The organism is Candidatus Leptofilum sp., assembly GCF_965223525.1.
Taxonomy (GTDB): domain Bacteria; phylum Chloroflexota; class Anaerolineae; order Promineifilales; family Promineifilaceae; genus Leptofilum.
The window spans coordinates 1,441,121-1,497,419 of sequence record NZ_CBDCWX010000005.1; the positions used below are offsets into that span (position 1 = coordinate 1,441,121).

At 52.6% G+C, this 56,299-nt stretch carries 56 protein-coding genes (2 of these 56 cut by a window edge); 33 read left to right on the plus strand and 23 right to left on the minus strand.

The annotated features are described in order from the left end of the window. Together ACOQPM_RS11690 and ACOQPM_RS11695 are read right to left on the minus strand one after the other, a co-directional pair. On the minus strand, window positions 1-36 hold the 5' end (the start) of the coding sequence (locus tag ACOQPM_RS11690) for a quaternary amine ABC transporter ATP-binding protein (protein ID WP_420629439.1). 996 nt of this gene lie to the left of the window's left edge; only the first 36 of its 1,032 coding nucleotides appear in the window; its start codon is at window positions 34-36; its stop codon lies off the left edge, out of view. A gap of 64 nt (window positions 37-100) precedes the next feature. After that, the gene (locus ACOQPM_RS11695; protein ID WP_420629440.1) at window positions 101-1,591 is read right to left on the minus strand and encodes a GMC family oxidoreductase; all 1,491 of its coding nucleotides are present in this window, start codon (window positions 1,589-1,591) and stop codon (window positions 101-103) included. A gap of 160 nt (window positions 1,592-1,751) precedes the next feature. Here ACOQPM_RS11695 and ACOQPM_RS11700 point away from each other — a divergent pair, with 160 nt between their 5' ends. From ACOQPM_RS11700 to ACOQPM_RS11710, 3 genes are read left to right on the plus strand one after another with little or no spacing between them, the layout of a single operon-like run. Further along, window positions 1,752-2,450 carry a lysophospholipid acyltransferase family protein gene (locus ACOQPM_RS11700; protein WP_420629441.1) on the plus strand — a complete coding sequence of 233 codons (699 nt, stop codon included), beginning with the start codon at window positions 1,752-1,754 and terminating at the stop codon, window positions 2,448-2,450. Window positions 2,451-2,506: 56 nt separating this feature from the next. Further along, window positions 2,507-3,673 carry a glycosyltransferase family 4 protein gene (locus tag ACOQPM_RS11705; RefSeq protein ID WP_420629442.1) on the plus strand — a complete coding sequence of 389 codons (1,167 nt, stop codon included), beginning with the start codon at window positions 2,507-2,509 and terminating at the stop codon, window positions 3,671-3,673. A 16-nt stretch (window positions 3,674-3,689) separates the two neighbouring features. After that, complete coding sequence (locus ACOQPM_RS11710) at window positions 3,690-3,920, plus strand: hypothetical protein (protein WP_420629443.1); 231 nt, start codon at window positions 3,690-3,692, stop codon at window positions 3,918-3,920. A gap of 22 nt (window positions 3,921-3,942) precedes the next feature. Here ACOQPM_RS11710 and ACOQPM_RS11715 read toward each other — a convergent pair whose 3' ends face one another. The 6 genes from ACOQPM_RS11715 to ACOQPM_RS11740 form a co-directional block, all read right to left on the minus strand. Continuing rightward, window positions 3,943-4,518: an AAA family ATPase gene (locus ACOQPM_RS11715; protein ID WP_420629444.1), complete on the minus strand. Its 576-nt coding sequence runs from the start codon at window positions 4,516-4,518 to the stop codon at window positions 3,943-3,945. Between the two features lie 213 nt (window positions 4,519-4,731). Further along, window positions 4,732-5,931: a M20 family metallopeptidase gene (locus ACOQPM_RS11720; protein WP_420629445.1), complete on the minus strand. Its 1,200-nt coding sequence runs from the start codon at window positions 5,929-5,931 to the stop codon at window positions 4,732-4,734. A 71-nt stretch (window positions 5,932-6,002) separates the two neighbouring features. Then, a complete protein-coding gene (locus ACOQPM_RS11725) occupies window positions 6,003-6,941 on the minus strand; it encodes a nucleoside hydrolase (RefSeq protein ID WP_420629446.1) in 939 nt (312 codons plus the stop codon). 66 nt (window positions 6,942-7,007) lie between these two features. Next, window positions 7,008-8,321, minus strand: a complete 1,314-nt coding sequence (locus ACOQPM_RS11730; protein ID WP_420629447.1) for an amidohydrolase family protein — start codon at window positions 8,319-8,321, stop codon at window positions 7,008-7,010. A gap of 86 nt (window positions 8,322-8,407) precedes the next feature. After that, a complete protein-coding gene (rbsK, locus tag ACOQPM_RS11735) occupies window positions 8,408-9,322 on the minus strand; it encodes a ribokinase (RefSeq protein ID WP_420629448.1) in 915 nt (304 codons plus the stop codon). Between the two features lie 128 nt (window positions 9,323-9,450). Continuing rightward, window positions 9,451-10,827 (minus strand): sulfatase, encoded by a 1,377-nt coding sequence (locus ACOQPM_RS11740; RefSeq protein ID WP_420629449.1) that lies wholly within the window; start codon window positions 10,825-10,827, stop codon window positions 9,451-9,453. Between the two features lie 156 nt (window positions 10,828-10,983). Here ACOQPM_RS11740 and ACOQPM_RS11745 point away from each other — a divergent pair, with 156 nt between their 5' ends. The 16 genes from ACOQPM_RS11745 (at window position 10,984) to ACOQPM_RS11820 (ending at window position 28,357) form a co-directional block, all read left to right on the plus strand. Beyond that, window positions 10,984-12,333, plus strand: coding sequence for an ADP-ribosylglycohydrolase family protein (locus ACOQPM_RS11745; protein WP_420629450.1), 1,350 nt, complete (start codon window positions 10,984-10,986; stop codon window positions 12,331-12,333). A gap of 89 nt (window positions 12,334-12,422) precedes the next feature. Then, the gene (locus tag ACOQPM_RS11750) at window positions 12,423-13,154 is read left to right on the plus strand and encodes a nucleoside phosphorylase (protein ID WP_420629451.1); all 732 of its coding nucleotides are present in this window, start codon (window positions 12,423-12,425) and stop codon (window positions 13,152-13,154) included. Continuing rightward, window positions 13,151-14,164: an ABC transporter permease gene (locus ACOQPM_RS11755; RefSeq protein WP_420629452.1), complete on the plus strand. Its 1,014-nt coding sequence runs from the start codon at window positions 13,151-13,153 to the stop codon at window positions 14,162-14,164. Before ACOQPM_RS11750 ends, ACOQPM_RS11755 begins: the two co-directional genes overlap by 4 nt. Window positions 14,165-14,562: 398 nt before the next feature. Continuing rightward, a complete protein-coding gene (locus ACOQPM_RS11760; RefSeq protein ID WP_420629453.1) occupies window positions 14,563-15,726 on the plus strand; it encodes a BMP family ABC transporter substrate-binding protein in 1,164 nt (387 codons plus the stop codon). A gap of 69 nt (window positions 15,727-15,795) precedes the next feature. Continuing rightward, window positions 15,796-17,352 (plus strand): ABC transporter ATP-binding protein, encoded by a 1,557-nt coding sequence (locus tag ACOQPM_RS11765; RefSeq protein WP_420629454.1) that lies wholly within the window; start codon window positions 15,796-15,798, stop codon window positions 17,350-17,352. A gap of 4 nt (window positions 17,353-17,356) precedes the next feature. Beyond that, complete coding sequence (locus ACOQPM_RS11770; protein WP_420629455.1) at window positions 17,357-18,472, plus strand: ABC transporter permease; 1,116 nt, start codon at window positions 17,357-17,359, stop codon at window positions 18,470-18,472. Beyond that, a complete protein-coding gene (locus ACOQPM_RS11775; RefSeq protein ID WP_420629456.1) occupies window positions 18,472-19,443 on the plus strand; it encodes an ABC transporter permease in 972 nt (323 codons plus the stop codon). Before ACOQPM_RS11770 ends, ACOQPM_RS11775 begins: the two co-directional genes overlap by 1 nt. Before the next feature lie 79 nt (window positions 19,444-19,522). Next, window positions 19,523-20,272: a hypothetical protein gene (locus ACOQPM_RS11780; protein WP_420629457.1), complete on the plus strand. Its 750-nt coding sequence runs from the start codon at window positions 19,523-19,525 to the stop codon at window positions 20,270-20,272. Window positions 20,273-20,357: 85 nt separating this feature from the next. Continuing rightward, a complete protein-coding gene (locus ACOQPM_RS11785) occupies window positions 20,358-21,209 on the plus strand; it encodes a PfkB family carbohydrate kinase (protein WP_420629458.1) in 852 nt (283 codons plus the stop codon). Between the two features lie 70 nt (window positions 21,210-21,279). After that, a complete protein-coding gene (locus ACOQPM_RS11790; RefSeq protein WP_420629459.1) occupies window positions 21,280-22,026 on the plus strand; it encodes a YebC/PmpR family DNA-binding transcriptional regulator in 747 nt (248 codons plus the stop codon). A 90-nt stretch (window positions 22,027-22,116) separates the two neighbouring features. Then, on the plus strand, window positions 22,117-22,605 hold the full coding sequence (gene ruvC, locus ACOQPM_RS11795) for a crossover junction endodeoxyribonuclease RuvC (protein ID WP_420629460.1): 489 nt from the start codon (window positions 22,117-22,119) through the stop codon (window positions 22,603-22,605). Window positions 22,606-22,607: 2 nt separating this feature from the next. Continuing rightward, window positions 22,608-23,165 (plus strand): GNAT family N-acetyltransferase, encoded by a 558-nt coding sequence (locus ACOQPM_RS11800; protein ID WP_420629461.1) that lies wholly within the window; start codon window positions 22,608-22,610, stop codon window positions 23,163-23,165. Window positions 23,166-23,167: 2 nt separating this feature from the next. Beyond that, the gene (ruvA, locus tag ACOQPM_RS11805) at window positions 23,168-23,749 is read left to right on the plus strand and encodes a Holliday junction branch migration protein RuvA (protein ID WP_420629462.1); all 582 of its coding nucleotides are present in this window, start codon (window positions 23,168-23,170) and stop codon (window positions 23,747-23,749) included. A gap of 2 nt (window positions 23,750-23,751) precedes the next feature. Continuing rightward, on the plus strand, window positions 23,752-24,177 hold the full coding sequence (locus tag ACOQPM_RS11810) for a nuclear transport factor 2 family protein (RefSeq protein ID WP_420629463.1): 426 nt from the start codon (window positions 23,752-23,754) through the stop codon (window positions 24,175-24,177). A 215-nt stretch (window positions 24,178-24,392) separates the two neighbouring features. Next, entirely contained in the window at window positions 24,393-25,778 is a 1,386-nt protein-coding gene (locus tag ACOQPM_RS11815; protein WP_420629464.1) for a 3' terminal RNA ribose 2'-O-methyltransferase Hen1, read from the plus strand. Continuing rightward, complete coding sequence (locus tag ACOQPM_RS11820; protein ID WP_420629465.1) at window positions 25,775-28,357, plus strand: polynucleotide kinase-phosphatase; 2,583 nt, start codon at window positions 25,775-25,777, stop codon at window positions 28,355-28,357. Before ACOQPM_RS11815 ends, ACOQPM_RS11820 begins: the two co-directional genes overlap by 4 nt. A gap of 66 nt (window positions 28,358-28,423) precedes the next feature. Here the strand turns inward: ACOQPM_RS11820 and ACOQPM_RS11825 are convergent, their stop codons facing one another. The 8 genes from ACOQPM_RS11825 to ACOQPM_RS11860 form a co-directional block, all read right to left on the minus strand. Beyond that, complete coding sequence (locus ACOQPM_RS11825) at window positions 28,424-29,242, minus strand: ABC transporter permease subunit (protein WP_420629466.1); 819 nt, start codon at window positions 29,240-29,242, stop codon at window positions 28,424-28,426. Continuing rightward, complete coding sequence (locus ACOQPM_RS11830) at window positions 29,235-30,143, minus strand: ABC transporter ATP-binding protein (RefSeq protein WP_420629467.1); 909 nt, start codon at window positions 30,141-30,143, stop codon at window positions 29,235-29,237. Before ACOQPM_RS11830 ends, ACOQPM_RS11825 begins: the two co-directional genes overlap by 8 nt. A 155-nt stretch (window positions 30,144-30,298) precedes the next feature. After that, window positions 30,299-30,772: a GbsR/MarR family transcriptional regulator gene (locus ACOQPM_RS11835; protein WP_420629468.1), complete on the minus strand. Its 474-nt coding sequence runs from the start codon at window positions 30,770-30,772 to the stop codon at window positions 30,299-30,301. A gap of 167 nt (window positions 30,773-30,939) precedes the next feature. Beyond that, complete coding sequence (locus ACOQPM_RS11840) at window positions 30,940-32,136, minus strand: methyltransferase (RefSeq protein ID WP_420629469.1); 1,197 nt, start codon at window positions 32,134-32,136, stop codon at window positions 30,940-30,942. A gap of 41 nt (window positions 32,137-32,177) precedes the next feature. Further along, on the minus strand, window positions 32,178-32,639 hold the full coding sequence (locus ACOQPM_RS11845; protein WP_420629470.1) for a hypothetical protein: 462 nt from the start codon (window positions 32,637-32,639) through the stop codon (window positions 32,178-32,180). A 9-nt stretch (window positions 32,640-32,648) separates the two neighbouring features. Continuing rightward, window positions 32,649-33,584, minus strand: a complete 936-nt coding sequence (locus tag ACOQPM_RS11850; RefSeq protein ID WP_420629471.1) for a bifunctional riboflavin kinase/FAD synthetase — start codon at window positions 33,582-33,584, stop codon at window positions 32,649-32,651. A 23-nt stretch (window positions 33,585-33,607) separates the two neighbouring features. Then, window positions 33,608-34,489 (minus strand): tRNA pseudouridine(55) synthase TruB, encoded by an 882-nt coding sequence (truB, locus tag ACOQPM_RS11855; RefSeq protein ID WP_420629472.1) that lies wholly within the window; start codon window positions 34,487-34,489, stop codon window positions 33,608-33,610. A 39-nt stretch (window positions 34,490-34,528) separates the two neighbouring features. Next, window positions 34,529-35,656, minus strand: coding sequence for a glycosyltransferase (locus tag ACOQPM_RS11860; RefSeq protein WP_420629473.1), 1,128 nt, complete (start codon window positions 35,654-35,656; stop codon window positions 34,529-34,531). Window positions 35,657-35,868: 212 nt separating this feature from the next. On the opposite strand from ACOQPM_RS11860, the gene ACOQPM_RS11865 reads away from it, so the two are divergent. The 5 genes from ACOQPM_RS11865 to ACOQPM_RS11885 all read left to right on the plus strand — a co-directional run bounded on the left by ACOQPM_RS11865 (window position 35,869) and on the right by ACOQPM_RS11885 (window position 43,834). Beyond that, window positions 35,869-37,812 (plus strand): ArnT family glycosyltransferase, encoded by a 1,944-nt coding sequence (locus ACOQPM_RS11865; RefSeq protein WP_420629474.1) that lies wholly within the window; start codon window positions 35,869-35,871, stop codon window positions 37,810-37,812. 143 nt (window positions 37,813-37,955) lie between these two features. Beyond that, the gene (locus tag ACOQPM_RS11870) at window positions 37,956-38,840 is read left to right on the plus strand and encodes a LysM peptidoglycan-binding domain-containing protein (RefSeq protein WP_420629475.1); all 885 of its coding nucleotides are present in this window, start codon (window positions 37,956-37,958) and stop codon (window positions 38,838-38,840) included. 10 nt (window positions 38,841-38,850) lie between these two features. Next, the gene (locus ACOQPM_RS11875; RefSeq protein WP_420629476.1) at window positions 38,851-40,155 is read left to right on the plus strand and encodes a hypothetical protein; all 1,305 of its coding nucleotides are present in this window, start codon (window positions 38,851-38,853) and stop codon (window positions 40,153-40,155) included. Window positions 40,156-40,168: 13 nt separating this feature from the next. Further along, on the plus strand, window positions 40,169-40,654 hold the full coding sequence (locus tag ACOQPM_RS11880; RefSeq protein WP_420629477.1) for a DoxX family membrane protein: 486 nt from the start codon (window positions 40,169-40,171) through the stop codon (window positions 40,652-40,654). A gap of 6 nt (window positions 40,655-40,660) precedes the next feature. After that, window positions 40,661-43,834 carry a hypothetical protein gene (locus ACOQPM_RS11885; protein WP_420629478.1) on the plus strand — a complete coding sequence of 1,058 codons (3,174 nt, stop codon included), beginning with the start codon at window positions 40,661-40,663 and terminating at the stop codon, window positions 43,832-43,834. Window positions 43,835-43,913: 79 nt separating this feature from the next. On the opposite strand, the gene ACOQPM_RS11890 is transcribed toward ACOQPM_RS11885, so the two are convergent. The 3 genes from ACOQPM_RS11890 to bcp form a co-directional block, all read right to left on the minus strand. Further along, on the minus strand, window positions 43,914-45,020 hold the full coding sequence (locus tag ACOQPM_RS11890; protein WP_420629479.1) for a restriction endonuclease: 1,107 nt from the start codon (window positions 45,018-45,020) through the stop codon (window positions 43,914-43,916). After that, entirely contained in the window at window positions 45,017-45,898 is an 882-nt protein-coding gene (yhdJ, locus tag ACOQPM_RS11895) for an adenine-specific DNA-methyltransferase (protein WP_420629480.1), read from the minus strand. The genes ACOQPM_RS11890 and yhdJ overlap by 4 nt, the downstream gene beginning before the upstream one ends. Window positions 45,899-46,018: 120 nt before the next feature. Then, complete coding sequence (gene bcp, locus ACOQPM_RS11900; RefSeq protein WP_420629481.1) at window positions 46,019-46,474, minus strand: thioredoxin-dependent thiol peroxidase; 456 nt, start codon at window positions 46,472-46,474, stop codon at window positions 46,019-46,021. 279 nt (window positions 46,475-46,753) lie between these two features. On the opposite strand from bcp, the gene ACOQPM_RS11905 reads away from it, so the two are divergent. Continuing rightward, entirely contained in the window at window positions 46,754-47,065 is a 312-nt protein-coding gene (locus ACOQPM_RS11905; RefSeq protein ID WP_420629482.1) for a hypothetical protein, read from the plus strand. Window positions 47,066-47,098: 33 nt separating this feature from the next. Here the strand turns inward: ACOQPM_RS11905 and ACOQPM_RS11910 are convergent, their stop codons facing one another. Continuing rightward, the gene (locus ACOQPM_RS11910) at window positions 47,099-47,644 is read right to left on the minus strand and encodes a tetratricopeptide repeat protein (RefSeq protein ID WP_420629483.1); all 546 of its coding nucleotides are present in this window, start codon (window positions 47,642-47,644) and stop codon (window positions 47,099-47,101) included. A gap of 40 nt (window positions 47,645-47,684) precedes the next feature. Continuing rightward, complete coding sequence (locus ACOQPM_RS11915; protein ID WP_420629484.1) at window positions 47,685-48,347, minus strand: helix-turn-helix domain-containing protein; 663 nt, start codon at window positions 48,345-48,347, stop codon at window positions 47,685-47,687. Between the two features lie 159 nt (window positions 48,348-48,506). Between ACOQPM_RS11915 and ACOQPM_RS11920 the strand changes: the two genes are divergently transcribed. The 5 genes from ACOQPM_RS11920 to ACOQPM_RS11940 all read left to right on the plus strand — a co-directional run bounded on the left by ACOQPM_RS11920 (window position 48,507) and on the right by ACOQPM_RS11940 (window position 51,857). Beyond that, the gene (locus ACOQPM_RS11920; RefSeq protein WP_420629485.1) at window positions 48,507-49,457 is read left to right on the plus strand and encodes an alpha/beta hydrolase family esterase; all 951 of its coding nucleotides are present in this window, start codon (window positions 48,507-48,509) and stop codon (window positions 49,455-49,457) included. Between the two features lie 7 nt (window positions 49,458-49,464). Next, a complete protein-coding gene (locus ACOQPM_RS11925; RefSeq protein WP_420629486.1) occupies window positions 49,465-50,052 on the plus strand; it encodes a GNAT family N-acetyltransferase in 588 nt (195 codons plus the stop codon). Further along, window positions 50,049-50,849, plus strand: coding sequence for an RNA polymerase sigma factor (locus ACOQPM_RS11930; RefSeq protein ID WP_420629487.1), 801 nt, complete (start codon window positions 50,049-50,051; stop codon window positions 50,847-50,849). The genes ACOQPM_RS11925 and ACOQPM_RS11930 overlap by 4 nt, the downstream gene beginning before the upstream one ends. A 55-nt stretch (window positions 50,850-50,904) precedes the next feature. Next, on the plus strand, window positions 50,905-51,378 hold the full coding sequence (locus tag ACOQPM_RS11935) for an SRPBCC domain-containing protein (protein ID WP_420629488.1): 474 nt from the start codon (window positions 50,905-50,907) through the stop codon (window positions 51,376-51,378). A gap of 77 nt (window positions 51,379-51,455) precedes the next feature. Next, window positions 51,456-51,857, plus strand: coding sequence for a DUF6855 family protein (locus tag ACOQPM_RS11940; RefSeq protein ID WP_420629489.1), 402 nt, complete (start codon window positions 51,456-51,458; stop codon window positions 51,855-51,857). Between the two features lie 71 nt (window positions 51,858-51,928). On the opposite strand, the gene ACOQPM_RS11945 is transcribed toward ACOQPM_RS11940, so the two are convergent. Together ACOQPM_RS11945 and ACOQPM_RS11950 are read right to left on the minus strand one after the other, a co-directional pair. Continuing rightward, entirely contained in the window at window positions 51,929-52,354 is a 426-nt protein-coding gene (locus ACOQPM_RS11945) for an Hsp20/alpha crystallin family protein (protein WP_420629490.1), read from the minus strand. A 286-nt stretch (window positions 52,355-52,640) separates the two neighbouring features. Further along, the gene (locus tag ACOQPM_RS11950; RefSeq protein WP_420629491.1) at window positions 52,641-53,714 is read right to left on the minus strand and encodes a polysaccharide deacetylase family protein; all 1,074 of its coding nucleotides are present in this window, start codon (window positions 53,712-53,714) and stop codon (window positions 52,641-52,643) included. Between the two features lie 196 nt (window positions 53,715-53,910). Here ACOQPM_RS11950 and ACOQPM_RS11955 point away from each other — a divergent pair, with 196 nt between their 5' ends. The 3 genes from ACOQPM_RS11955 to coxB form a co-directional block, all read left to right on the plus strand. After that, window positions 53,911-54,528, plus strand: a complete 618-nt coding sequence (locus tag ACOQPM_RS11955) for an RNA polymerase sigma factor (RefSeq protein WP_420629492.1) — start codon at window positions 53,911-53,913, stop codon at window positions 54,526-54,528. A gap of 249 nt (window positions 54,529-54,777) precedes the next feature. After that, complete coding sequence (locus tag ACOQPM_RS11960; RefSeq protein ID WP_420629493.1) at window positions 54,778-55,575, plus strand: hypothetical protein; 798 nt, start codon at window positions 54,778-54,780, stop codon at window positions 55,573-55,575. A gap of 69 nt (window positions 55,576-55,644) precedes the next feature. Then, a protein-coding gene (gene coxB / locus ACOQPM_RS11965; protein WP_420629494.1) for a cytochrome c oxidase subunit II crosses the window boundary here: on the plus strand, window positions 55,645-56,299 show its 5' portion. Its footprint extends 407 nt past the window's final position; only the first 655 of its 1,062 coding nucleotides appear in the window; its start codon is at window positions 55,645-55,647; its stop codon lies beyond the right edge, outside the window.

The following is a 56,299-nucleotide window of genomic DNA, read 5'->3' on the forward strand; positions in this document are numbered from 1 at the left end:
CTTGCGGCAGGAGATGGTGAATTGTGGCTCACTCATGAAAAATCCTTAAAAGTTTGCAAGTGAGCAAGTATGCAAGTTCGCTCGCCACTTGCATACTTGCTCACTTGCCACTCAAAAAGTCCGCACACCGCTCCCCGATCACAAAGCAGGTCAAATTCGGGTTCACGCCAATCATGGTGGGGAAGATGGAGGCATCGGCGACGCGGATGTTTTCTAGGCCACGCAGGCGCAGTTGGGGATCGACAACGGCCGTTTCATCCCCATCCGCCCCCATTTTGCACGTTCCCGCCGGATGGTACACCGTGTTGGCCGTCCGCCGCACGTATTGCGAGATGGCTTCGTCCGTCTGCACCGCTGGCCCCGGCGACAGCTCCCGGGCAATCCATGATTTTAGTGCGGGCTGTGCCGCTAGTTCACGTGCCAGCTTAATGCCAGCCACCAAAACCTGTTCGTCGTGGCCATCTGGGTCGGTGAAGTAGCGGAAATCAATGCGCGGCGGGTCAGCAGGGTTGGCTGAGCGCAGCCGCACCGTACCCTGGCTTTTGGCGCGAGCTACGTTGGGCGTAAGGGCAAAGCCGTTGGTCGTCGTTGGGTATCCTGCCGGCACGGTGTTCACATCGAACGGCTCCGTGCCAAAGTGGAACATCAAATCGGGCAGTTCCAGCCCCGGCTGCGTGTTGGCAAATAGTCCCAACTCCCAAAGCTGCGTTGTCTCCTGCGGGACGGGTCGGGAGGCTTCCCAATTGATCACGCCTTCGGGATGGTCCAACAAATTCTCGCCCACGCCAGGTAGGTGATGCTGCACCGGGATGCCCACCTCTTGCAAATGCTCCGCCGGGCCAATGCCAGAGAGCAGCAGCAGTTTGGGCGTATCAAACGCGCCGCAGCACAAGATGATCTCACGCTCGGCGTAAATCACCCCGTTTGCCGTTTGCACGCCGATGGCGCGACGGCCGTCTAGCAACACGCACTCTACAAAACAGTGGGTAAACAGGGTGAGCCGCTGCCCCCACTGCGCCAGCGGATGCAAATAGGCCACCGAGCTGGAGTGGCGTACCCTACCCTGCTTGTTGAGCATAAACCAGCCCACGCCTGGCTGATTGATGTTCCCGGCAAAATTATGTGCTGGGAAGCCGGCCGCCTGTGCCGCCGCAAAAAAGGCGCGACCCAATTCATTGACGGGCTCTGGGAATTCCAGATTTACTTTTTCACAGACGCGCTGGATGAACGGCCGTACCGCCTCTGGCTCCCACCCTTCAGCCCCAGCGTCTTCCCAAATGCGTAAATCTTCATCTGGCGGCCAAAAGGCAATGCAAGAGTTGTGCGAGCTGCTTCCGCCCAACATTTTGCCCCGTGCGTGCCGGATACGGCCGTTGCCTCGCGTCTGTGGCTCAATGCGATAATCAAAATCGAGGTCGGTTTGCAGCAAATTGGGCCAGTTTCTCAGCGTCAGAATCGCCTCGTTTCCTTCGTCGCTGGGGCCAGCTTCAAGAAGTGCCACGCGCATACCCGGCTGCTCGGCCAGCCGCGCCGCCACCACAGCACCTGCCGTGCCGCCGCCCACTACGATGTAATCAAATTGGCTTTTCATCAATTGATACCCTCAGCAAAGTTTCTGTAGTTTACCTAAAATCTCACGCAAAGTCGCAAAGTCACTGATTTTTTAAGTACCTTGGCGTCTTTGCCTGAATTATTCCCCTTACCATGATGCAAGTTGTACCAAAACGGAGAGCTTATATAATTTTGCAACTATGTTTCTCAGGATTCTCCGATTTGTTTGCCGCTTCATCTTGCGGATTATTGCTCGAATTGATAAATCTGAATTGGATCGCATTCCAGCGACGGGTGCGTGTTTGGCCGTCAGCAACCATTTGGGACGACTGGATGCGATGCTGGCAATGGTTTTGTCTGACCGGGACGACATCATCATGATGGTGGCGGAAAAGTACCAAGCGTACTGGATTTGGCGTTGGACGGCGCGTAAGTTGGACGCGCTTTGGCTGGATCGGCACAATGCCGATTTCCGTACCCTGCGCGAAGTGCAAAAGCGGCTCAAGGCAGGTGGTATTGCGGCCGTTGCGCCCGAAGGCACGCGCAGCCCCACAGGGCAGATGCAGCCGGGCAAACCAGGGGCGGCATACCTGGCGGCAAAAACAGGCGTCCCCATTATTCCCGTAGCCATCACGGGGACAGAAGATAAGGTGGTGTACGGCCGTCTCAAACGATTCCAGCGACTAGAGATCACCATTCGCGTCGGCGAGCCATTCTCCTTGCCGTCACTGCCCCGCAAAAATAAAGATGAATTCTTGCAGCAAAGCACCGATGAGATGATGTGCCGCATCGCCGCCCTGCTGCCGCCGGAGTACCGAGGCGTTTATGCCGAGCATCCCCGTTTGCAAGAATTGCTAGTCGCCCAAATGGATTTGATGGAAAAGGAGATTGGAGACTAGAGATTGGAGACTGGATTAAGAAAATCTCCAGTCTCTAATCTCCAGTCCCTCCCCAAATGCGTATTGCAATGGTTGGCCCCTTCGGCCTTCACCCCAACAAAACGATGGCGAGCCGGGCCATGGGGTTGGCACGGCCGTTGGCCCAGCAAGGCCACGCCGTCAAAATCTTCATGCCTCCCTGGCAAACCCCCGAAGAAGCAGACAAAAGTTGGCAGGAAGATGGCGTAGAGATGCGCTATGTGCCGCTGCGCGGAGGCGTGCTGGGCATCGCTCGGCGGCTGGTGCGCGAGGTGCTGGCTTGGCAGCCGGACGTGGTTCACTGCTTCAAGCCGAAGGCGTACAGCGGGCTTGTGGCCTGGTGGCTGTGGCATTTTCACCGTTCCAAGCTGCGCCTCATCATGGACACGGATGATTGGGAAGGCTGGGGCGGCTGGAACGAGTTGGCGCCGTACACGCCGTTGCAAAAACGCTTTTTCGCTTGGCAAGAGCGATGGGGAATGCGCCACTGCCACGCCCTCACTGTGGCCAGTCGGGCACTGCAAACGCTGGCTTGGGGCATGGGGCTGCCGCCGGAGCGGGTGGTTTATGTGCCGAATGGTTCCGGTATTCGGTATTCGGTAATCAGTAATGTCGCTCTGCGACCGCTTCGCGTACGGTTATCGGATAGGCCAACGGTGTTGGTTTATAGTCGGTTGTTTGAGTTTGAAACGGGGCGATTGGTTGAGATTTTAAGAGGGGTGGTTACGGCCGTTCCGCAATTACGCATTCTCATGGTGGGGGCGGGGCTATACGAGGCGGATGCGGCTAACTTCCAGCAGCAGGCAGAGGCGGCGGGCATTTGGGAGGCCATCGAAGACGCAGGTTGGGTGGAGCCGGAGCAGTTGCCTGCTTTGCTGGGGCAAGCCCACGCGGGCATCTACCTGATGGAAGATACGCTGCTCAATTGCACCAAATGCCCAGTTAAGTTAGCCGACATGCTGGCGGTAGGTGTCCCCGTTGTGGCCGAGGCGGTAGGGCAGGTGGGGGAGTATGTTGTGAACGGCCGTTCCGGGACCACCTTCCCCACAGGCGACATTACAAACATCACCAATGAACTCATCCACATCTTGCAAAACCATGAATTACAGGCCAAACTTTCCACCGGAGCCAAAGCGCACATCGAAGAAAAGTTCAGTTGGAATCATTTGGCGGAGCGATTGCTAGCCATCTACCAAAAAGATTGAAATAACAGATCAACATATGAGCGATAAATTCAAAAACCAAAGAACTGTTTATGCAGTTATCAGAATTGATGAATATGAAAATGTGCCAGATGAGCGTCGGATACTTGTGAAAGAAATTCTGTATGATATTGAACTAGCAAAAGCTGAAGTTAAGAGATTGAATTTACTTAACTCAGATAAAGCTTGTAACTATTTCTGGCAATCAACTCGACTGTATCCAGAAGGCACTTCCGCAGGTTCAGATTGATTATCTTCTTGAGCGACGATTTTTAATCCCAAGCACCCTCTTCGAGTAATTTTGTGATGTAATCGCGGTAGGTGGTGTCCCGATTGGACAGTTCGGGGGCGATTTTTGCGCCTTCGGCCCAAAAATGTGCGCGGCCACGTCCCATCTGCTGGCCGTCGCCAGTGTGCATGTCCAGAGCATAGTCGGGGATAGTGGGGCGTAGTGTGCCAGCGGCCACGCCGTGGATCATCCAGTTGATCATCTCATCGCTGGAGCGGTCTTTTTGGGCCGCGCACAGGTAGCGCACAGCGTGGACGGCAAACAGTTTACGTTCAGCGACGCTGCGATCCATGCGAGCCAGCATTTGTACCAGCGCGTTGATCAGCACCGGAGCCTGCGGGTCGCCAAAGCCAATATCTTCCACAGAAATAATCATGAGTCGCTGCCAGAGGTAATCTTCCATAGCAGGGCTGGTGAGCACCATTTCGTAGGCGAGCAGTGCGGCGTTTTCACTGTTGCCGCGCCGGATTTCTTTTTGCAGGGCAGAGATGACGTGATCGGCAGGGAAGCCGTGAATGGTGGTGACATCTTGCCAGGGGTCGCGGGGTAAATTAGACATGATTTTCTCCTGATTGTGTGGTGGTAAGGGCAAGGCAATCGGCCAAAATATTGACTCAAAAAAACCATCTTCGCACCGATTGCCTCGCCCAACATTATCGCAAACCATCATTCCCGGCACGCGCACAGATGGTGGTTTTTGTGGCAAATGGGCGAGGCGGTTGGATGGGATTTGTATTCAGTTTTGTGGTAGATCGAGGCCAACCGCCTCGCCCTACGAAAGGTAATCTGAAATGATGGTGGCGTAGATGACAGCCGTTTCCATCAAACTATCCATCGCCACCCATTCATCCGGGGCATGGGCATTGTCACCTGTAGGGCCAAAGCCGGGCAGGGTGGGAATGCTCGCATTGATGAGCATGTACCCTTCGTTGGCTGGGCCTGCGCCGCGAATGGGCCACGCTTTGCCTGTGAGGGCCTGGGCGTGCCGCTGGGCAATTTGCGCCAGGGGGTGCTCGGCGGGGATGGCAGCGGCGGGCAGGCGGTTTTTTACCTGGATGTCCACGCGCAAACCGGGTCGGTTGGCACATTCAGCGCCGATAATGCCTTGCACGGCATCCAGCACAGCTTCCGGGGTTTGGCCGGGCATGAGGCGGCAATCTATGACGGCCGTTGCCGCACCAGGCACCATGCTCTCAAATTCGCCACCGCTGAACAGCGTGCCGGGGGTCATGGTAAAACCCAGATGATCGAAGGCGGAATGTGGCTCGTAGGGCAATTGCAATTGTTCCAATTGGAGCAATATCGCGGCCAGCCCGGTGACGGCGTTGACGCCACCTTCGCCTCGGCTCCATTGGTCGCTGCCGGAATGGACGGCCGTTCCCTGCGCTGTCAGCACTAGCCGCAACAATCCCCGATGCCCCACACAAACGATGTCGCTGGCGTAGGTGTAAATCGCGCCCTGCACGGGCAAATGCCCTTCGTCCAGTAAGTAGCGCACGCCCAAATCGCTGCTGGCTCCGGACTCTTCATCGGCGACGCCTGCCAAAACGAGCGTGACGTCATGGGGATTTAGCTTCCCCTCATCACGCAAAGCAGCAAGCGTGTAAAGACCGATAGCCAACCCGGCTTTGTTATCTGCCGTGCCGCGCCCGTAAAGACGGCCGTTCCGCACCACAGGCTCAAAGGGCGGCGAAGTCCACTGGCTGGTGTCTCCGGCAGCCACGGTGTCCATGTGGCCGATGAGGGCAAAGCCACGTGATCCATTGCCCCAACGCACCAGCGCATTGGGGCGTAGTGGCTCTTTGGCAACTAGACGGCCGTCCAGTTCCAAATTCTCCGCTTCGGCCACGATTCGTTCAGCCACGGCTTTTTCTGGGTGACGGCCGTTTACAGACTTCAGCCGCACCAAGTCCCGTAAAAAGGCTAGCAGCGGTGCTTCATACTTTTTAACAAGTGTTACCAATTCGTTCATGAATATTATTGCGTATTGCGTATTTCGTAAGTGACTCAAGCCTACGCAATACGAAATACGCAATATCCAGATTATCTCAACCCTTGTTCCATGAGGGCAAAAAAACGTTCACTGTCTACCTCTAGGATGATATTGCAGTTGGCAGTACGGCCGTTGCGTTGCCCCCAATCCACCGTCGTTTGCCCGCGTGTGTACATCCCTGTTAGCTCTACCGAGACGTGACGCTCTTCTGCCTTGAGGACGGCATCTGGTTCCAAGGCCACCACCATCGCCAGCGGATCTGCGCCAAACATCATCGTGCGCCCCATATATTTGGTGATGAACTCTAAAATTTTGGCGGAAATATCTTTGTAAAAGCGGGCTTTTGGCGTGTTGATGGCGTGCCATCGTTCAACTACGTCCTCCGGGATGCCGTGGCGCATCGTCGCTTCCCAATCAATTAGCTCAATGAGGCCGCCATACTGTTCCCACGCTTCAAACACCACGTGCGCCGCCTCTGGGTCGTGGTAGATATTGAATTCAGCGGAGACGTTGCTGGTGTTGCCGTGCGCTGTCACTGCGCCACCCATCACCACAAAGCGCCTTAGCTTTTCGGGCAAGGTTGGGTCTAATTTTAGTGCGACAGCGATGTTGGTGAGGGGGCCAATCGCCACCAATGTGTATTCACCCGGCGATTCATTGGCCATGCGGATGAGTGCCAGAGCCGCGTGTTCACTTTCTGGCTGGCGTGTTTTTGGCACGTAGCCGACATCGCCCAGGCCGTCTTCGCCATGGACAAAGGCGGCATCTTCCTGGAAGATGACTAGCGGCTTATCGCAGCCCGCGTAAACCGGCACGTCCTGCTCAATCATCTCGACGATGGTGAGGCTGTTGCGGAGGGTATGCTCTAACCCGACGTTGCCACCGACGGCCAGCAGCGCGGCAATGGTGGCGTTGGGATGGGCAGCAGCCATCAGGATGGCTTCGGCATCGTCTACGCCTGGGTCGGTGTCTATGATTAGTTTTTCCATGGTGATTTTTCTCCTGTTTTGCGTTTGTGGGAAAGGCGTATTGCGTAGTGCATATCCAAATGCTCGCTACGCACTACGCAATACGCTTAAATTTCGGTAGCTGTTTTCTAAATCCTGCCGGGCTTGTTGGTAGTTGATGGTTTGGAAACGGCCGTCTCTCAACAGCCATTCCCCCGCCACCATCACATCCCGGACGTGCATCCCGGAAATGGCGTAGACGAGGGCGGTGTACACATCTTGCCCGTTGCACGGCGTCCAGCCAATTTCGTCTAAATCCAGGGCGATGAGGTCAGCCTGTTTGCCCACTTCCAGCGAGCCAATTCCATCTGCCAAGCCAAGTGCCTGCGCCCCGCCGAGCGTCGCCATGTGCAAAATGGTGCGGGTGGGCAGGGCGTTGGGGGTGCGGTGGTGCAGTGCCATCAGCTTGCCTACAATTTGCATCTCTTTGAACATATCGTAGCTATTGTTGTTGGTCACGTTGTCGGTGCCGAGGGCAAGATTGATGCCCGCCGCTAACATGCCGCAAGCGTCAGCAACCCCAGCGGCGTTACGCATGGCGGAGGAGGGGTTGATAACGGCCGTAAACGGCACATCAGCCAGCAGCGGGTAATCTTCTGGCGGGAGGGTGAGGCAGTGGGCAGCCATGATGGGTCGCTGGAGCATGTTCATTTTGTGTAGCTGCTGGATGGCGGTACGGTCGTACTTCTCCCGGCAGTAACGGTCTTCCTCACCGCTGGTGCTGAGATGGATGTGGAAGCCAGTGTCAAACTCGATGGCCAAATCTAGCTCAATAGCCATCGCTGCTTCGCTGTTGTCTACAAAAAAGGCGTGGGGGCCGACCCAGCCCTCAATCAGTGGGTCATGGGCGACGGATTGCAAGAATTGGGTGGCGGCGTCCAGTTCTCGCTGGCGGGCTTCTTCTTCGCCTAGCTCCACCACGCCGTAACCCAACGCCGCCCGCATGCCGCTTTGTTGTACAGCGGGAACGATCTGCTCCATCCAGAAATATTGGTCAGCAAAGGTGGTGGTGCCGGTGCGGATCATCTCGGCGCAGGAGACGAGAACGGCCGCAGGAATCATCTCTGGTGTCATCACCTCTTCCACCACCCGGATGGTGTTGTACCAGCCCTCGAAGTTGAATAGGGAATGCCCCTCAGCCAGCCCGCGGAAAAGCACCATCGGCGTATGCGTGTGGGTATTGACCAGCCCCGGCATAAGCAGCTTATTACCCAAATCAACGGCCGTTCCCGCAAAATCGTCAGGAGGTGAAGATGTGATGGATTGGATACGGCCGTCTTCAATCAGCAAATAACCCGGCTCCAAAATCGTGTCCTGGGCATCCAAACAAACAACCTGAGCCGCTTTGAGCAATATTTTCATGGTTGTAAAAATTTGGCCGCGGATTTCGCGGATTGACGCGGATTTTTTCTGCTTTTAATCCCAATAATCCGCGAAATCTGTGGCTGTTACTTTTTTAGTAGGGATTCTAGTTCTGTGCGGGTGGGCATGGCGGAGCTGGCGCCGGGCTTGGTGGTGGCCAGTGCGCCAGCGGCGGCTCCCCAGCGGATGGCTTCGGGCAACGGCCGTTCCTCTGCCAACGCCACCGCCAAGCCACCATTAAACGCATCCCCCGCCGCTACGGTGTCTATGGCGTTGACGGTGAATGGCTCTACAAAGCCGGATTCGGTGGCAGATTGGTAGTAAACCCCCTGTGCGCCCAGTTTGATGACGGCCGTATCTACGCCACGTTCCAGCAAAATGTCTGCTGCTTTGGCCGCTTCCGCTTGGTTTGTTGGGCGAAAACCAACTAGCACCTCTGTCTCCAGCTCATTTGGCGTCATCACTTGTGCAAGTTGATATGCTTCTGGGGGTAGCGGTTTGGCGGGGGCTGGATCAAAAATGACGGTGGCTCCCAATTCACGAGCCACTGTTGCCGCCGCCAGCGACGTTTCCAGCGGACTTTCCATCTGCAATAGCAGCACTTTGGCGCTTTGTAGCGTCTTGCGGGTGCGGGCGACCTCACGCGAATCGTGGGCCATGTTGGCACCAGAGATAACGATGATGGCGTTTTCGGCCGCCTCGTCCACGCTGATGACGGCTAGCCCGGTGCCGACGTTTGAATCCACCGAAATGCCACTGATGTCCACTGGCTCATCAGCAACGAGTTCTAGCACGCCTTTGCCAAAGGCATCGTCCCCAATGCGGCCAATAAACTGCGTGGGTGCGCCTAGCCGCCCAGCGGCAACCGCCTGGTTGAACCCCTTGCCACCTGGCACGGTGATGAACGCACTGCCAAACAAGGTCTCGCCCGGCGCAGGCAGGCGGGGGACGTAGGTGGTCAAATCCATGTTGATACTGCCAAGAACTACAACTGCCATCATTTCCTCCATATTTTTTGCCACAGATTTCGCAGATTACACAGATTTTTGTTTTGCATATGTCATACCTGCGAAGGCGGGTATCCACATTCGTTCACAGAATGGATTCCCGCATCCGCGGGAATGACAGGTTAGCCAGTTCGCCACGCTTCGCTGAAGTTGTGGCGGGGTAGGTTGTGTACGCGCAGGCCGCTTTTGGCGGGGTCTTCGTTTTTGGCAAAGAAGGCTTCTAGCCGCCCAATGAGTGCCTGGACGATAGGCTGCATGTCGGGTTGGTTGAACAAATTCTTCATTTCGCGCGGGTCGGCGGCCAGATCGAACAGCTCGTGCGGGCCATCGGGATAGCGGTAAACCAGCTTGTGTCGCGAGGTGCGAATCATGCGGACATCGCCATATTCGCCAAACTGCACGGCACGCCAGTCGGGCATAGCTTGGTTGTGCAGCAGCGGTTGGTAGCTGCGGCCAACGAAACTTTTGTTGGCCGGGGCAATGCCTGCCACGTCTAAAATCGTGAGGAAGGTGTCGAGATGATCGACAAATTCAGTGCGGGGAGTCTGTGCGTGCGGCTGTACGCTTGGCGAACGGCCGTCGTACCAAATCAGCGGTACGCGAATGGATTCCTCGACCATGTTGAGTGGCAGCGTGCCATTGCCTTTGCCCCAAATGCCGTGGTGGCCGCAGTTTAACCCGTGGTCGGATGTGTAAATGATGATACTGTTGTCTAGCTGGCCCAATCCGTCCAGCTCGTCAAGGAGGCGGGCAACGGCCGTATCAATCTCCGTCACCGCCGCGTAATATTGCGCCAGCGCCTCGCGTGGCTTTTGGCGGGTTTTGTTCAGCGATTCCAGAGCTTGCTCACCAAAGGGATACGTCTCGTCTAGCGGCACATCGGCAAAGTTGCCGTGGCGGTAAGATGCGGCTAATCGTTCCGACTGCCCTTCCCACGGGCTGTGGGTAGCGTAATACCCCACCGTCATGAAAAACGGCCGTTCCCCATCCCGCGCTCGCAAAAATTGCACAGCTTGCTCGGTGATGTTGTGGCTAATGCGGCCGGGGAGGGTTTGGAAACGGCCGTTCACCCCATAGCGAAATGGCCCTTCATGCGGAATGGGATAGTCGCGTCCCAATGTAAACCAGCTATCGTAGCCGGCGGCAGCGTGTTCGTCCTGCCCCAGATGCCACTTGCCAAACTGCCCCGTTTGGTAGCCTGCTGCCTGAAAAAGCTGCGCCAGCGTCGTTTCCTGTGCCAGCCAATGGATATCGTTGATTTCAGGGTCGCCAGAGGCCAGATAGTCGTGGATGCCGTGCTGCGAGGCCAGCCGCCCGGTGAGCAGACAAGCCCGCGCCGGGGAGCAGACGGGCGTGGGGGTGAAGGCGTTGGCAAAGCGCGTGCCGTGTTGGGCTAAATAATCAAAGGTCGGCGTGCGAAGTTCACTATTTCCGGCACAGTGCATCGCCCATTGGGCATGATCGTCGGTCAAAAAAAGGAGGATGTTAGGTGAGGCCATTGGGTTCGCTTTGTGTGATTATGTCAAAAACAAATTGCGTATTTGGTATTACGTAGTCAAAAAAACAATACGCAATATGCAACACGCGATAGAGTTTGGGTTTCTCTGCCTACTTTCAGATAATATTATGCGGCAAGAGATTTTATTTGACGAAAAGTGAATCGAATCACCCAGCGAGCGAATATGTACTCTCCGCAAGAACTTTTACTGGCCGAACTGGATTTGCGCGAACAGCAGGGATTTGACCACCGACTGTTGGCTGAATTGCGAACGGCCGTTTCCCAAGCCCCTCTCTCCCCAACCGAAGCAGAGCCATTTTGGCAGCAAATAGTCAATCTGCCGCGTGTTCCTAATTGGCTATATGACGAACCAGATGATTTGGGAGCGATCCAGCAAAGTTGTGACTCTGTGAAATTGGCTGGGGTGGATGAAACGGCCGTCCCCAACAAAATTCATGGTGGGCTGCTGGGGCGGTTTGCCGGAATGATGTTGGGCAAGCCGCTGGAAGGCACCTGGCCAGCCGCCCAAATTTGGCGGTATTTGGAATTGGCAGATGCGTATCCGTTACGTGACTACGTGCCGCTGCGGGAGCCGTTCCCAGATGGCTTCCCGCTGCCAGTATGGAGCCGCTGGCACGACACCACGCGGGGCAATATCCGCCGCGTGGTGCAGGACGACGACGTGGAGTACACGCTGGCGGCATTGCTTATCCTGCAAAAGCACGGCTTCGATTTTACCTCGGCGGATGTGGGGCAGTTTTGGCTGGATCATTTTGCCTACGGCCGTGTCTTCACGGCAGAGCGGGTTGTGTACAAACATTTGGTCAACGGGGTTGCGGCAGAAACGGCCGCAGATTTACACAATCCATACCGCGAATGGATCGGTGCCCAAATTCGGGCCGACGTGTACGGTTACATTTGTCCCGGCCAGCCACGACGGGCGGCGGCGTTAGCTTACAAAGATGCCGTTCTCTCCCATCGGGGCAACGGCATTTACGGCGCGATGTGGGTGGCGGCGATGGTGGCTGCTGCCTTTGTCCTGGATGAGCCGGAAGCGATAATTCGCGCTGGGCTAGCCGAAATTCCGCCGCGCAGTCGCCTGCATGAGGCGGTTGAGAAGGTGATTGGTTGGGTGAAGCGAGAAAAAAGCTGGGAGGATGCCTTCCGCCAAATCAAGCAATTTTGCCGCCGCCGCTACAATGCCGACGTAGGCGAAAACTGGATTCACACCATTCCCAACGCCTGTTTGGTAACGCTGGGCTTGCTTTACGGTGGTGATGATTTTTCGGCGGGGGTGGGAACGGCCGTTGCCTGCGGCTGGGACACAGATTGCAACGGCGCGACGGTCGGTTCCATCCTGGGCGTGATGCTGGACGCAGACAATATCCCGCCCCACTGGACAGCCCCGCTAAATAATGAAATTGAGAGCTACATTCCGGGTGAGAACGGCCGTGCCATCAGCGACCTCGCCCAACAAATCGCGCAGCTCGCTCACTTTAAAGAATAATCCACAGATTTCGCAGATTGCACGGATTAAGGTTCAAATCTGCGAAATCTGTGTAATCTGTGGATAATTTCCCAAGGAGGAAGAACCAAATGGAATGGCATATTCAGTGTGATCCAAAAGAGATTTCCCGTTACGTTTTTTGCCCCGGCGACCAGGCGCGTGCCAAAAAGATCGCCGATCATCTGGACGAAAGCTATCTAGTCACAGACAGCCGTGGCTATGCCGTCTTCTCTGGCCATTATAAAGATGTGTTCATGACGGTTTGCGGCACGGGCATGGGTGGCCCCACGGTAGCCATTGCCCTGGAAGAACTGGCCCACATGGGAGCCGATACGTTCATTCGTGTTGGTTCCTGCGGTGTCTTTCAGGATGGGCAGCAGCCAGGCGACGTGATTATTGCCAGCGGTACATTCCGTGCGGGCGGCACGGCCAACGCTTATCTGCCACTCAACTTTCCAGCCGTACCCACCTTTGCCGTTTTGCGCGAATTGGTAAAAGCGGCCGAGGCAATGGAAATTTCCTACACGGTCGGTGTGGGCTTGGCAGGGGATGCTTTTTATGCTCCGCGTGAGGAAGGCTCCGGCGACATTTTTAAGACGGCGGGCGTGGTCTCGGTAGAAATGGAGAGCGATACGCTCTTTGTGGTGGGAGCCTATCGCAGCTGGCGCACGGGGGCTTTGTACGCTTCCGATGGCGCACCGGGCGTCATCAAGCCAGAGTGGGGCGAGGCCGATTACCGTCAAGGCGAGCAGCAAGCTATCCAAATTGGCCTGGAGGCAATGTGGCAATTGGCACAGCTTGATGCAGCCAGCAGCAAATGAACCTGAAGCCCGCACCCGTCTTCCAGCCGTTTCTTGCCGTCATCCTTAGCTTGATGCTTGGCCTACTGATTGTTTTGCCCACGGGTGAAAACCCACTTGAGGCGTACCGACTGTGGTTTTCGGCCGGATTCGGCTGTGCGGGCAGCGGCGGCTTTTGTGCCATTTGGACGTCGTTACAGTACGCCACGCCGATGATCCTCAGTGGCCTAGCGGCGATGGTTGCCTTTCGCTCTGGCATGATTAGCATTGGTCAGTTTGGGCAGATGGTTTGCGGTGCGGGCGCGACAACATTTCTTGTTGTGACGCTCCCCGGTGCACCCTGGTTGAGAATGAGCGTTGGCTTGCTTGGCGGCGTCATTGCGGGAGGCATTTGGAGCGCCATTCCGGGTGCATTGCGTGCCTACCTGAACATCAACGAGGTAATTACCACGCTCATCTTTAATACGCTGGCGCTGGCGGCAACGGGCAGCGTAAGCTTTTGGCGCATCCCCCAGGAAGTACGCTTTACGCCGCTGATTCCGACTACAAAATTGACAGTTGCTTTCTTTATTGCCATTGGCGTTGCCGTTCTCGTTTACTTATATCTTTGGCGGCGTGGTAAAGGTTTAGAAGTTCGCATGGCTGGGCAGGCGAGCTTGTTTGCCAAATTTGCGGGAATGAATGCACGTTGGGCGGTCGTGCGCGGCATGTTTATCAGCGGCGGATTGGCTGGCTTGGCGGGTGGGCTAGAAGTGCTGGCGGTGCATCATCGGTTTGTGTCCAGCTTTTCCACGATTGATCAATTTGACGGCATTATTGTGAGCTTACTGGGGCAGCTTCATCCATTGGGGATTGTGTTTAGCTCATTTTTGTTGGGCGGGTTGCGCTTAGGGTCGTTGAATGGGTTGCAGTTGCAAACGGCCGTGCCCCGCCAACTGAGCAACATCATTATTGGCTTAATGATGATCCTCATGGTGATGCCCACTATCAGTTATTGGTTGAGAGCCCGCACCAAAACAAAAGGTGCGTAAAAATGTAAGCATGTTATACTTTTCGACATTGTTAAGATACTTTGAAAAGAGAAGACGGAATCCTCACACAAACATGGCATTTTCGTCAAAACTAGTTACATTCGGTAATCTTCAACTCCACGTAAGGGTTCTTGGCGATGAACTTCACACCAAATGGTGCGACTCTTCTGACACCGCAAAAATTGCCCCAGCACCGATTGTTACCCGGCTACCCCGGTTCTCAAAAACCGCAAAAAAACCATTCAACCTTGTTCGTCAAAAGCCGCTTCTGCGTGCTTTTTTCATTTTCAGGACTTACGCGGCCAGCTAGGTGGCGCGGCGAGATGCTGACCCCAGCACGAAAAATGCGTAAGCCTTAATTTTGTAGTTTGCTCACAATATTCCTAAAGGAGGAAACAATGAGACGCAAAACCCTTTTATTAATCTTGGCAATGCTCTTCGCTCTGTTGTTTACAGCTTGCGGTGGAGACGATGCAGCCGAAGATACCTCTGGTGAAGATAGTTCTGCTGATACCAGCGGCGATGAAGGTGCCGCCGAAGATGAGGATATGGCGGATGAAGAGGAGGAAGCTGCCCCAGATAATTCTGATTTTAGCTTTGCCCTAGTGCTGCCTGGCGCGTTGGGCGACCGTTCTTTTGCCGACTCCGCCAATCGCGGGGCTGAACGGGCAATGGAAGAACTGGGCGTTTCCGGCACTGTCATCGAAACGGCCGGTATTACTGAGCATGAAGCTGCAATGCGTGGTGCCATCCTGGCTGGCAATGACATCGTTCTGCCTTTAGCGCTAGATGCCGAACTAGTGCTGGCTTTGGCAGAAGAGTTCCCAGATCAAAAATTTGGTGCGCCGTCAGACGTTTTCGCCGAATCGCTACCGGACAACTTTGCCGCTTTCCAGATTAACGTCCATGAGTCTAGCTTCCTTGCTGGCCTTATTGCCGGGATGATGACGGAAACCAAGGTCGTTGGTGCCGTAGTTGGTGGCGATGCCCCAGCCTTGAACCAGTTCTTCTATGGTTATAAACAGGGCGTTTTGGAAGTTTGCCCCGACTGTGAAGTTTTGGTTGGTTATCTGGGCTTTGATTTTGAGAACCCAACATTAGGCTTGGAAACTGCTCTGGGTCAATATGAGCAGGGTGCGGACATAGTGTACCAGGTTGCTGGTCGTTCCGGTGAAGGTGTTCTGGAAGCTGCTGCCCAAACCGATAACTACGCCATCGGGGTAGACTCAAATCAGGACTGGATTCAGCCAGGTCATGTGATTGTTTCTATGATTAAGCGTGTAGATATTGCCACTTACACGCTGATTGAATGGGCTTTGAACGACACGTTCCAGGGTGGTTTTAACCAGCTTGGCATGTCTGATGGGGCTGCTGGCATTTCCTGGGATGAAGGCTCAACCACTTTCAAGGATGAAGGCCCAGCTGACATGGTTGATATGTTGCCAGATGTTGAATCAACTGTAGAAGAATACCGCGGAAACATCCTGTCTGGCGATTACGTAGTTTGTGATGCGCTGGTTGATCCTGAACTTACTTCGGATGCGTGTGCGCCGCTTAAGTAAAATCAAATAATCAGGCGAGTGGTGTGACGCCGTAGCGGCGTTGCACCATTCGCCCTTTTTGGAAAACTCATGGCAAATGCTGTAGAACTGCGAAACATCACCAAATATTTCCCCTCTTCAAACGTACTGGCTAATAACGATGTTACTCTCTCGGTTACCGAAGGAGAGGTTCATGCGTTGGTGGGGGAGAATGGAGCCGGTAAGACGACGTTGATGAACATTCTTTACGGCTTGCACGAACCTGATACCGGGGAGATTTTGGTCAATGGGCAGCCAGTAGAGATTAACCATCCTGATGATGCTATAAATTTAGGCATTGGCATGGTACACCAGCATTTTAAGCTGGTGCCTTCGTTTACGATTGCCGAAAATATTATGCTTGGCATTGAACCCAATCGGTATGGCGTGCTACAGAAAAAAGATGAAGCTGAATTGGTACGACAGCTTGCCAACGATTTTGGTTTGCCTGTTGATCCTCATGCACGTATTCGAGATTTATCGGTAGGGATGCAGCAGCGGGTGGAAATTTTGAAGGCATTGCAACGAGAAGCAAAAATTTTGATTCTGGATGAGCCTACGGCCGTACTTACCCCCCAGGAAGTTAAAGAATTGCTCACCGTGGTGCGTAATCTGGCTGAACGGGGGCGCACCATCATCTTCATCACCCATAAATTGGTAGAAGTGAAAGATGTGGCAGACCGGCTCAGCGTAATGCGTGATGGCAAGATGATTGGCACCCGCACCGTGGCCGACACCAGCATCCCCGATATGGCTCGCATGATGGTGGGTCGCTCTGTGCTGCTTGAGCTGGATAAGAAACCTGCTACCCCTGGCAAAGTGGTGTTTGAAGCGGAGAACATCACCGTGACGGATGCGAGTGGGCTGCCCGCTGTTCGCCACATGTCTTTTTCCGTACGAGAGGGAGAAATTTTGGGCATTGCGGGTGTCAGCGGCAATGGACAAACGGAGCTGGTGGAAGCAATTTCTGGTATGCGGCCCGTTGAGGGCGGTGCGTTGACCTTTATGGGGCAAGATATTACCCGGCGTACCGTTGGTGAACGGCGCAAAAAAGGAATGGCGCACATTCCCGAAGACCGGATCAAAATTGGCCTGAACCTGGAAACACATTTGGATGAGAACCTGGTCGTGAATCGGTACAAATTGTCGGAATTTAACAAGCTGGGGTTCATGATTAAGTCGGCGATGAAGAAGTTTGCCTCTTTTGCTGTTAAGCAGTTTTCCATTGCGGCTGCCCAGCCGGGCGAGATGATTGCCACGCTCTCCGGCGGGAATATGCAGAAAGTGGTTCTGGCGCGTGAGCTTTCTGGTGAACCGAAATTTGTTATTGCCAACCAGCCTACACGCGGGCTGGATGTGGGCAGTATAGAGTTTGTCCATCGCTCACTGGTTGAGGTGCGCGACCGCCAGGCGGCGGTTTTGCTGATTTCGGTTGAGTTGGACGAAATTTTGTCGCTCAGTGACCGGGTGCTGGTTATGTACCGGGGAACCATTGCTGGTGAAGCAGACCCGAATACGGTCACAAAAGAGGAAATCGGTTTGTTAATGGGCGGGAGTTCGTTGCAGGAAACGGCCGTTGCCGATCCGCTAAAAGAAGTTGTGGTGTAACGTTATGGAAAATTATAATCGCCAGCAGCGAATCAATACGTTTTTAGTACCGCTCTTGGCCATTATTTCTGGCTTGATAGTCGCTGCTGTACTCATTTTATTTACAGACAACTCACCCCTCGCCGCCTTTGAGGAACTGTTTAAGGCCGGTTTTGGCTGCTCTGCGCTCAATCGCTGCGCCTTTTTCACCACGCTAGAGAGAGCCACCCCACTCATGCTCACCGGCCTCTCTGCGGTGGTCGCCTTTCGGTCTGGCATGTTTAGCATTGGGCAGGAAGGGCAATTTGCGCTTGGCGCACTGACGGCCGCTTGGCTGGGCTTTGCTATTGACCTGCCCCCCGTTATCCACCCCATTTTTATTATGGTTGTGGCGATGATTGTGGGTGGCATTTATGGCTGGATACCCGGTGTGCTGAAAGTTAAATTGAACATCAACGAGGTGATTACCACCATTGTGATGAATGAGATCGCCGTACTCTTTTCAGTTTATATGGTGAACTTTCCGCTGCGGGCTGACCGGGGCACTACTGCTTTTTCCCCGGTTATCAATGATGCGGCTAAATTGCCCATTTTCATGCCCGGTTCTAAATGGGGGATGGGCTTTGTTATTGCGGTGGTGGCGGTGATATTTGTTTATTTGTACCTTTGGCGTTCCGCGCCGGGTTATGAGCAGCGGATGGCCGGGCAATCCTCTTTGTTTGCCCTGTTTGGCGGCATCCGCAATGACCGTGCCGCCATCCGCGGCATGTTTATTAGTGGCGCGTTGGCTGGCCTGGCAGGTGCTATTGAGGTGATTGGGGTGCATTACCGCATTAACCAGGATTTTGCCCCTGGTTTGGGCTTCGCTGGTCTGTCTGTGGCGATTTTGGGGCAGGTACATCCGCTGGGTGTTTTCCTGGTGGCGGTTTTGTTTGCTGGCGTTGGTTTGGGTGCCCAACTGGGTTTGCAGATTAACCTGGGAATCCCGCGTGAATTAGGTGGTACGGTGATTGCCCTGATGATTTTGTTTGTGGCTGCGGAAAAGTTTTACATAGGAGGCATCGCCGGATTGCGTGAAAGGTGGGCAAGGTTCAGGGGGCAGAAGACGGCCGTTGAACTAGCCATGGAGGAGAGGGAATAATGGAAAGCGATCTGTTTACCGTCGCATTGCTGAGTAGTGGCCTGCGGCTGGCAACGCCAATCATCCTTGCCGCGCTCGGTGGCGCTTTCTGCTCTCGCGCTGGCGTACTTAACCTTGCTCTGGAAGGCAAAATGTTGCTTGGGGCATTTGTGGCGATTGTGGCCACATTTTACATGGGTACGACCCTGGGGGGCATTCTGGTAGCCATCATTTTTGGGGGCTTGCTGGGCTATATGTTTGCCTTTTTCTACCTGAAATATGAGGTGAACCTCATCATTCTGGCGCTGGCGATCAATCTTCTTATTCTTGAGATCACTGTTTACGTGATGCGCGTTCTGTTTGGCAATGTTGGTTCTTGGTCAGATCCCAGCATCCAGCGATTGCCGGACTTTGAGATTCCTTTGTTGAGCAGCATTCCCATCTTGGGAGATATTTTTAGCGGTTACAACTTTATTGTCTACTTTTCCTGGGCGGCTTGTATCATTGGCTACATTGTTTTGTTCCACACCAAATTTGGACGGCACATTCGCGCTGTGGGTGAGAACAAGCAGGCGGCCGAGACGTTGGGCATTAACGTGCGCCGGGTGCAGGTGTCTGCGATGGTGATTGCGGGGATGCTGTGTGCGTTGGGCGGGGCGTTTCTTTCTGTTGGGCATCTTTCGCTGTTCACGCGCAATATGAGCAACGGTTTGGGCTGGGTGGCCGTTACTGCCAATATTTTTGGCTTCCAGCATCCGCTCGGTGTGCTGCTTACCGGTTACTTCTTCGGCTTGGCCGAAGCGTTTGCCGTTCGTATTCAGAATGTAACCGATTTGCCGCCAAATCTAATCCAGTTGCTGCCGCAGTTTGCCACGCTGGCGGCGCTGGTTCTGGTTGCATTGCGCGAGAAAGCAAATCTGGCACTGTTGCGCCGCCGCTTCCGCCGCCAATTGGCCCGTGGCGAGATGCAGTCACCAGTTGCAGGCGACTAACGGTTATCGGTAATCCGTAGCCGGTAATCGGTTTTACCGTTCACCGATTACTGTTCACCGATTACCGTTTACGGAAAAAATGGATCAGACAAACTGGTGGCAAGAACTTGAGCCTGAACAGGTGGCTCCGCTTAGCGAGTTATGGATTCCGGTGGGGACGCCGGGGTATGCGGGGATTGCGAAGGCGCAGTGGCGGGAGGTGCTAGACGGCCGTTTCGGCCCAAACAACTGGCGCATCCAATACTTCGTGCGGGGGAACAGCGTTCCATTTAGCGAAGCAATTAAAGAGTATGAGGCGGCGTATCGGTATTTTTTGCGGTGTAATCCGGCGTTGGTACGGTTTTTAACGGCCGTTTGCGGCAACGTCTACGACGACAACATCACAAACGTGTACGACGACAGCTATGAGCAGCCCCACACGGCGATGAACCATTATCAGGACATCTCGGTGCGGCGGGTGATTGCAGAGTTAGTGGAGGATGATGAATGGCCGGATGTGGTGGATACGGCCGTTACCCCCACCAATCTCACTGACCTCACTGACGGCCAAACACACGAACTGCCCCGCGCCAGAGGCTTTCGTGGCAACTACCTGCTGCAAATCCGAGATCCGCTCTCGCCGGGATTTTGCCTCAATCCGGCGGTTGTGCCGGTACATGACCCCACGCTCATTACCAGTCTGCCTAGCCGCGAAGGTTGGTACCATAAAGAAGGCTGCGCCCATCTTTCTGTGGAAGCGTTTTGGCAAATGAGCAAGGTTGTCGAGGTGCGCTATGATCGCTTTTTGGCGTTAGGGGCAGAGCGAGCCAATCCGCTGGCTGGTTTGTAATTTTTTACCGCGGAGTCACGGAGAACGCGGAGGATTTAAAACACTCTGCGCTCTCCGTGCCTCTGCGGTGAGTTTTTAAACGAAAATGACCAAAACTTCTGAATTAGCCACAATCTTGCTGGGAGCTGCGAGTTTGGATATTTACAAGGAAAACGGCCGTATCCTCCCCGGTGGTGGCTGCCTGAACATGGCGTACCATTGGCGGCAGCTTGGGTTTCCGCATCTGTTTCTGACGCGCATTGGTACGGATGGGGCGCAGGTTTTTCGTGACTTTTTTCAGCGGCACCAGATTGCATATTTACCAGAGAGTTTGGTGGGAAACGGCCGTACGCCCGCCATTGACATCGCTTTTTTACCCGATAGACAAATTTACATGGACAATTTTGTGGAAGGCGTGCTGGCAGACTTCCAGCTAACGCCCGCTGAGGAAGGGGTGGTAGCGCAGGCAGAGCGAGTGCATACCGTATTGGTGGATAGCTTGATGCGGGAGGTGCATCGTTTGGCAGAACGGGGGGTGTGGGAACGGCCGTTTCTCTCCGCAGATTTCCTCGATTTTCGCCACTTTACACTGGAGCGGTTTGCCAAAATGATGCCGCTGGTGGATTTGGGCTTCATCGGCTGGCCAAAGGAATCGGACGACCCACTGTTGCCGCAGCTACGGCAAATTGTCTTTGACTTGGGCAAGCTGCTGGTAGTGACGTTGGGGTCGCGGGGGGTGTTGGTGTGGGACGGCCGTATCCAACCGCAAGAACTATTTTTCAACGTGGAGGCCATCCCCGTGCAGGGCAGTACTGTTGGCTGCGGCGATGCCTTCATCGCTTACTTTTTGGCCGAATTTTGGCGTAGCGGCGACCTGAATGCAGCAGTGGCGCAGGGAAAATTGGGTGGGGCGAGGGCAACGGAGTGGAAACGGCCGTTGCCAGAAAAGGCCTACTAACTGTGCTATAATACCCACGCAACATCCCAATAACGGACAAATTTTTGTAATTAAAGTTTGGAGAAAAATTATGTCTGGACATTCCAAATGGTCCACCATCAAGCATAAAAAGGCGGCTACCGACAAGAAGCGGGGCAAGCTCTTTACGCAATTGTCGAAAGAGTTAACTATTGCTGCCCGTGAAGGTGGTGGTGATCCTACCTTTAACACCCGGCTGGGGCTGGCCATTGACAAAGCCAAAGCAGCCAACATGCCCAAAGACAATATCGAGCGGGCCATCAAGCGCGGCACGGGCGAATTGGAAGGCGCCGAACTGTTCGAGCTCATGTACGAGGCGTACGCGCCTAACGGCATTGGCCTGCTCATTGAGGTTGTTACCGATAATAAAAATCGTGCCGTGGCCGATTTGCGCCACGCCCTCAGCAAAAACGGGGGCAATATGGCGGAAGGTGGTGCCGTTGCCTGGCAGTTTACCCGCAAAGGGTACATTGCCGTGGGTGGCGACGTGGATGAAGATGAACTGTTCCTGGTTGCCGCCGACGCAGGCGCCGATGACATTCAGTTTGACGAGGTGGCTGAAGTTTTTACCGAGATTGAAAATTTCCAGGCGGTGCGCGAAGCGATTAAGGAGGCTGGCATGGAGGTAGCAGAAGCCAGCATGGTGTTTGAGCCAAACAACGCCATCGATCTGGCTCAAGATCAGGCACTCCAGGTGATGAAGGTGATTGAGGTCATCGAGGACTTGGACGATGTGCAAAATGTTTACTCCACGCTGGAAATCAGCGACGAAGCCATCGCGGCCATGGAAGCAGCGTAGGTAAGTGTGAATTGTGAACGGTTAATTGTGAATTGTGAACGGGAAGTCATTCACAATTTACAATTCATTATTCACAATTAAATATTCCTCATGCGTATTTTGGGCTTAGACCCTGGCACGGCAACCACCGGGTACGGCATTGTAGATGTGGAGGAGGGGGAACTTACGGCCGTTACCTACGGCGTCATCTCCACACTCGCCAAAACGCCCATGCCGCAGCGCTTGCAGCAAATCCAGCAAGAATTACAGCAACTGATTGACGATTACCAGCCAGACAGCGTTGGGATTGAAGAGGTGTTCTTTGGTCGCAACGTGACGACTGCGATTACCGTAGGGCAGGCGCGGGGCGTGTTGCTGCTCACTGTAGCCAACGCCGGGTTGCCCATTGGTGAATATTCCCCACCCAAAATCAAAGATGCGGTTACTGGCTACGGCAAAGCCGACAAAGCCCAGGTGCAGCTGATGGTGCGTAATCTACTCGATCTCGAAGAAACGCCCCGCCCTGACGATGCCGCCGACGGTCTGGCGGTGGCGATCACCCATTACCATTACCAACGGTTCGAAAACCTGTATGATTGAAAATGTCAGAGCTTGAATTTCACCCAGTTACAGTCGCGCGCTGGTCCCATCTTGAGGCATTTTTCAAGGCAAATGGCAATCCCAACTACTGCTGGTGTATGCGGTGGCGCTTAAGAAGCGGCGACTTTGGTAAAGAAAATGCTGCAGGGCGTAAACGCAAATTTGCAGCATTGGTGGAACAAGATGTTCCTGTTGGTATATTGGCTTATCATGAAGGCAGGGTTGTTGGTTGGTGCTCCATTTCTCTCAGAGAAAATTTCGAAGGGTTAGAGCGTTCACGCATTTTGAAGCGAGTTGATGAAAAACCAGTTTGGTCTGTGACTTGTTTTTTTATTGCTCGACAGTTTCGGGGACAAGGAGTGGCCAGTCAACTATTGAGTGCGGCTGTTGATTATGCTAGGTCTCGAGGAGCAGAAATTGTAGAGGGCTACCCGGTGCAACCAGATAAAAGTTACCATTTTATGGGTTCGCCCGCTGCTTTTCAAAAAGTTGGATTTGAGGAAGTCGCCATTGCCAGCAACGGCCGTAAAATCGTTCGTAAGCAAATAAATCAGGATTGATTATGATAGCTTCTCTCAGTGGAACCATTCTGAAAATTGAAGAAAATAGTCTGGTTGTGAATGTAGGCGGCGTAGGGGTTCGTACTTTTGTGCCAAAAACGGTGCTGGAAAATGTGGGCGGCGTCGGTCGTTCAATCCAGTTGTACACGCACCTCATTGTGCGGGAGCAGGAGCTTTCGCTGTACGGCTTTGAGACGGAAGAAGATTTGCAGCTTTTTGAGGTGCTTCTAGGTGTGAATGGCGTAGGGCCAAAGGTAGCACTTTCCATTTTAGCCACGCTTAGCCCGGAAATGCTGAAAAGTGCCATTATGCGGGAGGAAACGGCCGTTCTCCAGCGCGTCCCCGGTATTGGCAAGAAAACGGCCGAACGGATCATGTTCCAATTACGCGACAAATTGGATCTGACGCAAGTGAGTACGGCCGTACCGCTCGTCAGTGACGTAGATGCCGATGTAATTGACTTCCTCACCGGGCTGGGTTTTAGTATTGTAGAAGCCCAATCTGCCCTGCAAAACATCCCCCGCGACGTCAAATCCTTCGATGAGCGTGTCCAAATGGCTCTGCAACATCTGGATCAAGGGTAATTATGAGCGCGTTAGAACAAGAGATTTGGGACTTTTTACACCGGCACATTCGGAGCATTTTCAGTAAGGATGTAGAAACTTACAAAGTTACTACGGCCGAAGATTTATCTCTGTACGAATGGTTTGTGACCCCACATCGGCAGGATGGGCTTGATTTTCATCTGTTTATGATTGACCATAGCTGGGCAGGCACTGATAGCGATTTTCGCTACGATTTATGGGAGCCGCGTGTGCAAATTTATGGGGAAGGTGGGGATGTGATTACGGCCGTTGCTACCTACACTTTCATGCTATCCATCGCCACCGACGTGGGCATCCAGCACCGCAGCCACAACGAAAGCCGCGTCCTCATCAAGGATGCCAACGGCTGGCAGGTGGTTCACGTTCACAAATCACCTGCCTGGCGCGCTTCCCACGAGCCTGAATAGCTCAAAATCTCCCACTAATTAGTAAAAGTCAGAATCACAAAACCGTGAGAGATTTGCTAAAATCAGGCACGGTTGATTCAATTCGTTTGCCTGAAAATAAAAGTGCAAGCGTTCAGACTTTTGAAGTTTCTGCGCTTGGAAATTACTGCGATAAAGTCAAAAACTTCAAAAGTCTCCAGAGGAACTGAACGGTTCCATAAAAGCGACAAAAATTTATGCTTCTTTCAATAACAACAACTTACCAACCAGCAACCGATCTGGGCTATTTGCTACACAAGCATCCAGATAAGCTGCAAACATTCAAGCTGAGCTTTGGCAAGGCGCATGTTTTTTATCCAGAAGCTACGGAAGCACTTTGTACCGCAACGCTTTTGCTGGATGTTGATCCTATTAAGCTGGCTCGTGGCGGCAAAAATCGGAACTTCAACTTTGCCTTGCAGCCCTATGTAAATGATCGGCCTTACGTTGCTTCTTCATTTTTGAGCGTGGCGATTGCCCAGGTGTATGGTTCGGCGTTGAGCGGCCGTTGCAAAGAGCATCCAAACCTTGCTAACCAACCCATTCCCTTGAAGGCGCACCTTCCAGCAATTTCCGTTGCTGGTGATGTATCTCTCGTGGCGCGTTTATTTGAGCCGCTGGGCTATGATGTTGCCTTGACACAGATTGAACTGGATGCCGAGTTCCCAGAGTTGGGGAGCAGCTCTTTGTTTTCCTTGACATTGGCAAATAAAGTACCACTTCAAACATTGTTGAACCATCTTTATGTGTTGATTCCTGTGCTGGACAATGAAAAACATTACTGGGTCGGGGAAGATGAAATTGACAAGCTGCTAAAGCGGGGCGAATCTTGGCTAGACACGCACCCTGCCCGTGAGGAAATTATCAGCCGCGCGCTCAAGCATCGGCGACACCTGACTCGGCAGGCGTTGGCGCAATTGTCGGAAGGCAGTGCCGAAGATGCGGAGACGGGGGATTCTAGAGAAGATCAGGTAGAAGTGACCCTTGGTCTGCACCAGCAGCGTCTGCAAGCGGTTGCCAAAATATTAAAAGAGAGCGGCGGCCAAAAGATAGTTGACCTGGGCTGCGGTGAAGGGAAGCTACTTCGCCTGCTTTTGCAAGAGCCACAATTTACACAGATTTTAGGCATGGATGTTTCTTACCGCAGTTTGCAGAAGGCTCAGGAACGCCTGCATCTCGATGAGTTGCCCACCAGGCAGCGGGAGCGCATTCAGCTTAGGCATGGTTCCCTGATGTACCGGGACGAAAAGCTAGCCGGTTATGATTGCGCCGCCGTAGTTGAGGTAATTGAACACCTTGATGCAGATCGCCTCAGGGCTTTTGAAAAGGTGCTTTTTGAATATGCTAAACCCAAAATGATTGTAATCACCACCCCAAACCGTGAATACAATGTGATATGGCCACAATTGCCTGCTAGCCAATTCCGGCATCCTGATCACCGCTTTGAGTGGTCACGCGCTGAGTTTCAGGCGTGGGCTACAAACATTGCCGCTAGAAATGGGTACACTGTGCGGTTTGAGAATTTGGGGCCGGAGGATGCTAACGTGGGTTCTCCTTCACAAATGGGGGTGTTTGAACGATGAAGCTAAACATTCCAGAATTAGCGCTAGTTGTGTTGATTGGCCCCTCTGGTGCGGGCAAATCCACTTTTGCGCGGCAGCATTTTTTGCCGACAGAGGTGCTATCTTCAGATTATTTTCGTGGGTTGCTGGCCGATGATGAAAATGACCAGACGGTTACAAAAGATGCGTTTGAAGCGTTGAACTATATTGCGGCCAAGCGGTTGGCAAACGGCCGTCTCACCGTCATAGATGCCACCAATGTTAAACTCCAAGACAGGAAGCAGTACGTCCAGCTTGCGCGCCAATACCACGTTTTACCAGTGGCGATTGTGCTGGATTTGCCGGAATCTGTTTGCCAGAAGCGCAACGAAGCACGGGCAGACAGATCATTTGGCAAACACGTGATTCGCAACCAAATACGAGAGATGCGCCGCTCCTTGCGAAGGCTCAAAAAAGAGGGCTTTCGCCGCATTCACACGCTGAAATCTGTTGAAGATGTGGCTACGGCCGAAATCCAGCGCGAACCGTTGTGGAATAACCGCAAAGACGAGCATGGCCCGTTCGACATCATTGGCGATATTCATGGCTGTGCCGATGAGCTTGAACTGCTGCTGGAAAAGCTTGGCTACGTTTGGGAAGAATTGCCGGAAGAAAGTTTCTATACCTATCATCGCGTTTACAAACACCCCGAAGGGCGCAAAGCGATATTCCTGGGTGATCTGGTTGATCGGGGGCCAAGAATTTTAGACAGCTACCAGCTTGTACATCACATGGTTAAGGCTGGCCACGCGCTGTGCGTACCGGGCAATCATGACACGAAGTTGATGCGCTGTTTGAACGGCCGTAACGTGCAAATTAAATACGGTTTGCAACAAACGCTGGATGAGATACAAGCGTTGCCCGATGTGAAATCTTTTGAACAGGAAATGGCTCAATTTATTTACTCGCTGGTGAGCCATTACGTGCTGGATGATGGTAAATTGGTTGTAGCCCATGCAGGCTTGAAGGAAGAGCTACAGGGGCGTGCTTCATCTCGCGTGCGGGATTTTGCCCTGTACGGCGAAACAACGGGCGAAACTGACGAATTTGGCTTGCCCATTCGTTACAACTGGGCGCTGGAATATCGGGGAGAGGCTGCGGTGGTGTATGGGCACACGCCCGTGCCTCAGGCTGAATGGTTGAATAATACCATCAACGTGGACACCGGCTGTGTTTTTGGTGGGGCATTGACGGCCTTGCGCTATCCTGAACGGGAACTGATTTCCATCCCGGCTGCCAGAGAGTATGCAAAATCGGCGCGTCCGCTACAAAATGTTGAACCTGAAAATCAGCAAACCGCGCAGCAGCTCAGTGATGACATGCTGGATTTGGCAGATGTAACGGGTAAGCGCATTGTGCAAACTCGGCTGCGGCGCAAAATCACGCTGGAGGCAGAAAACAGCACCGCCGCTTTGGAAGTGATGAGCCGCTTTGCCGTTTCCCCCAAGTGGCTGATCTACTTTCCTCCAACGATGTCGCCCACGGAAACCAGCCGGGAGCCAGAGTTGTTGGAACATCCCGTGGAAGCGTTCAATTATTACCGCAAAAACGATGTCAAAGAACTTATTTGCCAAGAAAAACATATGGGTTCACGGGCAGTGGTGATTGTGGGGCAGAGCGAAACGGCCGTTCAAAAGCGATTTGGGGTTGCTGAACGTTCATTGGGGATTGTTTACACGCGCACAGGACGACGCTTTTTTGCGGATACGGCCGTTGAACAACAGTTTTTGCGCTATTTGCAAGAAGCACTCACGCAGGCAAACTTTTGGGAGCAGATGCAAACGTCTTGGGTCTGTTTGGATTGTGAATTGATGCCCTGGTCAGAAAAAGCGCAGGCATTACTTAAAGATCAATATGCGGCCGTGGGCGCGGCGGCTGAGGCATCCTTAGGCGAAGCAATTCGGCAGCTTGAGCAATTGGCACAGCGCCAAATTGAAGCAGAGCCATTAAAACGCCAATTCGGGCAAAAAGCAGAGCTGATCCAACAGTATCGGCAAGCGTACCGAAATTATTGCTGGCCGGTGCAAAATGTGTCCGATTTAAGACTGGCACCGTTCCACATTCTTGCCACAGAAAATCGGGTTCATGCTGATAAAAACCACCGTTGGCACATGGACACGATTAAACAGATCGTAGCTGGGCAAGCGGCTGACATTTTATTGGCGACAAATCATATTTATGTTAACTTGAGTGATGCGGTAAGTGAGGAAACGGCCGTTCACTGGTGGAAACAACTTACCCAACAGGGTGGGGAAGGCATGGTGATTAAACCTGTGGATTTCATCACCTTTAGCCGCAAAGGACTAGTTCAGCCAGCGATGAAATGTCGCGGTCGGGAATATCTACGCATTATTTACGGCCCTGAGTACACGTTGCCTGAGCATTTGCAAAAGCTGAAAAACCGAAACGTGGGGCGTAAACGCTCACTCGCTTTGCGTGAATTTGCTTTGGGGATTGAGGCGCTGGAACGTTTTGTTAAGCGTGAGCCTTTGCGCCACGTGCATGAATGCGTTTTTGGCGTGTTAGCCTTGGAGAGTGAGCCGATAGACCCACGCCTCTGACGGTAATCGGTAGGTTGGTAATCGGTAAAATTGCATGCTTACCGTTCACCGATTACCGTTCACTGCTTACGAAACTCTTGCTCGCTGCCAGGGCCACAGGCCGACCGTCAAGTTTCGGCGCTGGAAGAAGAAGAGGGCGAGGGCGAAGCTTACCAGCCCGATGGCAAAAAATACCAACATATCTCCCGCTGCCTGGCCTTCGATAACGGCCGTTCCCGATGCATCTAAATAAGTGAATAAGAAGAACGGCTCGAACGGTTCCAGTTCGGTGGTGGAGGCGGCTAAATTGCTGCCAAAGTAACCAACCACCAGCACAGCGGCGGCGATTATTGAGGCGAAGCGGCGGCTGGCGCAGAATGCAGCCAGGAACATGCTCATCATGCCCACGGCAAACACAATCGGCCACGCCATCATGACGCTTGTAAACATATCACCTGCCACCATTTCCGTCTCAACCTGGCTTTCGATAGATTGAAACACCAACATGGAAACCACAGCCACGATTACAAACATGATGACGGACGAAATAGTAAAAGCAATTGCCTTGGCGGCCACAATTTGCCAACGGGGTAACGGCAGCGTCACAACCATTTCTAAACGGCCGTCTTCTTCTTCACCAGCTAGCGTACCCGTGCCGTTGATGATGCCGTAAATAGCTGCGATAAGCGGCATGAACACAATTAAAATTGAGCCGACCCAATCAGAGAAGTTGCCCAAACTCATGCCCATCGCCTGGTAAATTTCCAAATCAGCCAGCCCGGCCATTTCATCAGCGACGGATGGGTAGATGGAAATGTAAACCAGCGGGAAGAAACATAAGCCCAGTCCCCAGCCAATAATCGCGTTGCGCCGAAAAACGAGCTCTTGCCACAGTAACCTAAGCATGATTGCCTCCATTCCCCTTGCCGTAATAGGTCAGGAAGATTTCTTCCAGACTCACGTTAATTGTCTCAATATCCTGAATTTGATGATTTGCTGCCGCTGCCAAGACCTGCGGCAGACTCTCCTGCACTTCCAGCATCACGCCCCGCTCGCTGCGGCTGAGTTCTATAACGCCCTCAAACTGGAACGCATCGTTGGGCGGCAGCTTGGCAAAGGTTAAGTGGAGCCGCGTTACTCGCTGGGCTACCAGCTCTTCCACACGCTGCGTGGTTACCAACTGACCATCCCGAATGATGCCTACCTTGTCAGCTACTGCCTGTACTTCTGGCAAGATGTGGGAGGAGAAGAAGATAGTACGGCCGTCTGCCTTGGCCTCGCGCACCATTTCCAACACTGTTTGCTGCACTAGTGGGTCTAAACCACCCGTCGGCTCGTCCAAAATGAGCAGGTCGGGCTGGTTCATAAACGCCGCCACGATGCCCACCTTTTGCTTGTTCCCACGAGAGAAATTGCCAATTTTTCGGGTTGTGTCCAGATCCAATCGGTCGGCTAGCTCCCGCCAATATCCTTTGCTGCCATTTTCCTCGCGCAAAAATTCATACATCTTGAAGAATTGGCTCGCCTTCATATTTTTGTACAGCGCCAACTCACCAGGCAGATAGCCAATTCGCTTGCGAATTTCGACACCTTGTTCCTGACAATCCAGGCCAAAAATGGATGCCTTGCCCGAGGTTGGGCGAATGATGTCTAGCAGCACGCGTTGCGTGGTGGTTTTCCCTGCTCCATTGGGACCCAAAAACCCAAAAACCTCCCCCTCTTCAACAGAGAGATCCACGTTTAGGATGCCGCGATGACGGCCGTAATAAACCGTCAATCCCCTAGTTTCAATCACATGTTCACTCATAGCCTTCTCCAAGCACAACAGAATTGTGCTGTAATAATTGCGAGCCGGTGGTTGCCCAATTGCCCTGCGCTGCCCGCGGAATAGACAAAGAAAAGCCAATTTAAGGGTAGTTACCTTTTCTTTAGCTACGAAGCGAGCGAGGTCGCGCGGGGTGATTAGGCAGATTGAGCCTGTTCTTCTAGCCAGCGCTCAATCAGTTTAGGAAGCTCGGCTTCCAGAAATTTGTATAGATCGTGCATTGTTTGCAGCCTGGCGCGACGTTCTGGATCATCCTCTGGCAATAAGGCAAGCCCTTGTTCTGCCAGCCGCCGCATGGCAATGTTGAGGTTGTTACGAGCCGACCATGCCCGCACCCAGGCATCATCGCTAATGCGGTAATAATCCTTGCGCTTACCAGGGAAGCTTACCTTGCTTACCAGCCCAGATTGAATGAGCATTCGGCTGGTGGTGCTGACAGAACTTTTGCTTACTTGCAATGTTTCTGCTAACTCGTCCATCGTTTGATGGGATGGGTCACAAACCAGCAGCCAGCCCAGAATGCGCCCACCTGTTCGGGACAAACTGTACTGTTCAAAGAAAATCCCGAACTCTTCAATGTAACGTAACAACACATCATTTAGCCCAGTCAAATAGCGTGCCTCCTCTTTTGAAGATGCTGGTATTTTACTAAGTTCTGTTTGTTCAGTCAATACCGAACAAAATGAACTAAGAGTAGTTAGTGCCAGGCACAGGGCTGTACAATTCGCAGTAACCAAAGCCGTTCCGCCCTGTGCCTGGCACTTTTAGGCAACGATACTTATTTGGGCCGAAGACTGAGGGTGCTGAAGCCCTTGCGCTTTTTGCGTTTTTGGGGTTTTAAGAGCTGGCTTTTCTTTAGCTGCTGCTCAACTTGTGATATGAGATGGGAGTTGGCAGCGATGAGGATTTTGCCTTTTGGAGCAAGCTGTTCGGCTAATAAATTGAGGCGAGCTATAGTCAGTTTTGGCCCTTCGCTATCCCGCAGGGGGTGGAGGATTAGGCTGGCAGGCGTCTGTAATGGGGGCAGCCCGATTTGGTGGTGGCTGTGGATGTGTATCGCCGGGAAGCTGTTTTTTTGTAAGTTGTAGCGGCTGGTTTTAAGGGCGAGTAAATCTCGGTCTACCAGGGTAATTTGTCGGGGGTGCACCATGTGCCAAGCGGCAACGGCCGTATGCCCCTGCCCCGGATTCACAACCAATAAATGCTCAATCGTTTCTCGTTGAATATCGTTGAGCATGTTTAACAAGAGTCGTGTACCAAATCCAAGCGTATCAAACTCTGGCAAACCAACGGCCGTTTGCATCCCAAAATTCAGCTTCTTGTAACTGACTTCCATTGTGTCCCGCCAAAAGAGGCCGCTGGCAAAAGCTGGTTGCGGTTCTTCCGTAGTTGGGGCGGTGAAGTGGTAATGGAAGACGGTATGGTTGGCGGTGGATTCTTTGAGGGTAACGGCCGTATCTGGCACTTCGCGCAACGTTTTTTCCACCAGCGGCACCAGCGGGGTAACGACGACGATGGCTACGTGACCGTTTTGGCTGAGAAATGGCCTTGCGCCGCGAACCAAATGAGCAACCACCTCCTCACCTGCCTTGCCAGGGATGTTGGAGAGAATTAGGTCAAAATTGTGTTCGGTAACGTCATCGTACCCTAAGCTGCCGTAAATTGAAACATTATGTAAGCTGTTGAGTTCAGCGTTTTGCTGTGAGAAATCAACCGCCAGCGCGTCTCGATCCACCAGATAGACGGTGCGACTTCTATTGAGCTTGGCTAGCGTCAGCCCCAGCGGGCCGTAGCCGCAGCCCACGTCCAGTACGTGCTGCACATCGGCCATTGGTAGTTGTTTCAAGGTGCGTAGCAAAAAGCGGGTACCCGTATCTACCTCGTAGCTGCTAAACAGCTCCTGCGACACATGAAACTGGAGCTGTTGGTCATCCTGCTTGAAGGTGAGCGTTTTTTTGAAGTAAGCGTCTTGCATAAAAGATTTCGTTGGGACAGGTCTAAGACTTGTTCCACTTGTTAATTCGTGGTGAGTTGGATTATTCTTGGTACGATTAAACCGATCAACAAAACTAATGCAGTGCGGATTGATCCATAAAACCTAACGTTATCCCCCACTGAGAGACGTAGTAATCTGTTTCTCCCGGTTCTGCTCATATTTACGATCCTTTCAGGAGAGATAAAGGTAATGATCTCAAAGACGCCATCTATCAGGCCAATACCTCCCGCAAGCCAAAAAGTTAATGTAAATCGTGAAACAGGGTCAGTAAAAATCTGAGATAGCAACAGAAGCCCGGCGAAGGCGTAAAAAATAATCCAAATAAGGGTTACATTTCCTAAAAAACGATTGACCCATGCAACTTCAGGATACGCTTCAACAAACTCTTCAGGCGAATATTTGTCAACGTCTTTGTACTTAATGATTATCGGAAAGATAGCTAAAAGAAATCCTATGATGGCTCCGAATATAAATAAGAACATGGTTTCAACTCAATCGCTTGCTAAAAGCTGCCGCACTTGGGCCACATCGGCGGCAATTTGGGTTTTGAGGGCATCCAAACCGTCAAATTTCTTTTCGGGGCGGATGCGGTTAATGAATTCCAGGTGGAGGGTACGGCCGTAAATTTCCACATCAAAATCAAGCAGGTGGGCCTCGACGGTGACGGCGCTACCGTTCACGGTAGGGCGCACGCCCACGTTGGTAGCTGCCAGATGGCGCTCTTCGCCCAGCCGGGCGTAGGTGGCATACACACCCTGGGCGGGCAGCAGCTGTTCGTCCCAAAAATCGACGTTGGCGGTGGGGAAGCCAATGGTGCGCCCCATCTTCTTGCCCCCAATAACGGTGCCGCTGACGCAATACGGCCGTCCCAAACAGCCATTCACTTCTACCAAATCCCTCTCCAGCAAGCTGCGCCGAATGCGGCTGCTGCTGACGCGCTCGCCTTGCCACAGCACCATTGTATCCACCTGCTGCACGGTGTAACCGCGCGCTTCACCCAACTTACGCAAGAAGGGAATGTTCCCTTCGCGGTTGTAACCCAGGGCAAAGTTGCCGCCCCACATTTGGCGCATATCCAAATAACGGCACAGCTCGTCCACAAATGTAGCCGCGCGGGTTTGGCGCACCTGTTCGTTGAAGGGGTGGGTGATGATGAGATCAATGCCCAGCTTGGCCAACAAAGCGACGCGCTGGTCAAGCGTACCCAGGTAGTAAGGTTCAGTCATTTGCTGGATAACGCGCTTGGGATGGGGGAAAAAGGTGAGAACGGCCGTTCGCGCCCCTGCCTTCTTTGCCTCAGAAATCATCTCTTGTAGCACCGCTTGGTGGCCCAAATGCACACCATCAAATGAGCCAACGGCCACAAAGGTCGGTATGCGCTCGGTTACGTGAGAAAGTTGTTCAACACGGGTTGTAGTTTGAATCATAGGATGGAATTGTATCAAAATGATCAGGGGACGGCAGGAAACATTTTGCGGGCGCGCCACTGGTCGCCATCGGCGGCGACGATGCCCAAAAAGTGGCCATCTGGCCCGTAAGCCCGCACCAGTTCAGCCGATGGCTCACTGGTTATTTGAATTGGTTTGCCTTGCAAAATGTTGACAGCGGCCGTTTCTGGCAAATCGAGGCGCGGCAGGTGGCGTATGACCGTATCTGGCGGCAGCAAATGATCCGTGATGTTTTCAGGGGTGAGGGTGTTTAGGGGAACGGCCGTTTCAATACCAAAATCCCCAACCGCCAGCCGACGTAACGCACTCAAGTGGCCACCGCAGCCCAGCACTTCCCCCAAATCATGCCCCAGCGAACGAATGTAGGTGCCGGATGTGCAGGCAATCCGCAGTTCTAAATTTGGCGGTTCCCAGTTGAGCAGGGTGAGTTCATGAATGGTGACGGGGCGATACGGCCGTTCCACATCCGTTTTGCCTTGCCGCGCCAATTTGTACAGCGGCTGCCCATCCTTTTTGATGGCGGAGTAAAGTGGCGGCTGCTGCATAATGTCGCCGCGAAACGATTCCAGAGCTTCGTTGATTTGGGGGAGGGTGAGGTCGGTGAACGGCCGTTCCGCCACAATCTCTCCCTCAGCATCATACGTGTTTGTGCTTTGCCCTAGACGTACGGTGGTCTCATAAACCTTGTCATGCCCTACCAAATATTCAATCAGGCGCGTGGCGCGACCCAGACATAGCAACAGCACGCCGGTGGCAAGCGGGTCTAACGTGCCCGCATGACCCACGCGGCGCAGCCCCGCTATCCGTCGCACACGCCCCACCACATCATGCGAGGTGATGCCCAATGGTTTATCCACGCACAAAATGCCGCTCAAGTTACTCATGGTTGGTTTCCTGCAAAATACCCCTCTGAAAATTATGAATTATGAAGGATGAATTATGTGACCCGTTGCAAGTATTTCCCGGTAGACGGCAACGGTCTCATCGGCGATTTGGCGCTGGGTATAATGGTTGAGTACGCGCGTACGGCCGTTCTGGCCCAATTCATCCCGTAGCTGTGGCGACTGCATAAGCCTAAGTAGCTGTTGGTGCAGTGCGGTCTCATCGTCCTCTGGGAAAATCAGCCCTGCCTCACCAATCACATTGGGGATTTCACCGCTGTTTGAGCCAACCACTGCCACTTCACAAGCCATCGCTTCTACCAGCACCCGGCCAAACTGCTCTTTCCAGTTGGGCAGCGTGCGCGAAGCTAGCACTAGCACGTCTAGCTGTTGCAAAAAGCCAGGCATTTGCGCCGAGGTCACGACCCCGTCAAACTGTACCCTGTCGGCAATGCCCAGTTGGTAAGCCAGGTTTTGTAAGGACGGCCGATCTGGGCCATCCCCTGCAATGTGCAGCCGCCACACGCCAGGCAGCTTGGCCACCGCCCGCAGCACCAAATCAACTCCTTTTTCTGGTACCAACCGCCGGTTGGCACAGCCAATCACCAAGCCGCGCCCTGGGTCTCGCTGGCTAAGTGGCTGGAACAGCGTTGCGTCTACGCCAAACTGCGGTGTCACTCGCAGCGGCCCACAATACCCTTTTTGCCGCCACACCTCTGCCGATGCCCGGTTGCCCACCAGCCCGTAATCAACTTTGGCCAGCACCTGCTTTTCCAGCAGATTAAACGGAAAGGGATATTGCCGGACAATATTTTGCCACGAAAAAAAGAGCGTTTTGGCACCTACGCGCCGCGCCTGCCGCAGTGCCAGCCAAGTAGCCAAATTGTAGGGTTCCTCGTCAATGTGTACCAAATCGGGCTGAATTTGATGCAGACGCCGCTTGAGTGTCGGGAAGTAGTACATGTGAAACTGCCCGTTGAAGCGTATCTGATCAACCAGCAGGCGATACCCTTCGGTGTGGATACGTTCCAGCGTTACCGGACCAGCCGGATCAAGCCAAACGGGCGGCACAATGACGGTGAGGTTCACGTCGCCGTGCCGAGCGATTGCTTCTAGCTTGGTCTGGTAGGAACCCACCAAGCACGCTTTTGAGAGGAGCAGAATTTTCATCAAAACATTATGTATTGCGTGGGGCGTATTCCTGGACAAATTTTACGAAATACGCGCTACGCAATATGGGTCATTCATTGTCGAATTAAAGTTTTAGACTTCATGAATCATTTATCAATTTGGTCAAAATCAGTCTGGAACGCTCCCAGTGGTCTGGTTGACGCAAGGGGCTATTTTGCTATACTTGCCTCGCTTTGACAAACAGGCAGCCTATGCAAACGACCCATAAAAATCATCGAAGCCCGTCCAGATTTGGATGGGCTTTATTACTCTTGGCGGTGGGTACGGCCGTTTTCCTGCGCCTCTACAATTTGGGGATCTGGCCACCCGGCCTGTACCGTGATGAAGCCTTCAATGGCCTGGATGCCCTGCGCGCGCTGGACGGCGAGTTTGCCCTCTTTTTCACCGCCAATAACGGCCGTGAACCGCTTTACATCACCCTCACGGCCTTGAGCGTGGCCTTGTTTGGCCGCACCGTGCTGGCCGTGCGGCTGGTTGCCGCCGTTGTGGGCAGTTTGACCACCTTGTTAGTCTACAAGCTGGGGCGATGCTGGTTTGGCTGGCGCGTGGGGTTGCTGGCGGCCTGGCTGTGGGCGATTACGCTGTGGCCCGTCCATTTGAGCCGCATTGGACTACGCACCATTTTGCTGCCAGCCGCACTGGCGCTTACCTTTTGGCTGGGCACCGAGGCGTATCGTCGCCGAAAAGTGGGCTGGTGGCTGGCGGCGGGCATTGCTTATGGCCTCGGCTTCTATACCTATTTGGCAATTCGCTTTACGCCGTTGCTGTTGCTGACGCTGGTGGCATTTTTGCTATGCCAGGGACGGCGCGATTGGCTGCGGCGTGGGGTCGGTTGGTTTTTGTTGGGAACGGCCGTTACCCTCCTCCCGCTCGCTCTCTTCTACCTGCAAAACCCGGATTTGCTGCTGGGGCGCACGGGGCAGGTTTCCATTCTCAATCCAACCATCAATGGCGGCAATTTGTGGGGTACGCTTTGGCAACAAATTGGGCGTTCGCTGGGCCTGTTTTTCTGGCAGGGGGACACGATTGTGCGCCACAATCCGGCGGGACGGCCGTTCTTCGACTGGCTGATGGCGGTTCCGTTTTTACTAGGCTTGGGTTGGTGTTTTCAAAATTGGCGTAGGCCAGCGGCAACGGCCGTTTTGCTGTGGAGCGGCATCATGTTGGGCGTGACGGTTTTGGCCGAGGATGCCCCCCACTTTTTGCGGGCCGTCGGCATTTTGCCCGGAGCGATCTTCTTGCCTGCGCTGGGGCTGGCTTGGCTGTGGCGGTGGGAGCGTTTGCCACAAGCAGTGAGTGGCACGATGGTAGCGATGCTCATGGCAGGCAGTCTGTTTCTCACTATCACGGATTATGTTAATTATAGTCAGCAGCCTGAGACAGCCTTATTCTTTGAGGCGGCGGCGGTTGAGTTGGCGGAAAGTTTGAATGCGGAAGATAGTGGAACGGCCGTTTATCTGGATCGCTGGTTTTGGGATGAAGCAAGCCAAAAAGGATGGCCGAGCATTCCCTTTTTGGCCGATTTGGACAGTGTGACGCTTTATCGGCCAGAAGATGGCCTGTCTCTGGCTGCATCCGGCCACCCTGTGAGCCTGTACGCTTGGCCTTTTGGCGATTTGGAATTTGTGCCAGAACTGTTGGCAGATGCGGAAATGGTGGTGGTGGGAAACGGCCGTCTTGCCCGTGGCGACTTAGAACCAGAACCGTATCCGCTTTACGTACGCTACGCCAGCAATACGCGCCCGAACGCCACCCAAACCGTACAATTTGGCAATGAATTTCAGTTGCATAGCTGGACCATTGCCCCGCTGGACGAACAAACAGTGCAAGTTGATCTTATCTGGCAAAAAATTGGCGGCGGGCAGTCCAGCCAAATTGCGTTTTTGCACCTGTTGGGGGCAGACGGGCTCATTACCCAGGCAGATGCACCGCCCGGCGGGGCATTCTGGTTCCCGCACTGGTGGCGGGATAACCAACTGGTGCATGAACGGCGGTTGCTTACGCTCAGCGAACCTTACGATCCCGCATTGCACATCATTCAAGTTGGCCTGTATGATCCGGTAACGCTGGATCGGCTGCCGGTACTTGATGATAATGGTAATTTGCAAAAGGATAGTTGGCAGTTGGCACCTTAGAAAAATACGATCTCTCAAAGAAATCGTATTTTTGCACATGTGAATACAAAGAAGTTCAACTTCTCTGAGAAGTTGAACTTCTAGCTGGGCTGCACACAAAACGTTAGGGTTTCGTCTGGAGAACGTGGTTGAGGATGGGCAAGATGCAGGTAAAACTGCGGTGGTTAAGGGTGGTGCTGGGCAGCAGTTTGCTGCTGTGGCTGGTTTTTGCCCCTCAATTGCAAGGGCAAGATTTACCCACCGCCACGCCGGATGCTGAGGGCATTATCTATGCCGAGGTGTTGCCGAACGATTCGCTTTGGGCCATTGCCGCCCGCGCTGGTATCTCTTTAACAGAGCTGCTCGACCTGAACAATTTAACAGAAGATGCGCTGATTCAGCCGGGCGACCGCCTGATTGTGGGTATTGTGACCGCCACAGCAACGCCGGAAGTTTCACCGACGCCAACTGCCACTAGAGAACCGCCCACGCCTACAATCACTGCTCCACCACCACCTGTGACGGCAATTTGCTTGGTGGCCTTTGCCGATGAGAATGGCAATGGTGAGCGGGAACCAACCGAGCCTTTGCAGGCGGGGGTTGCTTTTACGGTCTTCACATCTGCATCTGTGGTAGCCAATTACGTCACCGATGGCGTGTCGGAGCCATTTTGCCTCACGGATTTGGCGGCGGGCAATTACCAGGTGACGCGCTCGGTAGGCCGAGATGAAACTTTGACCAACAGCGGCAACCGGACGGTGATTTTGGCTACGGGCGACCAAGTGATGCTGGGATTTGGTGGTTTTGCGGGGCAGACGGCAACGCCTGCATTGAGCGATGGCGAAACGGCCGTTCCCCACATGCCTGAACCAACCAATCCCCCTACCCACCCAGCCGCCGTTATTGGGGATGTGCCGGAAAGCGCAACGCTGGCTGCTGATTCACCGGGGGAAGAGGGCGCAGCACGGCCGTTTCTCATTGGCGCGGGCATTCTAATCGGCATATTATTGATGGGTACGGTCGTTTTTATGAGTCAAAAACGTGGATAGGGAAGAAAATATGAGAAATAGTTGGAAGTTAATTTTAATTGTGTTGCTGTGGGTGGGTCTGGGCAGCCAGGCACAGCCCAGTGCTGCCCAAACAAATCTGTTGCAAAATCCGGGCTTTGAGCTGCCCTACAACGGGGATGGCTCCGCCAACGGCTGGGGGCGCTGGTTCCGCAACAGCAGTGCTGACCAGTTTGATGATTGCACCAACGGGTACCATAAAGAGCCCCACTGGAGCGCAGAAACGGTCAGTGCCTCATTGATCCATTCCGGGTCTGCCTCGCAGCATGTGGGCAACCAGTGGGATACCTGGGCAGCGGGCGTGCTGCAAACGGTGAGCGTAACGCCTGGCAGCACCTACCGCTTCACGCTTTGGGCCAGAGGGCGCGGTTCCAACGACAGCTTCCCCGCCCCGTCTGAAGGTGGCCTGCGGATGGATGTGCAGGTGGGGCTAGACCCCAACGGCAGCGGCCTGTGGAACGATGCCGATGTGCAGTGGAGCGGCTTCATTCAGCCGCACGATACCTGGCAATCGGCCTCTGTTGAGGTGACGGCGACGGGGGACAAGGTGACGGTGTTTGCCGCGGCGGATTATGGTTTGCAAGGCGTGAACCAGTGCCGGGCGCATCTGGACATTTGGTTTGATTCGGCAGAGCTGATCGAAGTTGGGCCACTGCCAACCAATACGCCCATGCCGCAGCCCACTTCGCCACCGCCACCCCCTGCGACGAATACGCCCATCCCCACGGCCACAACAGAGATTCCCCCAACGGCAACGGCCGTTCCCACCGAAGCTCCTACCAACACGCCAGAACAACCCGCCGGAGCCACCATTTGCATCAACGCCTTTGCCGATGACAATGGCAACGGTCAATTTGACGCCAACGAGGGCTACATGGGCAGCGTGGCCTTCCGCGTCGCCAGCACCACGCAAGTTGTGGGGCAGGCAGTCTCCACTGGCACCAATGAGGCAGTTTGCTTTGAAGGTTTAGAGGCAGGTGCCTACCAAATTGAGCAAGTGGTGCCTGGGCCGCTGGAGATGACAACGGCTGGCTCAACCAGCGTCACCGTGGCAGCCGGGCAGACGGCCGGCGTGCAGTTTGGCAGTCGCTTGCGTCAGGAAACGGCCGTTGAACCCACCGCCGTAGCAGATGCCGCAACGGCCGTTCCCACCACGGCAGCAGAATCGGGTGATGAAACGGCCGTTGACGCTCCCGAAGAAGGTGGGCTACCTACTTGGAGTGGTCTCGCTCTACTGATTGCGGCCGTTGTTTTGCTAGGAGGCATCTTGTTCACAGTTCTGCGCCGCACTGCCTAGTAATGGGAAATCAATGAATCAACGACCATTTGGTAAACAGATTCAAACACAGTTTGACCAAATTGATCGGCAAATTACCGTCTGGATGGCCCGGTATGGCATGTTGATCATGCGTATCGGCTTGGGCATTATCTTTTTCTGGTTTGGGGCACTTAAATTGGTGCCGGGTCTTAGCCCCGCCGAAGAGTTGGTGCGTAACACGACATATTTTGTGAATCCGGACTGGTTTATTCCCGTTCTGGCAGTATGGGAAATGGCGATTGGGCTGGGGCTGATGCTTGGCAAATTCATGCGGCTGACGTTGCTGCTGCTTTTTTTGCAGATGCCGGGCACGGCGCTACCGTTGCTGGTGCTGCCAGATTCGGTTTGGACGGAATTTCCTTATGGCTTGACATTAGAGGGTCAATATATTGTCAAAAATCTGGTGTTGATTGGTGCAGGCTTGGTACTGCGTGGCACCGTGCGCGGCGGTCGTGTGGTGCCAGAGCCGGAGAAGTAACGCTTTGTGAATGATTCTCCTCGTGTGCGTTGGGTTTGGCTGGCCGTGCTGCTGGTGGCTGTGTTGGCGGCCTGGCCAGAGCTATCCCAGCCGGGGCTGCTAAACACACGCGGCGGGGGGGACAGCCCCTTTTTATTACAGCGATTGCACCAGTTGGAAACGGCCGTTCTCGACGGTCACTTCCCCACACGTTGGATGCCAGACGCCAATTACGGTTACGGCTATCCGTTCTACAACTTTTACGCCCCGCTTTCAATTTATAGTGCGTTTCTGTTTCGCCTGCTCGGCTTTAGCTTCGTCCGGGCGATTCATTTGTCGCATCTGCTGGGATATGTGGTGGCTGCCTTTGGCACATTTGCCCTGGCGCGGCGTTGGTTTGGCCGTGAAGGGTCCGGCAGCGATTGGGCGGGGTTGCTGGCGGCGGTTGCGTACACCGTTGTCCCCTTCCATTTGGTAAACGTCTATGTGCGTGGCGATTCGCTGGCGGAGTTTTGGGCGATGGCTTTCTATCCGCTGGTCATTTTGGCGGCGGATGGGCTGGTTGTCGGTGGCAGGCGGCAGGTGGCGCTGTTTGCACTTGCCTACGCGGCCCTCATCCTCAGCCACAACATCTCCGCCATGATCTTTTCGCCATTTTTGTTGCTGTACATTTTGCTTAAATTTTTGCTGCTGAGAGCGCGGAGCAAAAGCGCAGAAGCAGTCAGTGTAGCTGGCGTCAGCGCAAGTATGCACAATCGTGCCATCAGCGGCGCGGTCAGGAGACCGGCCGCAGCGCAGGTAATCTCCAGTCTCCAGTTTTCAATCTCTGGTCTTTTTTTAGCCTTTGCCCTGGCTGCCTGGTTTTTCATTCCCGCACTGGCAGAGCAGTCGTTGGCACAGCTAGATACGGTGACGAGCGGTTATTTTCATTACAGCAATCATTTTCTTGGCACGGCCGATTTTCCCCTGAGCCAAACCTCCTTTTTTGTGGATTATGGGGTGGTGAACCGGGAGGCGTTTCGGATGGGGCTGGTGCAAACGGCCGTAACCATTGCAGGTCTTTTGGGGCTACTCTGGTTGTGGCGTAAACAAATGGATTCCCGCGTTCGCGGGAATAACAAGAATGTCCTCATTATTTTTGTTTTGCTGACGGTGGCAGTGAGCAGCTTTATGCTCACCCCGCTCTCTGAACTGCTGTGGGCGCAGTTGCCGCTGCTTTCGTTTACCCAATTTCCCTGGCGCTTTTTGTCCGTGCAGGCGTTTGGCGGGGCATTGGCAGTGGGGGTGCTGGCGGTTGTGCTGCCGTGGCCCCGCTGGTGGGTGCCGCCGCTCATCATTTTGCTGCTGGTTAGCAGCCTGGGGCAGCTTCGCCCCGACAGTTTGCCGCTGACGGATGCGGACATCACTGCCGAATCGTTGGCGCAGTACGAATGGTTCACGGGTAATATTGGCACCACCATCAGCTTTGAATATTTGCCACCAACGGTGCAGCCACGGCCGTACACCAGCAACTGGCTCCATACGGGCAACCGCTGGCAGCTCACGCCGCTGATGGGCGAATTAGTTTCGGCAGAACTGGCTGAACAGCGCACAAATTATCAACAGTGGCAAGTAGAGGCCGCAACTGCCACCACACTCATCTTCCCCACGCTGCATTGGCCGGGCTGGGTCGCGCAGGTGAACGGTGAAACAGTAACGATACGGCCATCTGCTGGCGGCGGCCTCATCGAGCTAGACGTTCCGGCTGGGCTACACGAGATTGAGCTAACTTTGGGGCGAACGGCCGTGCGCCTGTGGGCAGAATTACTTTCCTTGCTAGCACTCTTCGGCACGATTTGGCTGCTCAAGCCGCAAAAAAGCTGGCTAAATCGGCAAACTGGCCTTGTGCTGGGCGGGGTGCTGTTGCTGGCTGTTGGCCTGCGCCTTTGGCCAGAGCCTGCGCCACGGGACGGGCCGCGCACCTGGGATTTTGTGCAGATGGGCTATTTGCATTCAGCCGACGAGATTGCATTCCGCTCTGGAGCCGTGCTGCACGGGTATGAGATTTCAGAGGGAAACGTCTCCGCTGGAGAGTCTATTCAGGTTGAGCTATTTTGGGAAATCCCGCCCGCTTCACCGATGACGATTGCACTGGTTTCTCCCGCCGCCAATTGGCCTGATTGGATAGACGTGCCTGTGCTGGCAGCGCAAACGGTTCCTGCTGGACAGCAAGTCAGCACGGTTACTTTAGTGCTTCCCAAAAACGCCCCAACAGGCTTGTTTGTGCCGCGCCTCACGGTGCTGGACGATGCGCCGCTGACGCTCACGGGAAGCAGTCGTGACCAGCTTTTCCTGGAACCAATTCGCGTGCTGCCCGGCGCGAACGATTTGGCCCCAGAAAAACGGCTGACGGTACGCGGGCTGGATGTGCAGCCAATGGGCGACGGGCAACTGGCGGTGCAGCTTGCCTGGTTTACGCTAGAGCCGCTCAGCCAAAATTACAATGTAGCGCTCCGCCTAACCAACGCGCAGGGCAAGTTTGTCCGCGTAGTAGATACCCAACCGGGCTACGGCTTTTTGCCCAGCAGCGGCTGGCCTGCCGGGGAGTGGGTGAACGATTGGCTCACCATCTCATTGCCGCCGCCGGATGAATTGCATGAACGGCCGTTTGCCTTAGTTGCTCAACTGTATGAAGTGGCAGAACCAAACCGGGTGGTGCTAACGCGGCGGCTAGGTGAACTGGTGGAAGTCGGCACGGAGATTGTGTTTGAGCCAACGGAACCTCTGTTTGCACTGCTGGAAGAGATGGCGGGAGTAACGGCCGTTTTTGGTGAAGAAATTCAGCTACGAGGCTACCGATTTAGCCAAACCGATGAAGAAATTACCCTGACACTAGTCTGGCAAGCTCTGGAGAATGGGCAAACAGATTATACACGCTTCATTCATCTTATTCCGGCAAATGAGGGCGGTGCGCCGCTAGTGCAAGATGATAGCCCGCCGCGCTACGGCAGCTACCCTACCAGCCAATGGACGGCTGGCGAGGTGATTGAAGAGCAGGTATCTCTGTCATTGGCGGGGGTGCCAGCGGGTGCGTACCAGTTGGCTGTGGGTTTTTACAGCCAGCCAAAGCCGGGACAGTTTAATCAGCTACCGGTGCTGGATGAGGCGGGGGAATTGGCGGCAGACGGCCGTTTCATCCTGCCAATAACGGTAATTAGGTAATTACCCAATTACCAATTATTGCTTGCTTCAACAGTGCTTTTCATCGGCCGCAATCTCTGTTATGCGGTGTTAAACTGGTTTATTCGTGAATATTGAATTCGACTTTGCTGTGAATTATCATTTCGCTCAGAATTTCCTCTAATGTATTTTCGCTAATCGCTTTATCCAAAAAAGATGACAAGATAGGAATGTTAATAATTTCTTCAATGCTTGCCATATATTTTTCAATTACCCTTCTCACAGGAAATTGAGCTTCAGCCTGGATACGTAACGCTTGTTGGATTTCTTCAATAGGAAGTTCGCTTTTTATTACAAAGGTCACTGGAAACTTCTGAATCTTATCAATATCCAAAAAATGCTTCTTTACATCAAGAGTTTCTGTAACTTGAAAGAATCTACCCAGCGGGCGCATTACAAAGTCAATGCCGCCATCATTAGCATTTGTTCTTCCAGTTTTGTATAAAACCAATGTCTCTTCTTCAATATCATTAGGTGACCAGCCCCAATAAATGGAGAAGTCACTATAGTGATTCTTTAGGATGGCAAAGCTAACAATTTCAAAAATCCGTGCGTCTACATTTGGCCGCAAAAGTGAGAGCAAAAACTCAGCCACCTCTGATGGGTTTTCTTGTGAGACAGTTTGCATTCGTTCACAATCTTCAATGAAAGCATTGAATGCACCTTGCTTTGCTTCAACATAAGCGTCAATTATTTCGATTACTGGCTGACCGATATTAACTAGACCATTAGGAGTATCAATCAACAAAAGGTTCTCGTTGAACCAGTACTCACTGGTTTGAGTATCACGGATAATTGGAACATACTCCGAAATCGGGAAATACTTCTCAAACTCTTGATTGAGACGATGGTTTAGAGCATGATTTTGTAGTTTGCTACCAAAAGGTAGTTCTCGCTGGCGCTGAAATAAATCTGTGAACTTAGCCCCTTCTGCTTCTCTATAGTCGCCACTTTCATCAAAATTCCGATTTAGATAATCTTCTACGAGAACATAAATTGCGTAAAGATTCCCAAATGATCCTCTTGCCTTTGATCCCCTACTGGCAGATACTGTTTTTGTATTTATGTATTGAAGTAAATCACTTCTTTCAAGTATTAAATCACTACTTTCTGAAAAGTGTTCAGTTAGAATGTACTGAATGACTAATGTAAATTCGTGTTCTCTCATTCGTTACTTTCCAGAAGCGTTAATTCATTTGGTGATACTTGAGGCTTTCCATTTTTACGCTCATAGATTTTTTCAACAGGGTGCAGTTTTTCACCGTTGTAGAGGGACATAACACTCAAGCGGCGTAAGCCAATTTTGATATACTCTTCTTCAAGTTCAATCCCTATTGATTTTCGGTTTAGTTTCTTTGCTACCGCGCAAGTCGTAAATGTTCCTGAAAATGGATCAAGAACTAAATCACCTTCATTACTGCTGGCTGCAATAATACGTTCTAGAAGTGTTTCGGGCTTTTGAGTAGGATGCTTTTCATATTCAGGCATCCGATACCGTACTCTAGGAAAATACCATACATTCCCGGGAACTTTTTCACTGTTATAAACTGTTGGAACTTTTTTTCGATAGTCTATAAGTTTACGTTTTGCTCCAGTTTTTGCTTCAACCAAAATATCATCAGCGTTGAACACATAATCATTTGGGTCTTTTACACAATGCAGGATTGGCTCATACTTAGACCCAAAGTACTTTCGTGCTTGAACCCCAGAACTGTCATAGTGCCAAACAATGCGAGATAATATGGTTAACTTTTCGCGCAGGAAAATATCAAGAAAAGGCATATTTTGAGTGCTGGTCATGACATAAAGGCTACCATTTGGCTTTAGTAATAATAGCGATAGGTTTAACCACTCTTTGCACCACTCAATATATGCTTCGTCAGATGGCCATTTGTCAACAAAGTTAACGTATTTTTTCCCGATGTTGTATGGGGGGTCAGCAAAAATGAGGTCTACACTCGATTTTGGTAGCGATTTTAAGACATCTAGAGCATTACCATGAAAAATAGAGTGATCATCCGATTGGTAAACTTTGAAATTTTCCATACTTTTTATTGTATTAGCAAATCTGTTCTGAGTAAAATTGTTTTCAAATGTGTCCGCTACTCAGGTGCTTAAGCTGTGTACTCGTTTCCTTTGGCACGTCAGCTTTCTGCCGTCTTGGAATTACTTGCCCAAAAATTTGACGGCTTTTTCGATGCTTTTCTTGGGGGAAATTTTTACCTGCATGTCGGCGAAACGGCCGTCTTCGTCAATGACAAAATGGCTGCGGATGATGCCCATGTAGGAACGGCCGTACATCTTCTTCTCGCCCCACACGCCATACAGCTCGGCTACTTCATGCTCTGGATCAGATAGTAAATTGTAAGGGAATGCTTGCTTGGCACGCCATTTTGCCAGCTTCTCTGGGCTGTCTGGGCTGATGCCCAGCACCGCTGCGCCTGCCGCATCAATAAGAGGCCAGTTGTCGCGGAAGCCACATGCCTGCGTGGTGCAGCCGGGAGTATCTGCTTTGGGATAGAAGAAGAGTACCACCTTTTTGCCGCGCATGTCAGACAGTTTTACGGGGGTGCCTTCGTCGGAAATCAGTTCAAAATCGGGGGCTTGGTTGCCGAGGGTCATTTGTTTCTCCTGTGAGTAGTTGTTGGTGGCTGGCGGCTAGTAAAAACGCTAGCTGCCAGTTAATGTTGTTTGCTTGGCTGCATTTTACCGGGGTTGAGAGTCTGTTCCCAGGTTAGTTAAAGGTTTGTTTAGATTTGGTGGAACCTTTTGTGGCGGGTGAACGTTTTGTAGGTGCAGCGTTGGGTGGCCGTTTTCTAAACAGCAAGCAACAGATCCCTAAAAACAAGTACGCTGTAGACGAAATAAAAACCCAATTTACAACTCAATGGGAGGTTCACAATGCCAACACTTTATATGATTTTCTGGTCTATCATTATTGTGGCTGCTTTTTCAGTGTGGCGGCTGCGGAATTGGAACCAGCGGCTGGTGGTCACGGTGGTGACGCTGCTGGTGCTGCTCCTGAGCCAATCTTTGTTTGTGTCGCTAGCGGCCAGTGCTGGCCTAAACCCCAGCGACGCTTTGTTGGCTCCTGAACGCTTTTTGCAACGCGGCCCATTTGGTTGGCTAGCTCTGTTGGTGATGCCCTGTGGTTGGCTAGGGCCGTTTGTGGGCTTTAACTTGATTCAGCGGCTGTCAATCAGTGAAGAGTAATCGGTATTTGGTGAACGGTTTACGGATTACCGCCTACTGACTACCGAGCAGGCGGTTGGCGAAGCGAATGAGCCATTTGAATAGCCTCTGGGGGAAGGAGAGGCGGGGACGGGCTTGCAAACTATCTTCCATTCGCATGACGGCGGCCACCCATTGGCCACGACGAAGCTCCATCAGGCTCAGGGCGCGTAGCACTTGGGCCTGTTTTTCTTTTTCATTGCTTTGGGCAAATTGGGCGGCGGCGTCGCTGTAGTGGCGTGCGGCTTCGGTGTATTTTTTTTGCCCGGCGTACAGGTCGCCGAGATTGCCCAGCGTTTGGGCGTGGCGGCTGGCATCCCCAATTTGTTGAAACAGGTTGGCGGCTTGGGTGAGGGTGGTTGCGGCCGTTTCTCCATCCCCCAGCACGCGCAAAATCACTCCCATGTTGTTGAGCATCTCTGCCTGGTTGCCAAAATCTTCTTGTGCGGCAAAGGTTGCAGCAGCTTGTTCAAATACGGCCAACGCTTCGCGCCGTTTGCCTTGCTGAAATAGCCGCATCCCTTCATCTTTTAATGCTTGGGGAGAGGGGGAAGGAGTCATTGCGGAGAGAATTACGCAATTACTGAATGTAATTCGGTAATTAGTAGGTGATTTCCAGCAAGCTTTCGGCCACCTGTCGTAGTTGGGCGACATCCATCTCGCTGAGTTTTTTGGCGGTGTCCAGATAGCTAACGTTGACTGGGTTGATGAGGAAGGCCTGCATGTCTGGAGCCATGCGTTGGAATTGGCGCTCCAGCTTTTGCTTGGCTTCGTGGCGACCCAGCGGGCCGTGTACATCATCTAAAAAGTAGTTCACAGAGACGTCTAGCTGGCGGCAAATTTGCTCCAGGTGCAGGTAAGGAATTGGCTCCTCGCCCATTTCATACGATTTGAGCAGCGCTTCGTCCATATCGAGCGTTTCAGCCAAATCGGCCAGTGATTGGCGGCTGCGTAGCCGCTGCTGGCTGAGCAAAACGCCGATAACACGGTGGCGCAGGGCGATTAGATTAGCAAAATCCAACTCGTCTTCAGATTTGAGCGGTTCGCTACCCCAAAAGTAGCCCATCGGAATGTTGAGGAAGAGCGCCAGCGCTTCTAGCTGCGGTAAGGAGACCGAGTATGCGCCTGACTCGATTTTGCTGTATTCGGCTGGTTTGACACCTAAAACGGCCGCACACTCTTTCTTGGTGCGTCCAAAATGCTCTCTGGCCTTTTCTATGAGGCCGCCCAACATTTTTGCGCGTTCTGGATTCAATTCACTCATTAGGTTTCTCTTGCAAGATGTCTCTGTTCTTGGCTGGGTTGAACTGGAGAGGATATTAACATAATTCAGTTTGAGGCACAACTTTGCAACTTTTTGGGAAACGGCCGTTACCTGCCTTTAAAGAGCCGTACAAAAACTGTATTGAGTTGGAGGTGTGTTATGAGCCTGTATCGTATGACTGTTATTTTTGTGGGTGTGTTGCTGCTGTCGGCGTGTGAACGGCCGTCTTCAATTGGCCTTCAGACGGAGGTGTTAGAGATTGATGGAGTTGAGCGCACGTATCATATCTATTTCCCTTCTGATTTTAATGAGACGGAGGCAGCTCCGCTGGTGCTGGCACTGCATGGCGGTGGGGGGGCAGGCGCAACATTCAATCAGGGAACAGCCAACACGTTTATTCCGGCAGCAGAAAGTCGGGGAATGGTGGCGGTATTTCCTGAAGGGGTTGATAATCAATGGTGTGACGGCCGTACCGAACATTTGGCAGAAGATCGAAATTGCACTGAAATTGACGATCTCGCCTTTTTAGAAGCTGTTATTGACCAAATGATAGCCGAGCACGGTATTGATCCGGCGCGGGTGTATGCAACGGGCATCTCGAATGGTGGTTTCATGTCTGTGCGGCTGGCTTTGGAACTAACCAACAAGCTGGCGGCGGTTGCGCCTGTGACAGCACAGCTTTCTGTAGCGTTGGCCGAGCAGGAACCCAGCCAGCCTATCTCGATTATGCTCGTAAACGGCACAGCCGATCCGCTTGTGCCATTTGATGGTGGAGACGTGAAAATAGTTAAATTTGGCCGCAGCCGAGGCGAGATTTTATCTACTGAGGAGACGGTTGCGCGGTTTCGTGGATTCAATAATTGCGTAGGTTCGGCGGAAGTGGTTAATTTGTCTGATAGTGACCCGGATGATGGAACGGCCGTACAGATTGAAAGTTATACCAACTGCATTGATAATACCGAGGTGGTTTTGGTACAGGTTGAAGGTGGCGGGCATACCTGGCCAGGTGGCCAACAATATCTAAGCGAGGCGTTGGTGGGTGTTGTCAGCCGGGAAATCAACGCCAGCGAACTGATTTTGGACTTTTTCCTTGAACATAGCAAACCATAGAAAATTCATGGAGATTTTACTAGAGACGGCACGTTTGCGGCTGCGTCGCTTTACAGGTGAGGATGTAGATCATTTATTTGCGCTGGATAATGATCCAGAGGTGATGCGTTACTTGAACGGGGGTGTGCCGACGCTGCGCCAGGTGGTTGAGCAAAAGATTTTGCCTGGGTTTATGCAGATCGATCCGGTGCAGCCTGCATTTGGTTTTTGGGCGGCAGAGATGAGGGAATGTGGAGAATTTGTGGGATGGTTTAGTTTACGGCCGTTACCCCAAAACCCTCATCATGCTGCCCTGGGTTACCGACTGGTGCGCGCCGCTTGGGGGCAGGGCTTGGCTACCGAAGGCGTGCGTGCGCTCATCTGCAAGGGGTTTGCTGAGTTGGGGCTGGTGCGCGTGGTAGCGACGACATATGAACACAATGTCGCTTCCCGTCGCGTGATGGAGAAAGTGGGGATGACGCTGGTGCGCCGCTTCCGCCTGACGCCAGAGGCATTGCAGGCAACCGACACATTTCACACCGAAGATTTGGAAGTTTGGGATGGGGATGATGTGGAGTACGCGCTGGATAAATTAGATTGGGAGAAACAACAATGACGGCTGACAATTTTACCATAACGTTTGAATCTTTTCGTGGTGAGCTGAAATCATTTATCTTACGCATGACGGCGAGTGTTCAAGACAGCGAAGATATTGTTCAGGAAACATACATTAAGGCACACGCAAAAATTGACAGCTTCCGGGGCGATTCCTCTTTGAAAACATGGGTGTTTGCCATTGCGGCCAATTTGGCTAGGGATTTGCTGCGGGCCAAAAAGCGATGGCCAGAGAATGTGACCGACATTTGTAAAGATGCCGCGCTGAGCAACCCGCAATTTTTTCAGGAAGCGATGGAGATCCGGCAAACCTCCCCGCAAGGCCACTTTGAAATCAAGGAGCATATTGCTTTTTGCTTCACCTGCGTATCTCAATCTTTGCCGCTGGAGCAGCAGATAACGCTGCTGCTTAAGGAGGTATATGGGTTTAAGATAAAAGAGATCGCCGAGATTATGGCGCAAACAGAGGCAATGGTGAAATATTATTTGCGGGTTGGGCGCAGCAAGATGATTGATGTTTTTGATCATCGCTGTTCGCTGATTAACAAGCAGGGGATTTGCCACCAATGCACGGAGCTGAATGGCATTTTTAATCCCAAGCAAGATGTGCAGGTGGAGCTGGTGAAGATTCAGATGGTGCGCGATGAGGAAAACGAGAGCAAGGAAGCATTATTTGATCTGCGGATGAAAATTTTGCAGGAGCTGGATCCGTTTGAATCTGGGGCGGCTGAATTGCAGCTACACCATCTGGAACATAATCGGCAGGTGATGGAGGCGTATTTGGCAGACGATTCGTAAAAATCCTATCTTTTTTAGCGGCTGGATCGTCTAAAAAAGAAAAAGGAGACTATTGATGACAAATTTATCTCAATCCCCCGATGGTAAAGCCATCACCACCAAGACGATGTTTAGTCGAGAAACGGCCGTTTCCACCAAAATTCAAGCAGATGCGGCCATCATCTGGTCTTTGCTAACCAATGCGGCCGATTTTGCCCGCTGGAACAGCACCATTATTTCATTAGATGGGAACATTGAAGTGGGTGAAACGCTTCAGCTTAAATCCACGCTGGATGAAAGCCGAACGTTTAAGTTGAAAGTGAAGGAGATGGTGCCTGAGCAGCGGCTGGTTTGGGGGGATAGTCAGGGGAGTCGGGTTTATGCACTACAACAAAGTGGGGACGGGGTTGTCTTTTCTATGACTGAAAAGATTGGCGGCCTGTTTTTCCCGCTGTTTGCCCGCTTTATTCCTCCGTTTGATGACTCATTTGAGCAGTTTGCTGCCGATTTGAAGCAGGAAGCAGAAGCGATCCAGAACTCAAAAAATTAGCACATCACGGCAATTATAAAGAAGTTCAACTTCTCCCAGAAGTTGAACTTCTTTAACGCAAGGAGAAAACAGAAAAGATGGAAAAGCGAACAAAAGATAACCCCTGGAAGCTGAAGACACCCCCTTTATCATCAGAGTATGAAATGTATGTGACCGAAAAAGACGGCCGTGAGATCATCGTCTGCATGGTCGGCAGAACAGTGCTTCATTACGACTATCGCTGCCTGGCAGATTGTCATGCGATGCTCAAAGAACATGGCGACTGGATGCTGCTTGGCAGCAAGGATGAAAAGCAGGAGGCAAAGCCGGGTACAGTGGAGTTTTGGGCGCGTTCGCCAGAAAATCCCATTGGGGGCTGGTATGGGCTCAAGAAAAATTTTCGGGGGCGCTTTGGCATGTACATCCCGCCGCTTATGGAGGAACTAGGCTTGGCAGAGGTGGAACACAAAAAACGCAATAACAAAATGCGAGCAATCTAACTGAACGCAAAAAAGAGGCTGGCAAATCACCAGCCTCTTTTTTTGACTCTGTGTGGAGGGGGAGAGTTTTGTTAGTTTGCGTTGATGGTGATGCGCTTTGGCTTCACAGCTTCCGCTTTGGGGACGTTCAGGCTCAGGATGCCGTTGGTGTAGATGGCTTCAATTGCGTCACTGTCTACAGCCATTGGGAAGCGAATGCTGCGGCTAAAACGGCCGTAACGACGCTCGCGCAGGTGGTATTTGGCCTCTTCTACCTCCTCATCTTGCTGAATTTCGCCTTTCAGCATCAACACGTCGTCTTCCAACGTAATTTCAATATCTTCTACGTTGATGCCGGGAATGGTGGCTTTTACAAAGTAGCTATCTTCGGTTTCGGCCACGTCCAGGGCAATGTTCCAGTTTGAAGTGGTGCGGGTATACGGCCGTTCAAACAAGCGATCAAATTCATTCATCAGGCTTACAGGATTCATCGGGTTCCAGCGTACTACTTTTTTCATCTTTCACACTCCTTATATTTCCAAGGTAACTTCTTTAAATTTTTATTCGGGAGGTGGCAACGGCTCAAAAAGAGTTCAAGAAAAATCGCAAAATACAAAACAAGCCACTGTCACCTGCACCGTCGTGTTTCTGTTTCCGCAAATACAGTTGGCATTTTCCAGCAGAAACGTAAGAAAAATATATGCACGATGTTAGAAGTTCATCGGAGAAATATAGAAATTTTATTAACACTATTTGGGTGGTGCGACGTGACAGTCACTTTTGGAAGTGAGTGTCACGTAGGGATTATTCCCAGGTTCCATTGACCAAATCCACAAATTCTGGCAGCGGGGTGTTGTTGCGTACCCGCAGGCGCGGCCAGGTAAAGCGGTTGGCATAGCTAAGCTCATCGCCGCTAAAGGTAGTGACTGCACCCCAAAAATCCAGCCGCTGCATCATGGAAAGCACGTTGTCATCATAACGACCAGCGGGGTAGGAGAAGTAGCGGGGCGTGTAGCCAATGTGGTAGGCAAGTGTTTCCTGCGGGCCCAATATTTCCCAAATTAGGTAATCATCATCGCGAGCGCGCAGGTCTGGGTGGGTGCGGGAGTGTGGCTCAAAGCGGTGGCCACTCGCCGCCATCTCTTCAATCATCGGCCAGGTCATGTAGCCTGCCCGATTACTGTCAATAAATTCGGTAGGAATGAAAAAGGTGCCAACAAAGCCAAACTGTTGCAGGATGGGGTAGGCATTTTCGTAATTGTCCAGATAGCCGTCGTCGAAGGTGAGAATGACGGGCTTGGGCGGCAATGGTTCATGGTTGGTGATGGCGCGGGAGAGCATGTAAAAGTCAATCGGTGTGTGGCCGTTGTCGGCCAGGTATTGCATTTGGGTGCGGAAGTTTTTGGGCGTTACGGATAGATCGGTGCGGTAAATGTCGGCATCTTCTGGCGGAACGCTAATGTAATGGTACATGAGAATTGGCACGGTGACGGTGATGGTGCTGCCTATGCCAGCCTGCGGTGTGGGCAGTGGGGGTGTTGTTGCCGTTGCTGTAGCTGTCCAGGCAGGATTGGGCGTGTGGCTGGGAGTGTAGGTGGGCGTCACCGTCGGGGTTTGCGTGGGTGTTGGGGTGGGCGATGCTGTTGCTGTCGCTGTGGGTGTTGTTGTGTCAGCAATTGTCGGCGTGGGGGCAACCGTGTTCAGGGCGTTGCTTTCGTTAGTGGGCGTGTTGGCGACGGCAACGGCCGTTTCCCCTTCCCCTCTCTCATTCAACACAACTCCTGCAAAAAAGAGCAGCAGCACAAACAGCAGCAAAGAGCCGAACAGGTTCCCGTCACGGCCGTTTGCCTGGTCTGTTGTGTCCTGATGTTTTGCCATGACGATTGAGCATAACGTTGTGAAAAACGGCCGTCAAGCACGATTTACCCACAGCTAAAGAACGGAAAATAGATGAGGGTTTGTAACCTTTGTGAGAAGAAGTTTTGTTAGGCAGGCCGTAAGCCATCTGTTATACTGCCGTTCCGCACACACCAAGATGCTTCAAGACGGTTAATTAGTGTAGGAAGAGGACACGTTGAGTTCACCCATCAATGAAAAAGCGCTCATTGAGCGCGCCAAAGTAGATAAAGATGCGTTTGGGCAGCTTTACGAGCTTTACGTAGATCGAATTTATAATTATGTCTACTATCGGACAGGCAATGTGGCGGATGCCGAAGATTTAACGGCCAAGATTTTTGTCCGAGCCATGAAGCATATTCCCCGTTACCAGGATAAGGGCGTGCCGTTTTCGGCCTGGCTGTATCGCATTGCTCATAATTTGGTGGCTAACTGGCACCGAGACAACAGCCGTCGCCAGATGGTGGCCCTGGATGATATTACCCATTGGCATGTGGGAGATGAAAGCCCGGAGTTTGCTACGCAGCTTCTGGAGGACAAGAATTTGCTGCTTGGCGCAATTCGCCGTTTACCTGCTGACCGTCAAGAGTTGCTGATTCTTAAGTTTGTTGAGCGGCTGTCTAATGCTGAAATTGGTGACATTATGGGGCGCAGTGAGGGAGCTATTAAGTCGCTTTACCATCGCACATTGCTTTCTTTGCGCGAGGATATGCGTGAACGTCATGGCAACGAATCTGCGCCTGCACCATCTCGCAGAAAATCGCTATTTAGGCGGCCGTTTTCTAGCCGCCAGTAAGCTATTAGGCGCAGTAGTGGCTGTTGCTTGACAGTTAGATTGTGCTAAAATCCACAAACGAGAAGAAGCGATTCAAAACGCATTATCTTGAAGAGCAGGTATGTGTAGCAAATCACAAGAAGATTATTCATTTTAGCTTTCGCAAAGCGATTTTTGAACAATTGCAAATAGTTCCAATGACACTTTTTGGCGACCGGAGCCTTCTCGCAGAAAACGTGATTGTGCGAGACCCCGGCAGGAGAAGAACCATTGAAAACATCTGAATCATGGAAAACCTGGCTGCCATTAATCGGTTTGCTCATTATTTTTGCGGTCGTAACGGCCGTATGGCCCGCGTTAGCCGATGCGTTTTCTTTGCCGTCCCTCTCTTTTGGCGGAGGCAGCAGCACTTCTGTCCCCGTTGAACCAGAACCCATCAGTTTGGAAGCCATCAAAACCAACCTAGCTGCGTCAGAAATAACATCTGGCATTGCAGACAGCCTGCCCGATGAGATTTCACCATTTGTTGGTTTGGCCGTTGTGGCCGGAGTTGCTATTGGTGGCATTGTGGTTGTCGGTGGCGGGTTGGCGTTTATTGCCCGCTTGCTTTCCAACCTTCGCAACAACACAATGGAAAGCGAAGCGTTTCAGGAACACCAAAACGCCCTGGACCAACGCACCAAAGAGCAGATCAAGGAGTTGCGAGACGGCCGTACCACCCACCCCACGCCTTCCCACAAAATGCCGCGCTGGTCTGTTATTAGCAACACGCTCATTGCGCTCATATTTGTTGGTTTTTCCACTATGGTAGTCGTGCGTAACTTCTTCCCAGAAGGGTATACAATTAATGATGATGGCCAGTTTGTGAGTGTGACAACGCGCGTGTTCCTTGTGTTGGCCCTCATTACCCTGGTAATCATTGGGTTGCGCTTACGACCGCAAAAAATTGACGGTATTGACGAGACAGATTCTAGTCGTATTCCCTGGGATTTTATCGCCGTGCTAATCACTGGCCTCATTATGCTGGGGCTGGGCATTGGCTTTATGGCTTTCCTAAACGCATCGTAACTATACACACATGCGATTTCTTGCAGTCAAGCAGACATAGGTTTTCAGATAGAAGGAAAAGAGAGAGTTATGGGAAAATTGAAACACCCAATTATTGTCGGTGTACTCACACTAATTAGTGCTACGGGGTTGTACTTTCTATTTAATTGGATGTTTACGCGCCCTGATCCGGCCAGTGCCCAGGCTGCGCCCATCGAAAACCTCTTTCAAGCACACTTCATCATGATGGCCTTCCTGTTTGCCCTCATCATGGTCATCATGCTCTACGCCGTTGTTGTTTTTCGTCGTCGCCCAGGTGACGATACAGACGGCCCCCACATTCACGGCCACACTGGCCTGGAAATTGCTTGGACCATCATTCCCACCATTGTTGTGGTTGGTTTTGGTGTGTATGGTTGGGTACTCTTCGACGAAGTAACGGCCGAACAGCCAGACGAGATGGTGGTCGAAGTTGTGGGTCGGCAATGGTCCTGGAGTTTTGAGTACCCAGAAGCTGACGTGCGCTCGGCTCGGCTGGTCGTGCCAGTTAATCAGCCCATTTTGCTGGAAATGTATTCAGAAGACGTGCTGCATTCGTTTTGGGTACCTGAGTTTCGTGTAAAGCAAGACCTCGTGCCAGGAATGATGATGCCGCTACGTATCACTCCAACAGAAATTGGCAACTATCGCTTGCAGTGTGCCGAAATCTGCGGCACCAGCCATTCAGACATGTTGGCAGATGTGC

What these genes read in the sequence shown, in the direction of transcription:
- ACOQPM_RS11910 (WP_420629483.1), bottom strand. Translation starts at nt 47,644, where the DNA reads ATGACTCCTTCCCCCTCTCCCCAAGCATTAAAAGATGAAGGGATGCGG.
- ACOQPM_RS11820 (WP_420629465.1), top strand. Translation starts at nt 25,775, where the DNA reads ATGAAGCTAAACATTCCAGAATTAGCGCTAGTTGTGTTGATTGGCCCC.
- ACOQPM_RS11830 (WP_420629467.1), bottom strand. Translation starts at nt 30,143, where the DNA reads ATGAGTGAACATGTGATTGAAACTAGGGGATTGACGGTTTATTACGGC.
- rbsK (WP_420629448.1), bottom strand. Translation starts at nt 9,322, where the DNA reads ATGATGGCAGTTGTAGTTCTTGGCAGTATCAACATGGATTTGACCACC.
- ACOQPM_RS11695 (WP_420629440.1), bottom strand. Translation starts at nt 1,591, where the DNA reads ATGAAAAGCCAATTTGATTACATCGTAGTGGGCGGCGGCACGGCAGGT.
- ACOQPM_RS11865 (WP_420629474.1), top strand. Translation starts at nt 35,869, where the DNA reads ATGCAAACGACCCATAAAAATCATCGAAGCCCGTCCAGATTTGGATGG.
- ACOQPM_RS11770 (WP_420629455.1), top strand. Translation starts at nt 17,357, where the DNA reads ATGGAAAATTATAATCGCCAGCAGCGAATCAATACGTTTTTAGTACCG.
- ACOQPM_RS11710 (WP_420629443.1), top strand. Translation starts at nt 3,690, where the DNA reads ATGAGCGATAAATTCAAAAACCAAAGAACTGTTTATGCAGTTATCAGA.
- ACOQPM_RS11945 (WP_420629490.1), bottom strand. Translation starts at nt 52,354, where the DNA reads ATGAAAAAAGTAGTACGCTGGAACCCGATGAATCCTGTAAGCCTGATG.
- ACOQPM_RS11755 (WP_420629452.1), top strand. Translation starts at nt 13,151, where the DNA reads ATGAACCTGAAGCCCGCACCCGTCTTCCAGCCGTTTCTTGCCGTCATC.
- ACOQPM_RS11925 (WP_420629486.1), top strand. Translation starts at nt 49,465, where the DNA reads ATGGAGATTTTACTAGAGACGGCACGTTTGCGGCTGCGTCGCTTTACA.
- bcp (WP_420629481.1), bottom strand. Translation starts at nt 46,474, where the DNA reads ATGACCCTCGGCAACCAAGCCCCCGATTTTGAACTGATTTCCGACGAA.
- ACOQPM_RS11780 (WP_420629457.1), top strand. Translation starts at nt 19,523, where the DNA reads ATGGATCAGACAAACTGGTGGCAAGAACTTGAGCCTGAACAGGTGGCT.
- ACOQPM_RS11890 (WP_420629479.1), bottom strand. Translation starts at nt 45,020, where the DNA reads ATGAGAGAACACGAATTTACATTAGTCATTCAGTACATTCTAACTGAA.
- ACOQPM_RS11720 (WP_420629445.1), bottom strand. Translation starts at nt 5,931, where the DNA reads ATGAACGAATTGGTAACACTTGTTAAAAAGTATGAAGCACCGCTGCTA.
- ACOQPM_RS11880 (WP_420629477.1), top strand. Translation starts at nt 40,169, where the DNA reads ATGAATCAACGACCATTTGGTAAACAGATTCAAACACAGTTTGACCAA.
- ACOQPM_RS11775 (WP_420629456.1), top strand. Translation starts at nt 18,472, where the DNA reads ATGGAAAGCGATCTGTTTACCGTCGCATTGCTGAGTAGTGGCCTGCGG.
- ACOQPM_RS11915 (WP_420629484.1), bottom strand. Translation starts at nt 48,347, where the DNA reads ATGAGTGAATTGAATCCAGAACGCGCAAAAATGTTGGGCGGCCTCATA.
- ACOQPM_RS11840 (WP_420629469.1), bottom strand. Translation starts at nt 32,136, where the DNA reads ATGCAAGACGCTTACTTCAAAAAAACGCTCACCTTCAAGCAGGATGAC.
- ACOQPM_RS11930 (WP_420629487.1), top strand. Translation starts at nt 50,049, where the DNA reads ATGACGGCTGACAATTTTACCATAACGTTTGAATCTTTTCGTGGTGAG.
- ACOQPM_RS11875 (WP_420629476.1), top strand. Translation starts at nt 38,851, where the DNA reads ATGAGAAATAGTTGGAAGTTAATTTTAATTGTGTTGCTGTGGGTGGGT.
- ACOQPM_RS11950 (WP_420629491.1), bottom strand. Translation starts at nt 53,714, where the DNA reads ATGGCAAAACATCAGGACACAACAGACCAGGCAAACGGCCGTGACGGG.
- ACOQPM_RS11740 (WP_420629449.1), bottom strand. Translation starts at nt 10,827, where the DNA reads ATGGCCTCACCTAACATCCTCCTTTTTTTGACCGACGATCATGCCCAA.
- ACOQPM_RS11905 (WP_420629482.1), top strand. Translation starts at nt 46,754, where the DNA reads ATGCCAACACTTTATATGATTTTCTGGTCTATCATTATTGTGGCTGCT.
- ACOQPM_RS11700 (WP_420629441.1), top strand. Translation starts at nt 1,752, where the DNA reads ATGTTTCTCAGGATTCTCCGATTTGTTTGCCGCTTCATCTTGCGGATT.
- ACOQPM_RS11810 (WP_420629463.1), top strand. Translation starts at nt 23,752, where the DNA reads ATGAGCGCGTTAGAACAAGAGATTTGGGACTTTTTACACCGGCACATT.
- ACOQPM_RS11940 (WP_420629489.1), top strand. Translation starts at nt 51,456, where the DNA reads ATGGAAAAGCGAACAAAAGATAACCCCTGGAAGCTGAAGACACCCCCT.
- ruvC (WP_420629460.1), top strand. Translation starts at nt 22,117, where the DNA reads ATGCGTATTTTGGGCTTAGACCCTGGCACGGCAACCACCGGGTACGGC.
- ACOQPM_RS11800 (WP_420629461.1), top strand. Translation starts at nt 22,608, where the DNA reads ATGTCAGAGCTTGAATTTCACCCAGTTACAGTCGCGCGCTGGTCCCAT.
- ACOQPM_RS11860 (WP_420629473.1), bottom strand. Translation starts at nt 35,656, where the DNA reads ATGAAAATTCTGCTCCTCTCAAAAGCGTGCTTGGTGGGTTCCTACCAG.
- ruvA (WP_420629462.1), top strand. Translation starts at nt 23,168, where the DNA reads ATGATAGCTTCTCTCAGTGGAACCATTCTGAAAATTGAAGAAAATAGT.
- ACOQPM_RS11935 (WP_420629488.1), top strand. Translation starts at nt 50,905, where the DNA reads ATGACAAATTTATCTCAATCCCCCGATGGTAAAGCCATCACCACCAAG.
- ACOQPM_RS11850 (WP_420629471.1), bottom strand. Translation starts at nt 33,584, where the DNA reads ATGATTCAAACTACAACCCGTGTTGAACAACTTTCTCACGTAACCGAG.
- ACOQPM_RS11730 (WP_420629447.1), bottom strand. Translation starts at nt 8,321, where the DNA reads ATGAAAATATTGCTCAAAGCGGCTCAGGTTGTTTGTTTGGATGCCCAG.
- yhdJ (WP_420629480.1), bottom strand. Translation starts at nt 45,898, where the DNA reads ATGGAAAATTTCAAAGTTTACCAATCGGATGATCACTCTATTTTTCAT.
- ACOQPM_RS11920 (WP_420629485.1), top strand. Translation starts at nt 48,507, where the DNA reads ATGAGCCTGTATCGTATGACTGTTATTTTTGTGGGTGTGTTGCTGCTG.
- ACOQPM_RS11725 (WP_420629446.1), bottom strand. Translation starts at nt 6,941, where the DNA reads ATGGAAAAACTAATCATAGACACCGACCCAGGCGTAGACGATGCCGAA.
- ACOQPM_RS11760 (WP_420629453.1), top strand. Translation starts at nt 14,563, where the DNA reads ATGAGACGCAAAACCCTTTTATTAATCTTGGCAATGCTCTTCGCTCTG.
- ACOQPM_RS11785 (WP_420629458.1), top strand. Translation starts at nt 20,358, where the DNA reads ATGACCAAAACTTCTGAATTAGCCACAATCTTGCTGGGAGCTGCGAGT.
- ACOQPM_RS11815 (WP_420629464.1), top strand. Translation starts at nt 24,393, where the DNA reads ATGCTTCTTTCAATAACAACAACTTACCAACCAGCAACCGATCTGGGC.
- ACOQPM_RS11705 (WP_420629442.1), top strand. Translation starts at nt 2,507, where the DNA reads ATGCGTATTGCAATGGTTGGCCCCTTCGGCCTTCACCCCAACAAAACG.
- truB (WP_420629472.1), bottom strand. Translation starts at nt 34,489, where the DNA reads ATGAGTAACTTGAGCGGCATTTTGTGCGTGGATAAACCATTGGGCATC.
- ACOQPM_RS11845 (WP_420629470.1), bottom strand. Translation starts at nt 32,639, where the DNA reads ATGTTCTTATTTATATTCGGAGCCATCATAGGATTTCTTTTAGCTATC.
- ACOQPM_RS11870 (WP_420629475.1), top strand. Translation starts at nt 37,956, where the DNA reads ATGCAGGTAAAACTGCGGTGGTTAAGGGTGGTGCTGGGCAGCAGTTTG.
- ACOQPM_RS11765 (WP_420629454.1), top strand. Translation starts at nt 15,796, where the DNA reads ATGGCAAATGCTGTAGAACTGCGAAACATCACCAAATATTTCCCCTCT.
- ACOQPM_RS11825 (WP_420629466.1), bottom strand. Translation starts at nt 29,242, where the DNA reads ATGCTTAGGTTACTGTGGCAAGAGCTCGTTTTTCGGCGCAACGCGATT.
- ACOQPM_RS11715 (WP_420629444.1), bottom strand. Translation starts at nt 4,518, where the DNA reads ATGTCTAATTTACCCCGCGACCCCTGGCAAGATGTCACCACCATTCAC.
- ACOQPM_RS11790 (WP_420629459.1), top strand. Translation starts at nt 21,280, where the DNA reads ATGTCTGGACATTCCAAATGGTCCACCATCAAGCATAAAAAGGCGGCT.
- ACOQPM_RS11750 (WP_420629451.1), top strand. Translation starts at nt 12,423, where the DNA reads ATGGAATGGCATATTCAGTGTGATCCAAAAGAGATTTCCCGTTACGTT.